Below are 57,671 nucleotides of genomic sequence, written 5' to 3' on the forward strand. Positions count from 1 at the left end.
CTCTTCCAATAACCACGCAGGAGATGGCTAAAAATTACTCAAATACCATTTTGCATACAGAATCGCTTATAACTAACCCAAATTCTATAGCGAAATATCTTTTAAGCTCTGAGGTGCAACAGAGCAATTATAAAGTGGTATTAACTGGTGAGGGAGCAGATGAAATATTGGGAGGCTATCGTGGCAATTATAATGATTTCATTATTGCGAAATCTTGTGGTTTTTTTAAAAATCTAACTCAAAATAAGTTGCTGTATCGTAAGCAGCCTTTGAATCAAAAACTTAGAGCGCTCCAATTTTTAATAACAAATCATTATCAGGTAACAAAGAGATTACACTATCAACCAGCTTTATTTACAAATTCATTATCATGGATATTGTTACTGCACTCTGTTTTTAATTTGCAGCAAGATCCACAATTTGAGCTTTTAAATACCTTAAACTGCGATGATCAAATCAGTCCAGGAAATAGTTCTTTGTACCTCTGGGCAAAGTCTGGTTTTTCAGAGGTAATATTGTCTGCTTTAGGTGATAGAGTAGAAATGGCCCATTCAATAGAGGCCAGACTACCTTTTTTAGATAATGATTTAGTTAAATTCGCGACCAAGTTACCAGATAATATAAAAGCTCATATCACTGGCGAGAAATTCATTTTGAAGGAGGCCATGCGGCATAGATTACCCTCAAAAATTGTTTCTCGACGCAAGTTTCCTTTTGCGGCACCTTCTTTCATTCTCGATGGAAATAAAACAGCGCTCTACCATCTTTTAGATGATGTTTTTTCTAGTGGCTTGCTGGATAAGCTTCCTTTTTTAAATAAAAAAATAATCTTAAATCACTTCAAGAATTTACCCTATGCTGCAAATAGTTATTACAACGGACATTTGATGCATCTGGTACTCAGTGCTTGTCTATTATCCTTAAATTTTAATCTCTAATCACTGAACTTTCACAATTCCATATTTCTAATTTCCAGGCTCCTAAACGTTATTTTTCTACTCAATCGCTCCCTTTATCTCAAGCAGCTGGCGCAATCATCCCATAGCTTGGTTAAAACTAAGTAAGCGTCGGTCGGGCCTCGGTCTAGAAATCCTCACAAACAAAACAATTGACCGAGAAATTCAAAGCAGTATCCGCCTCTAACTTCGAATACCAAGTACTAATCATTCTTTCTAAGCCTCCAAATTCCTTGCTTTGCATTAAATTTACTCACCATGAATTAAAATAGATCTTTTTGTGGCCTAACATTTATAAAACATTTATTAAAAAAAATTATGATCCCGTTCATAAATGACGCGATAACTCAACTTCAAGATCCAGCAAGAGGACATGGCCCCCAGACCATCGGTATACTTGCAAAAGCAGTTACTGCAAAAAGTACCGGTGTGCCTCCTAAGTTTACCGCCTGCTATGATCCTCATGGACAGCCAAGTCTAGAGCATTTTAAAGACTATATAAGACACGTGACGCCACCTGCCAGAATTCATATCCCACTGGCTTTACACCGACTCGACCATTGCGTGAGTTAGCCAGTGATTTTAATAATATGCCTGAACGTGATATTCCTAATCCACAACGTTTACGTGAAGAACATATTGCGGATTTAGAGCGATATAAAACAATATTAAGGGCATCAAATAATACCCCGGTAGATACCACACCGCCTGCTCCAGAAGAACCACCTAAAATTAAAATTAAAAATGAAGCGGCAGCCGATCTCTATATAGAAAACATTTTAAAATCTCATAACAAAAGCATCAACATTAATATATTTGCTGATGATGCCAATAAAAAGCAAATCATTAAATCCGCACTTAAATTTTCTGAAAATCACCATGAATCCCCTTTAAGGTTAGCAGGAGCCAGAGAAATTATTCAAGAAGGATACCGAACGGGGAAAGTGGATTTAGATAACGTGCATAGCAGAGAAATGAAAAAAAACTGATTTTACAAACTTTTTTATCTGAGTTTGGCCCTGATGCAAGTAAAGGTACTCCGCCTAGATTTGTAGGTCATGGCATTATTAAAATAAATGTAACTCCCCAGCTGATCAATCACTTAGACGTGCAAATTAACATCGTTTTTTTGTATTCATATAGGCAAAAAATTTAATTAAATCATCTAGATCATTATCGGATAAGGACTCTTTATCTGAGCCACTCATCCGTCCTTGCGGAAGAGAACGAACTGATTTTGGATCGCGTATAAATTTTTTCAATAGCGTTATCTTGGGATAATAATCCAATGGACTTTTAGGACAATTCAGATCGGGGCCGATATTGCTTTTTCCGATGTGGTTAATGGTATGGCAGCCTTCACAATGACTAATATACAATTGATAGCCATTAATAAGGGAAGGATTCGTTATTCGTGGTGGAGCAAGAACATTTTTATAATCAAGCTTTCGAGTAATTTTTATTGTAACGACACTCCATGCCCAATATTCATTTGATATATAGGATCGTTCCGGATGAAGCCAAATAACTTCATAAGGCCCAGCATTGGTTCCTGTATGATTATCAATTATTGGCCACTTTGACGCCGGCTCTATAGCCAGCATTGCGATGGAGGCATTTTTACTGCAATCCATGATTTTAGCTGAAGGTACATACACGTGAAAATTATCTTTGGCTATCAATTCAATGAAGTCTTGTTTGCTAATATTGAAGGGAGCAAGTAACTTACATAAGGGGATAACCTTATGATGCATTGTTTTGTTTGGGTACGCTCGGTCGTTATTAATAGTTACTTGAGCAAGGGCTGGATGAGACAGTAATTCAGATTTGGTCAGAATAAGCGATTTATCAGGAGCAATCATGCGGAGTACTGAATCGAGTGCTTTGTTTGTGGCTGATGCAGTTCCAAATATTGAACAGATACAGAATAATAGCAAAATGTATTTCGATCCTTTCACTTAAATTCCTTGATTTTATAACTATCTTATTTTAGTAACCCTTTATACAGGCATATGAATATTTCCAGAAAAAATAGTCTGAATTGAATCAAGGATGTTCCATCCTTGTTTTCTTGCGGTGTTGATAAATCCCCTAATGCGAGCGAATTGTTCAGCACCGGTTGATGAGCGAAAACCACCAGATATTTTCTGCTTGCATTTGACCATGCGAAGATCGCGCTCGGCCATCATTATTGGTAAATGGTATACGATGGTCAAAAAGAAAACGCAGGACATCCTCCCTGTAATATTTTAGCCTCAGCAGTAGGTTGTGTCTAGGCCTTCACTTCTCCCGTCCTCGTTTTTTTTGAAACGGCAATGGTGGCAATGATTCGTGCCAAGCTAAACCATTATTGATGATACGATCATAAATTTTCCTGAGCCAAATTAAACGATTTTCAGGAATGACTTTCCCTTGATACCAATGACGATAGCGTAAAGCCAGTAGTAAAAACCGACGCATACTTATTGCCCAGACCGCTTTATCATGCTCGATCAGGGCTTTTAGTTCACGCAAGTGGTGTTGGTTGCACAGAGCATGATTGACACCCTCCAATTGATAGTAAGGTCGCCAGTGGTCATGTACTACCGTACCCTCTAGTCCTTCTAATAATGATTTTCTCTTTGGCGAAGAATGAAAATAAGTCAGGTGTTTAGTTGATAGCGTGTGTATCCACTGGGTTTTACCGCCAACACGAAAGCCTGTTTCATCCAGGTGTTTAACATCAGCCTTTGGGCTAGATACAATATGGTTGTTTCAAAATCGGCTAATGCTCGAAACGCAACGGCGTTATAATGAGTCAACATTGCTGTTGCAGGAACACGCCATACATATCTAAAAATAATTGTTGTAATCTGTCTTCAGGAATGAAATGCTGATTTTGATAATAGACTGACCAGCTGCGTATTACCGAGCCATACTAGACTGGTGCTCCAATCCCTTCTGGAAAGGAGTTCTGATTGATGTTCAGTTACTTCTATCTTCGGGATCGGAATATCAAAGACTTGTCGCTTAATCAACCCTAAAATTGGTTGCTCTTTCAGAGATAGGCCACACTCAGGGCACAAAGCATCAAAGTATGACGTACTGTCTTGTCAGGCTGAGCAACTTGCTTTAATGTTTCACCCTTATGTCCTTTTTGACCACCACTTTTATTCTTGCCATTTTCTCGCAGAGAACTTGTCCTCGGTGGTTTTGAAAGACCATCGCTCGAGGGTGGCTTTGAACTATTGCGGCTATTCTTGTTTAGGCGTTTTTCAAGCTCAATAATTTTTGCCGCCTGCTGTTTTACAAGCGTCTCTAATTCATCAATCCTAGCCAGTAGGGACTATTATTTGTTCGGCGTCTTTCATCCCGATATTTGATCAGATCTATATAATTTTTCAAGCTTTTTTTAAATTTAATTGAAGAGTACCTGGGGAGTTACAAATAAATTTAGAAATTTTATAAAAGAAAAAAATGAGAAAGCTGTTGCTAAAGAAGAAAGCCCAGAATTAGACCCGGGACAAGCGCAAACCTTGAAGTCATAAACCAATTCATGCTCAAGAAGATGCAATAGGAACAATTTATTAGCTGTGTCGGGCCAAGGCCCGACCTGCGTTTGCTCAGTTTAGGGAACAGGGATATTTATCGGTTCAGCACGGACTTTATTTTTAACAGCATCATAGCCTTCACGATGATTAGCCATATAAATCAACGACCAGCCACTAACCATAGATCCATCACCGAATACGCATATATCCGACTCACCTAAAGCATTAGCGAATCCACCACTGGTAATAAAGCCAATACCTGCACCGCCAATATTTTTACAAACATTATGAGCAGGATTAGCAAACGCTCCTTTCCATAAAGGAGAATCATTTTTAATAGGACGCATTTTTTTCATGAACGTAGCGGCAATACTTGGCTCATCAGCAGAAAATGTTTCTAACCCAATAGCAATAAAACCATTATCGACGAAGAAATTACAGAACATTTTAGATTGACCTTTAACATAGCCGGTAGGGGTCAAAAACTCTGCAGTCATAGATTCCACTGTGCCACCAGCATCATTACAATATTGGGCTTGCTCTTCAGCTGTATTGGCATAAATATTAGAAGCTAATAAGGTTAAAGCTAAAAAAATTGAGGATTTAATTTTCATAAATATGCATCCAAAAAAATTTGAAAAGACATTATATAGTTAAATGCTTACCGTTTTCTTAAGATCTTGTAGAAAATAATCCTAAAGTTTAATTTGACGATTTGGCAAATTAAACTTTAGGTGTCATATCCTTGTAGATGACTCCATCCTTCATAATAACGAGAAACTTGTTCGCAGGGTCTGCGACAATGCTTATATCTTGCAACGGATCGCCATCAACGAGGAGCAGATCTGCCAATGCCCCCTCTTCGACAACGCCCAGTTTTCCTGGATAGGGATTGCGTGCTCCAGAAAGCGCCAGCAATTCTCCATTGGCAGAAGTCGCCATAATCAGTGCTTCTGCAGGCGTAAACCATCGCGTGAGATCGACAATACCCTGGCCCTGGTGCTCTGCCAATGCTTTTGAGAAGAGAATATCTGTCCCAAAACCGGTTTTGATCTTGAACCGCTTCACATACTCGTACATGGAATTAGTCCCCTGGATGAGTCGCCGCATCTGCTCTTGTTGTGTAGGTGAAAGCATGGCTGCACCACCAAGATCTACAAACGGTTGTGTACTCAACCAGATGTTTTTTTGAGCCATGAGTTTTGCTGTTGCTTCATCCATAAGATGACCATGCTCAATCACTTTGGCGCCTGCCATAATAGAACGTTGAATAGCATTCGGCGTATAAGCGTGAGTGGCCACATAGGTTCCCCAATCTGCAGCTGCTTCAACAGCTGCTTGTAATTCAGCTTCAGTAAAGGTGGTGACGTCAAGAGGAGTAAGTGGTGAGGCCACGCCGCCACCCGCAGTCAGTTTGATCTGGGACGCACCTTGCATGAGTTGTTCGCGCGTGCGTTTTCGAACTTCGTCTGGACTGTCCGCAATGACACTTCCACCAAGATGTTCTACACGACTCATAGCCTTAGGCGTTCGTGGCAACTCCCAGAGTTCACGGAAATCTCCATGACCACCCGTTACGGTGATAATCGCGCCCGATGGATAAATACGCGGGCCAGGGATAATCTTTTCGTCAATAGCACGCTTGAGTGCGAACACCGGACCGCCCATATCCCTGACCGTTGTGAATCCACGCATCAGCGTGGCAGTGGCTTCTGCACCTGCTAGCAGTGTTGTGTATCCAATGTCGTTCGATATTATCTGATTGGGAGTAGGACGAACAAGCATCGCATGCCAATGCATGTCGCTGAGACCGGGCATCAACACTCTTCCGCCCCCGGCAATGACGCGAGTATCGGCTTGATTGCTTACATGAATGGGAGTATTTGTAATCCGCTCAATGATGTTACCGCGAACAAGAACATACGATGCTCCAGAAAGTGTGGGGGTTTTCCCATCAAAGATACGCACATTTTCAAAAATGGTAACAGCGGGGTCTTGTGCCCTCGCCCCAGTAAAAAAGACGGCGCACATGGCAAAAGTAATCGCCACAGACTTCACTTTTTTAATCACCAAAGACCTCCTGTCAAAATTAGCTATTCGTATATTGTGAGAACCAATTGCGGTCCTTGTAAAAATTTCTGTTGTATCATTTTTAGAGTCTAAGCCGCTGGCAACTGTTGGTAGAATACGAACTCCCTCTATGTGATGGCTCTAACTATGAGAAAAAAATTATTGGTGGTTACTATTGCATTACTTACTTATGGGCAGTGTTGCCAAAAGGTTAGTACTGTGGACATGCTTGCTGTTTCGCCTAAGCTGCCCCCCAAAGGCTAATTGCATCAATATAACTCATGATTTTCCATATCGACTTAAGGCGTATTCTCCCATATTTTTGGCGATTTCTCCCTCGGCAAAGAATACTTTGCCAGGAATCTCTTTCTCTAATAACGCAGCTTCCTCTTCATCATGCGTACGGACAACAATTTCTATTTCTGGATTCAGTTTATAAGCATATTGCATCATAGTCCTTAGGTGGACCGTATCTGCTATGACAATCATGAGCATACTGGCATGGGCAATATGGCTTTGAATCAGCACGGAAGGCTTGGATGCATCGCCGTAAACGGCCGGAAGGCCTGCAGCCCGCAGACTTGCGATTAACTCTCTATTTTCCTCAACGACAACATAAGGAATGTTTTTTTCAGAGAGTAGATGGGCAACGCGCTTCCCAACACGGCCATAGCCGACGATAACCACTTGCCCGGCAAGATATTCGTCTTTTGTGGACATCGGTAACTCAGCCAAAGAATCGTCATCACGTTCAAAAAAACGGAGTAATCGCGGGTAAGACTTTATCCAAGTATGCACAGGATTTACTAATTTAAATATGAGCGGGTTAATCGCAATGGATATCAGTGCCCCAGCAAGAATAAAACTTTGTCCCTCTGCAGGCAGTATGTCTAAACGTACCCCGAGATCCGCAAGTATGAATGAAAACTCACCAATTTGAGACAAGCTTGCTGACACGACTAATGCGGATTGTAATGGATAGCGAAAAGCAAGAACTAAGATAAACGCCGCAATTGACTTTCCGATAACGATAATCCCCACCACAATTAAAATTTGTAAGGGTTGCTCAACCAACACGTAGGGATTAAACAACATGCCAACGGAAACAAAAAACAACACCGCAAACGCGTCTCTAAGCGGCAAAGATTCCTCAGCAGCACGATGACTGAATGAAGACTCTCGCATAATCATGCCGGCAAAAAAGGCGCCTAAGGCAAATGAAACGCCAAACAATTTAGAAGCCACATAGGCAATGCTAATTGCTGCAGCAATAACACATAAAGTAAACAATTCACGTGAGCCTGTTCGCGCAACAATCCAGAGTAGCTTCGGGAAATATCGTCGCCCGACCAAGAGCATGAACGCAATGAACGCGGATACCTTAAGAAGTGTTAGACTAAAAACAAGCCACAGAGGCTGGCTATGAACACCTATCGAGGCGCTATCATCCTGCCAGTGTGATAACGGTGGTAACAACACCAGTACAATAACCATCGCCAAGTCTTCAACCAAAAGCCAGCCTATAGCAATATGGCCATTAATCGACTCCAGCGCGCCTCGCTCTTCAAGTGCTTTCAATAAAACAACGGTACTGGCTACGGATAAAGACAGCCCAAAAATTAGAGCACTGCTATAATTCCAGCCCCACAGAATTGCAATACAACTTCCAAGTAGGGTTGCGACAGCAATTTGCACTATTGCGCCAGGGATAGCAATATTGCGCACTCGCATCAAATCGGACAATGAAAAATGTAAGCCTACGCCAAACATCAGCAGCATCACTCCTATTTCTGCGAGTTCTTGGGCGATACTGATATCCCCCATCAAGCCAGGGGTATATGGCCCAACAACGACACCCGCTAATAAATACCCCACTAATGGGGGAATCTTAAGGCGTACAGCAATCAAGCCTAGGATTAATGCTAAAGCAAATCCCATGGCGATGGTAGTAATTAGGGGAAGCGAATGATGCAATTCAAATAGTCCTTTTTTATTTTTTACTCAATATTTAACCAAGCATCTCAATTCTTAAAAGTATAAATATAGTCCTTACTCAATCTAAAACGTTATCACGCATCATTTAAGAAAAATAGTCTAAAATTAGTTATTAAAGAAGGGCCTTACATTAGCGGTCAATTAATACTCACGGAGGAAAGAGAATGAAACAATTTCATAATATTCTATTTGTGAGTAATGGAATAGGTGAAGAAACGGAAGCCTTACAACATGCCATACAGTTAGCAGTTGATAATAAAGCCACTCTAGACATTCTGATAATATGTCCGCCTTTTCCTAATAATCTTGATGAATATAAAAACTCGTATGAGACTTTTCTGATAGAAAAGATGCAGCAAACGATTAAATCAGCTAGAGCATCCTTGTCCCTTCCTAATAAAAAACCAGACATAAAGTTAGAAATAGAATGGGGTACTACACCAGATGTTCGTATTATTCAGCACGTGCTTCGTCATTCGTATGATCTCATCGTTAAAACGGCGGAAAATAATGACAGTACAAAAGGATTTAAAGCTTTAGATATGGCCTTATTACGCAAATGCCCATGCGCTTTATTTCTTTATCGCCCTACAAATCGTAACGAAACCGTCAATATAGCTGTTGCTATTGATCCCAAAGATGAAGAATCTTCTGGCCATGATCTGGCACTTAGCCTTTTAAAATTATCTCATGCTCTTTCAGTACATTACCAGGGTAAGTTAAGTGTTATCTCCTGCTGGGATTTTGTTTTGGAAGATTATCTGCGCCGCAGTATGCTGGTTGATATTTCTCCAGAAGAACTGGATGAAATGGTCATGCGCGAGAGTCGCGCCCATTATGGTGCTCTATCTGCGCTGATTCATGAGGCAGGCATCAAAGATCAACCCTCCATATATCATCTGAAAGGCCGCCCTGAAGAACTTATTCCTGCCTGCATTACTAAGAATAAAATCGATATATTGGTGATGGGGACAGTAGCACGAACTGGAATATCTGGTTTTATTATCGGTAATACCGCCGAAAACATTCTCCAAAAACTAAATTGCTCGCTTTGGGCACTAAAACCACAAGGCTTTGTATCACCTGTAAAAGCATATTAAAAATCAAAAAAATAGCTTGCTCTAAAGTTTTTATTAATGGCCCCCCATTTCCTTCTATAGATTGGGCTACGTTCTACTTTGGTTTTTATAGTTTTATATATCCACTTATTGTCATAAGCACTCTTGTTCTTTTTTTTAGACGCTATAAAACATAGACTCTCTCAAAACAGTTTTTAATTTTATGTATCCCTTTATTTATTCTTTTAGGATTTTATCCTGTCGTATGGTTTGTAATAACCATGATATTGGGAATAAGACTTTAAAGGGACACTCTGCCATTAGCTTAGTCGGGCCTCGACCCGACAACCTGAGGTAACTTAATATTTATTAAACACATGATTAAACTCAATTCACATTGAAAATAAATACAGCTTTTTTTTTGTTTATCCATAACACATATTGATTTTCTGATATACTAAATTTAATAGCATATAAAAGTGTGATCAAAATGATTAGCGCAGCAAGAGCAAGAACATTATTAGCTAGATATCAACAAGATTTCTTGAACATGCAGGAAGAAATAGTCACTAACCGCGCCGGTTGGCGTATGGATGAATATGTGCTCCCCCACCTGATCCAGGCCTTGGAAAGTATCGCTTACGGAAGACCTTTTACCCCGACTACAAAGATTCCTTCGGATCCACAAAAGGCGATTTCTCTTTTATTGGGTGACCTAGACCAGAGGTTTTTGGAAGCTCATTTCAATGAAGGGGGGAAGAAAATAATATCTAATTTTATTGAAAATGCTCAAGCTCTTCCATTAGAACCTCTATCGGATAATAATTATGTTAATCGAATTGTAGTTCTTCAGAATGGTAGCTATAGAATTGAGGGAGAAAGTGATATAGGGGAATATCGCGCCATAACGATTGATATTAATGGAAATGCAACAGGTCATAACGGTAGTACAGTTTTAGGCAGGGTCGGAGATCCAATGTCTCAGCAAAGGGATAAAATCTATGCACATTTTAAGATGCCTCCACCAGCACCACCTATAGATAAAGCCGAATTCATTACAAGCACCAGAAAACTCATAGCTGAGGGGGTTTTTGATGGCCGCTCAGAGCAATTTAAGAATTCACTTCTTTTACTTTGCGACGCCTATGAGAAAGGACAACAGAGCATCGATGGAAGGTTAATTTCTGCTCAGATTTCCACGTGGGGAATGAGACCTGTAGCCGAAGGCTTCATAAATGTAGATACGGCTTGGAATTTATTATTTCAACAAATGGGAAATCTAAATAATGATGTATATAAATCTGCCATAAGATCAAATCTTCAAAATGCTTTTAATCAAGACGCCTCCTATTCCCCGACGATCAAAGCCATGTGGTTCGATGCTTTTTTGGATCAAGATGGACCAAAACCTAACTCGAAATATGCAAATCTTGCCGGTTTTATTTCAAATCATACTATGCCTACTTCTAAGACATTTATGACTTCCGACGACGTTCCAATAGGCCATAAGCAACCTAAACCGACAGCTAAGACGTTTATGACTTCCGACGACGTTCCAATAGGCCATAAGCAATCTTTCTCCACTTCTAAAAAATCTTCTCCTCAACAGATGCATTCAACAAATGATCAAGCGAAATTTATTCAGCAATTTATTCTCCATCATGCTTCTGGAGTTACAAGACCTCCGCTAATACAAGGTGATAAGGTCAAAATTGAATTTCAAAACAGCAACCATTTGTTTGAATTTCAAAATGCAAATAAAAAATATATGGCTAACATAGAAGTACAGGTGGCTGGGCCTGGGAAGAAAGCTTTTCTTACAATGCCTATTGCGCAAATTAGACAAATGGAAAATGATGCAGTACATAGTAAGTACGAGCACTTTGTAACATCCAATCAGGGAAATAGGAAAGTTGATACCTTAGCGAGTACGTCCAGTTTGAGCAGTAATTTTAAGGATAGATATAAAACTCACCAAGGAGATTTTTTAAAAAGTACCATCCTTAAAGATTTTTATGAAGATTTACAAAAGGCAAGCTCTTCTACCGAAGTTGCTAAAGTTGTTAAGAAGTACGAGGACGATGGGCGCTATGCTATTCTGGCAACAGCCCAAAATTCAACGATGCAGGCCCTTAGCTTTATGAAAACATCTTCTGCGAAAGCCTTTTCAGACCTTAAAGATGAAAGGCTGGCGGAGATTAAAAATGAGCATAAAAAAGGGCACGCATGCAGTTAATATGACCTATGTATTCATCATCGTTTTGTTTGATATGAGTTTTCGAATGAACTGCCAATTTGTACAACGGCATTAAATAATTTCTACAGATTGTCATACCATTGCGGCGGCACCTTAACCAACTCGTGGACCTGCCGCAACAGTTTAAAATCCCGTACTCCAGGTTGATTGTGTATTTCTTCAATACGTTGCCAATCGATAACGGGACGATTCTCGGTCGCAAATAAATTTCGGTCACACGCAAAGTTATTTTTAGTTGCTTTTAACTCAATAGGTTCACCAAGTGCGGTTTTTATACTTGCCTGTGCCAAATCAATCCCAGATGTTAAGGGAACGACAATGGGCATGGCGCGGACTTTGCGTTAGGAAATTACCATTTACCGGGTAGCCTGGTGGCTTGCAACCAGGAAAACAAATATCTATTTATCTATCGCACTGAAACACGGCGGACCCTTAGCCCGCCAATATTTAACTTAGAAGACAATTTTTTATTTTCTCTTCCAATCAAAACAGAGAGAAGAACTCGATATCCTTCTCTCTTGAGCGCGAACTATTGAATTGAGCACTTTTCTTGCTCTTCACCTGTATTTTTTTCCTGCTCTGCAAGTTGTGCCTGACTCGCAATTGCTTGCAGCGCTTTTTCCAAAGCGGATAAGGTCGTGACGAGATTTTTTTGTTTTGTAGCATCTGAATTAGCATTATCTGCTGTTATATTGTTGCATGCTGAAAAGCTATTGTCTTTTCTTATAATTCGAATACCTGGGGTGTTAGGTCCATAATTAATCGCTACAGTGTCTGCATTTATTTTATAAATATGACAAATGCTGCTAATTTGCTGTGACTTTCTTAAAGGAAGATCGTCAAACCATGCTTTAAAGGCGTCCTCAACAGTAAGACTCACGTGAGTCCCTTGAGCAAAGGCAACTTTTTCTTTTTCAAACGAGAAAAACTTTAGTTCTGCAGGTCTTGATTGCAAATATTTTTTCAACGCCTTCAATGAGGAAATAAGGTTTTTACTTCTTTCTAGATTGGCTTCTTGTGGAGTGAGATGAGGTGAATTTTTATCAGCGGTTACATTGTTACAAACAATAAATCCAGCATCACGTCGTTTAATTTGAATACCTGGGGTTTGTGGACCACGATTAATCGATATGGTGTTATCATCTATTTTATACATCTGGTAATTTTGGCTCATAGCTTGATTTGTTCTTAGTGGCAATTTAGTAAACCATTCATTAAATGGTTCATAACCCGTTAACGCCACATGCGTTCCATCTATGCTGGAAAAGTGTATTTCGTTATCTTTAAATGAAAACATTCTAATTTTATCGTAATGCGCGTGTGCTTTTTGTACCTCATCATCCAATTTTTTAGCTGCATCATGAAAAGACAATTGGGGTTCAAGATACCCAGCAAGTTCATGGAGAAAATCTTGAGGTAACCCCCCAAAAAAACTCTGATCACCGGCGGTTCTATTGTTTTGGGCAAGAAGGGGTGCAAATTTTTTAATTTCCGGTTTAGATAGAAATTGGTTTTGTTCTAATTCAGCTATAAAACCTATAAAAACTGCATGATTGGCTGTCTCTGCTTTTGCCTTATCCCACTCATAACCATAAGCGACTCTTAAATTAAAGGAGTGCTCTCTTATGATCTTTTCAAATTGCTCATTAACTTTAAGGGTAGGCAAATATTCAGCATACAATTTTTCAAAAGTTTCTATTAATAGCTTACCGTAAAAACAGTTTTGATAACCATGTCGACCAGCGCCATCTTCTTCTAAAGCTTTAACATGACCATTTCTCCAAGTTAAATAGCTTTCATTAATTTCTTTTTTATCTTGCATTTTAATAACCAATTTGAATATTTAATAGATAATTTATGGTATATCTCTAATATTAAAGTATTCTTAAGGAAACTACGTAAATTTACGCTTTTGAATGAATTAAATAGGAATTGAAATAAATAAAATAGGTCAGGCTTTGGTGTTTAGAGAAGGGAGCCAGGTAACAGAAAGCATTATTCATCAGCAAGCGTAGGCCGGCCCTTGGCCCGACACTCTCTTAAAAAGACACGCAGATTTATTTTTAAAATTTTAATAAGTACTCCATTCCATACAATACACACTATCTTAAGGATAGTTATTATTCAAAAAATACACTTACCTATCATAGTAAATTAAAGAGGTTTTTTGTGGAACATTGCTATTTATGAGATTTAATAAATCGGTTTTTCAAGAGTTGAACTCTTTCGATGTCAGTTTTCTAGCTTAAAGTCCACTTTTCACCGTAACCAGGCCTATTAGATAATAGGGATTCTATAGACATTAATTGAGATGATAAAAAATCTGTCGTGCCCGCAAACAGCTTAGAAGCAGGCACGCATTATAAAATTGGTAAAGCCTAAACCCAAATGTGTTGTATAGGGTAAACAGATAAAAGTAGTTGTTCTACTATGTTCAATCTTTACTTAGAACCCCAATTTTGCGACTGTTTCTGCATGACTAAGACTATGACATTTACCCTCACCGCCAGCTGCATGCTTTACCTTGTGTATTGTTTTTGAGCCAGTATAAGTTGTCCCTACGGCGCTGAGATACATAATTCCTAAGGTAACTGGAAGCCCTACCACTCCAATACCAGTCATAGCAAGTGCCACACTAGCTATGGCCATTGCACCAGTTACAGTGCCCCCTACAACTGTTGTTGCCCCATACCCTACAGCTTCAGTAGCATCAAGCGTGCGATGAAAAAAACCGTGTCCAGGCACATCCCCTCCTTTTTGTTAAAATCAATGACTTGTGCGATATTATTAAAAATATTCAATATAATCAATATATTAATCAAAGATAAAAGAGCAGTTTTAGACTTAATTACAATTTTAGCATTGGTGATTAACGGGTTAAAAAACACCAAACTCCTATGACAACTCCTTAAGAATTTACCGATAAACACAACGAACACGATTCAAAGCCGCATCAGCGAAGTCTATTGCCATTTGCAAAGTATCCCCTTCGGTTATAACAGCACACAACAGATTGTCATATCCTTGCGGCGGCACCTTAACCAACTCATTGACCTGTCGTAACAGTTTAAAATCCCGTACTCCAGGTTGATTGCGTATTTCTTCAATATGTTGCCAATCAATAACGGTACCATTCTCGGTCGCAAATAAATTTCGCTCACACGCAAATTTATTTTTAGTTGCTTTTAACTCAATAGGTTCACCAAGTGCGGTTTTTATACTGGCCTGTGCCAAATCAATTCCAGATGCCAAGGGAACAAGATGGCTGGAAACAAAGCCTCCTGCCATTCGTGAGTTCACTTCAACAATTTTAGGCCCTTCAGAAGTCAACATAACTTCTACATGAAAAGCACAATTGTTGATGCCAACTGCGTGAATTGTCTTTTCAACCACCTTATAAATTGCAGAACAAACATCTGATTCCAGATCATAAGGGAAACAATGCATCCATTCTGTGAAGCCTGGCTTTTCTACGAATTTTTTTGTAATACCTGCAAAATGTATTTGTGCTTGATTAATGATTCCCTCAACACTAATTTCTTGGCCTTCCATAAATTCCTCAGCAATATACTCATCGGAATATAACCAATAGGATACACGCTCACAAGTGCTCATCAGTTCAAATGCATCTTCAAGCTCCGCTTGCGTGTTTAATTTAAAAACCGCAACACTTGTTGATGCAGCAACGGGCTTGAATATGAGCGGAAACCCGATAGTATTTGCAGCATTTTTCAGATCGTTGAATGTTTTTACAAATTGAAATTTCGGGTGAGGAACTCCATACAACCGCAACGCCTCTCTCATTTTGTATTTATGCTTCACTGTGGTTGCTGCTGTAAGTGAACTACCTGGTAATTTAAACTCTTCAGCGATTGCTGCAACCAATTCAACACTTTTATCCAGTATGGTAATGACGCCATCGAAAGGTGTTTCTTTATACTCGTTCTTTAAAGCAGAAATAGTCTCAGAAAAATTGGTGGTATCTGCTTGAATAAATTTATCAACTATATTTTTTGCCCAGTCAGGTAAATTAGGTGCCACCAAAAAAACCTTAATCCCTAGTTTCTTCGCTGCCTCTATTTTTACTAAATTATGTTCATCAGAAACATTTACAAACAAAATCGATTTACTCATGATCTTACTCCATATTATTAGACTTATTTTGAAACTCCACTGCCGTAGCGTTTCGAAAGAGGCCGATTAAATGCTCTCCCTAAAGGGCTGCTTATAAATTCTTGGTTTTCTATATTCACCTAAATACACAAAGAAATATGAAATCAATGACAACATTCCGATCATGAGAAACAGAATCTGACCTCCAAAAAACTCAAGAGCCACTCCACCTAAAATAGGACCTAAAGCCAAACCTAACTCTCTAAAAGCTAATGCACCAAAATAAGCCCCCTTCAAATGCAACGGAGCTATATCATCAACAAACAAGAAGGCAAAAGGAAATATGAACAACTCACCCAGGGTAATAATTAAAATAGAATAGTAAATGTAGTTTGCTTTGTTGCCACAGCAAGAGAAACCCAAACAACCAAGGAAAAATAGAAAACATCCATAAAAAATAGCTTGATGTTTTGGCATTCCTTTACATAAGAGGAAAATCGGGGCTTGCCCAATAAGTACAAAAAAAGCATTCAATGAAATCGTTAAGGAATAAACACGAGCCCCATTATCAATTTGTTGGGATATATATTGGGCTAATGTTGTATCAATTTGCGAATAGCATAATGCGAATACTATATTAAAAAGAATGAAATTTAATAGCCGACGATCTAGAGAAATAACGCGCAAAGTAGAAGATAAAGATACCTTAGACTCATTGCTCTGTTTACTCGTAGAAAATGGTCTTCGTTCTATCAACAAAACGATATATAAAGAAAAACCAAAACTAAAATAAATTAGGCCTGCAATGTAAAACGTAATAGAAGATAAAGTAACACCTAAATATACTGCTAACAAAGGTCCTAATACAGCACCAATATTCATTGCTGCATAACGTAAGTGAAAAAATAATTCTCGATGTACTTTATCAACTAATTCGCTGAGTAATGCGAGAGCTACAGGTTGAAAAAAAGAAGAAAATAAACCAAACAGCCCATTTAGAATACCGATCAATATTAATTGCATATGTTGAGAATTAATTTGCAAGCTTAAACCGATTAATATAAAGAGGCTCGCTGATGTAAAAATCGAAATATATAATAAGGGGACGCGTCCATATTTATCCGATAATTGTCCCCCGATAAAACCACCGAGTATGGAGCAAAATGGAGCCATTCCACAAACTAAACCAGTTACCCATAACGGAGCTTGCGTTTTATAATTAAGAAATAAGATTAAAAAGGGAAGACACATAAATTTCGCAAAATTTACACAAACAATGCCTGATAGCAAGCAGCAAATCAGCTTTAAATTAGGGATAGATCTCATTATTGAATCTCCCTAATTTAGCCATTTAATTTTCGTTAAAATTGCATTTACATGTATTTCAATCGTATCAAACAATGGAATATCAACATCCGCTTTTGATATCAATAGAGGTAGTTCTGTGCAACCGAGAATGACTCCATCTAAATGACAACTTGCAGCTAATTTATTAATAATATTTAGAACGATCTTTTTTGATCGAGCCGTGAGAATACCATGACATAATTCATGGTAAATGATCTGATGAAGTAACTCCCGATCATAAGCATCGGGAATTACTACTTGCAGTCCTTTTTTAAGTAATTTATTTCTATAAAAGTCCTGTTCCATTGTATAACGGGTTCCAATTAACCCTACTTTCTTTGCTCCCAAATAATGTAAATAATCACCGGTTGCATCAATAATGTTAATTAACTTTTTATGGATCATTACATCCAGTTGGTTGGCTAACTTATTCGTAGTATTGGAGCAAATTGCGATTACATCTGAACCTGCTTTATCCAGCAAAACCACTTTTTCTTGAAGCAATCTTAATTCCATTGTCTCATTTTGTTGTTTTTGATGTTCAAGAATTTCTTCAAAATCAAAACTATACAATACTATTTTGGCTGAATGATTTTTGCCCTTTTCTTTATTGATAATCAAATTGAGTCGCTTGTAATATTCCATAGTAGAAGCCCAGCTCACACCACCTAGTAAACCAATGCACTTCATGCTGCACCTCGAAAATCCATTTCTTCATTAAACCGATTTGTTTTATTTTTCCTGTTTAAACTGTTTTTAAACGTCATCTGAATAAAATCAGACATTGAGATATTCATTTCTCGAAGCATTTTTGGGAAAAAGCTAGCCTGACTTAATCCAGGCAATGAATTGACTTCAAGGAAATAAATCTTTCCTTCTGAAACAATAAAATCCAGCCGAAACATGTTCTCAAACATCAAATCAGAAAAAATTCGTTTTGAAATATCAGCTATTTGAGCTGTAAATTTATTATAGGATTGAGGAATAATTCGCTCACTCACTCCAAATTTACAAAGCTTTTCTCGGCGACCAAAAAATCTATTTCGAGTGCGTACTAGAATTAGCGGTAATACTTCAATACTACTAAGATTTTCTATACAGCCACATGAATACTCCTCACCAGGAATATACTTTTGCACGAGTGCAATATTATCAATCTTTAAGATATCTATGATTAGACTTGAAGCAGCATTGAGCGACTTTTCATTAAGTATCATACGTTCAGTAAACATACTCGTGCCCAGTGAATTAGGTTTAATCACTATTTCTTGATTATAAAAAGGCAATAATTTTTCCTTTAGACTAGATATATCTGTATCTCTAATAGACACCATCGGTATTGGTTCTAATTTGGGATACATTGATTCAATATATTTTGAACAGTGAAATTTACTTTTACTGAGGCTAGATGAAAGCACCGAACCAAAAGAATTTTTTATATCTAAAATTTTTCCTAGACCTTGAATATGCCCATCCTCACCAAATTGGCCATATAACAAAGAAAACACATATTCGTTATTTTTTTTAATTTGTTGAAACGCTTTGATAATTGATAGCGGAGCGCTTTTACTCGTCATGTAATAATCAGGATCTTTATCAAAATTAAATGGTTTTCTAATCACCAATCCTTCTTCAGTTACATAATAAACGTATTGATATAGGTCTGTATCTTTTGCTTGATGTTGCAACTCTGAATAGATGCTGTGAAAAGTTCTTAAAGAAAGATCTCGTTCAACAGAAACACCGCCAAAGACGATGCTAATTTTGGGGTTTACAGTATTGTCCATAATAATTCTCCAATTGATGCAATAGGTTATCTTGAAGATAACGATTTAGTTTTAATATTTTGTTATTTGAAAATTTTGCTCACATTAATTTACAAACAATGTATTAGATAATTCCTGATCTGAACGGCTATGGATGCTGTTATCTTCATTCATAAAAATAACTTTAGGGATATGATTTGCCACCTGATGTTCATTAAGATTGCAGTAACAAATAATTATAATTTTATCACCTTCGTGAACAAGCCGCGCCGCAGCCCCATTCACACAAATCTCGCCACTCCCCTTGCGCCCCTTTATTACATAAGTTTCAAATCGAGCACCATTATTGATATTCACAATTTGAACTTTTTCATTTTCTTGGATGCCGGTTTCTAAGAGTAACTCCTCATCTATAGTGATGCTCCCGATATAATTCAGGTTGGCCTGAGTGATCGTAGCTCTATGGATTTTTGCTTTTAACATTGTAACTAACATCATTCCTCCTTTTTATATTTTTCTGAATTCCTAACAATATTGAATTAATTGCACACACAAGTTAATTACCATATGATTCAATCATACTTGACTTTTCAACCAAACCACTTTAAAAAATAATTTTATTGATTATTTATAAAACCCCTTTTTAAAAAGGGTTTTTTAAAAGGACTTAATTTCATGTTTACAACAATTGATGAAGAGAATGGAATAGTCAAAACACACTGGAATGAAATAAGAAATAGATTCCAAAAAGTTGATCCCCAGCTTTCCAAGCTAATAGATGACGTATCGCCAACTCAAAAAATGCCAATTTATTTGATTTACTTCCCATACGGAATGCTAAAAGGTGATACCAAAAACTCTTATTTGCCTCTATGGGATGGAGGTTATATTAAATTATCTGATTCAAATGTAGACAAAGAAATATGTAAAGATCTTAGTTATGGAATGCATTCGTCCCCTCTAGGAATAATTCTTGATAAGTACATTGAATACTTTATTGAATTTGACGATCAGGTATTTCCGTACCAAATTCATGGGCCAGGTACAATTTTCAATAAGGGAATGCTCTTAAAAAACAAAAATAAAAGAAATTACAGCCCCAATGGAATTCTGAAAGCGACATCAGGTGCAAGAACAGCATTTATGCTGCCAAGCATAAATAGCCATAACGGGATTAACAAACTTTCAAAAATTATTAATAATGAATTGACTACACCAAGAAAACATGCAGATCACTTTGATCTATTTGTAGCTATTAATCAATATAATAGCTACAAATGGAAATCATGTCTGGCATATTTTTCCGAAATTTGGATAACTCATTTACTTTCTGATCCCGCGTGGATTGAAATTAAAAATTATATACTTGAAGGAAAAAATAGTAATGATTCTTTTAGTTCTAATAGTGAATATTATGATATTTTCTATTCAAAAGCACAAAAAGATAGAAATCTTAGAACATCTAGTCCATATCTAACCAATACAGCCATTCACTTAATTAAAGTTGCATTAGGTAAGCATCCTGGATACATACCTGCCACATCAGAAAACTTGCTACCACTAGAAAATATACAAAAAATTATGTCCGATGCATTTCAATTAAGAAAAACGCCAACAGTTATGGTTCCTCACTCACTACTATATGAGAATGAGAAAGAACCAGTCTATTATTCAATGCAAAATCCAACTACTCCTCATTTTCTTACCAAAAAAAATGAACGAGTTACTGCAAACCAAGAGATTGATGTAGTTCATGGGATCTTAAGTAAATTTGTTGAAGAAATGTCTAAAAATGATTCGCTTTTATCAGGAACAATTTTTTCTGAACTTTCAAATAATATTATATTTAACTACTTTCATAATTATCCTCCAAAAGATAACAATCTTATTAAAAACTCACGGGATCTTGCAACCTTAGATCCAAGATTTAGATTTTGTTTTCATGAAAATCACTACAGTGAATTTAGCTTTGAAGGACAATTTTTAAGAGGATGTGTTCAAATCCAACCCATAAGTGCTAACAACCTGATTTTATAAGTTATATCTTATGGAAGAAAAACCAATGAATAAAAAAATATTAAATTTATACTTCGGTGTTCCAAAGCTTACAAAAATGCTTCTTCCAATTATTTTTCTGGAGCATGTTGTTATTGCATTTTGTTTAAATATTGCGGCTTATTTTAGAAAAATTAATTATTTCAATTATGATCTTATAGGTCAATTTATATCAACGTACTATTTTGGGTGTTTATTAGGTGCTCTCATTGGAGGAGCACTGACTTTACATTTTTACACAACAAAAATTTCTGGCATTGGGATGCTCTTTATTAGTGTTGATCTTTACTGTCTATTAAGCTCATCAAATCAATGGATAATTAACTTATTAATGTTTTTACTTGGACTAATTGGAACAATAGTAGCTACTAGCAATACAGTCAGTTTGATAAGAACGGTTAAAGAAAATATCAAACTAAAAGTAATAAGTTTAGAATTGATTTTATTTAACCTCGCTTTCTCATTAGTTAGTTTTATATTGCTTGATTTAAACTCAAAAGAGATATTTCAATTCATGAAATATTTTTCAGTTATACTTTTTTTTGCGGGGTTATCAGCATTAATTTTTTATCGAAATCTTATTTTTGCTCCTTTGCAAAAAAAATCCTATAATTCAAAGTCATTTTTACCTCCAAAAAAACAAGAGTTTTTCATTTTAATCAGCATGATTTTTTGTTTCGGATTAGTTTTCTCAATGGTAAAAGTAGTATTTGCTCCTACTCTAATAGAGCGATTTGGAAGCAATGCAATATCAGCCACTATCGCCTCAATTAATCCATGGATTATATTTTTTATTCAACCACTTATTGTTAACCGTATCAAGAACTCCAACTCAACATGGTTTTTAGGCTGCGGAGGATTAATTGTCGGACTTAGCTACTTCACATTTGGAATGGTTAGCTCCTTTGCATTAACTGTAATTGTTTTAATTCTACTAACTTTTGGAGAGATGATGTTTTCTCCTTTGTCAAAACATTTAAACATTCAATTATACGGTGAAGGCAAAGAAGGAATTGCTTCAGGCATATGGAGAGCCGTATTTTTGGGGAGTGGTATATTAGGCCCTGTACTATCTGGTTATATTACTGAATATTATGGCTCATATATAGTATGGGAATGTTGCTCTTTACTAGGGCTAATTTGTTTTACATTTTCATTCTTTTTAAAAAAAATAAAGCAACGAACCTTATATAACAAAATAATTTTAGATAACTAAAAAAATTTCGAGGAGGTAAAAATGAATATTTACGAAACACTAATTTATTTAGCAACCGAACCATATGAAAAAAAAGTAGGGCTAAAAGATGAGTTAAAAACTTCTAATGCAATTTTTAATGAATTAAAAAAAGAATTTTCTGTAGACTCTTCTAATAGTCAATTAGTAATAGATATTAGACAAGCTTGCGAAACTATGGTTTATAAAAATTAAAAACTGGTGAAAACTTGAACAAATTATTTATTGTAGGATGCGGAATCAAATTTTTATCGCACATGACATTGGAAGTTCAATTTGTTATTCAAAAAAGCGATTGTGTTGTTTATCTGGTCAATGATCCAGCAATGAAACAATGGATCATTGATAATAGTGTTAAAGCTATATGTCTAGACTCTATCTATTTTAGTTTTACAGATAGGAGCCATGCTTACAATTCAATAAGTCAAGAAATCGTCAAGATAGCAAAAGAAAATATAAATACTTGTTTTGTCATTTATGGCCATCCATTTTTTCTGACAACCTCTTCTGAACAGATAATTAGAAATATTGAAAGAAGTTCATTAGATATACAAATTGAAATTTTACCGGGAATTTCAAGCTTGGACTGCCTACTATGTGATTTGCGTATAGATCCAGGGCGTGGAGGAATCCAAGCTTATGAATCAACGGAATTTATTAATAAAGATTACAAAATTAATTCGGGCAGCCATTTAGTTTTATGGCAGATTGGCGTTATTGGTATAAGCACTATTATTAACGATGAGAAAGAGCTTGTTTGTCTAGTCGAGAGAGCACAAGCACTGAACAAACTAAAAGAAAAACTACTAATATGGTATAAAATAGACCATCCAGTTGTTTTATATACTGCTTCAATGTATCCATCTATAGCTTTTGAGAAATTGGACATTTCTATTTCTCAATTAGATGTAACAGTTATCCATAGATTAACCACTGCTTATGTTCCACCAAAGTTAGAAACAAAATAAAAGATTATTTATATGTAAACATGTGCAAATTTTTTGTTTTTCAATAATATTTTACATAAAAGGTGAGGATGCCTCAGGCTTAACAGCCCAGCCTACGATTATTTAGTTTTTTTTGCCAATGAGATTACCTAACACATACAATCTTGAGCCCAACCAGAACACCGCTCTATAGCATGCGCGTCGGTATTCTAAGGATTACGCCTAGCGAGTTGTACACAGCCCCTAGCGCTCTTGGATTTCATACTCCATTCGTTTTCTTTCCACTGATGAAGAAGTACGAAGTTTCGCTAAATTTAATTTCATTAACATTTTAATGTAAAACCACCCTAGATCAAATTCAGTATCTAAAAACGATAATTTTGCAGAGGTAGGATTGTTATGATGATTGTTATGTAACTCCTCTCCATTTAACAAAATACCCATATGCATTAAATTACGCGAATTATCTTTAGTACCGAAGTTTCGGTAACCATATACATGCGTCAGTGCAGCAAATGCCCCAAATAAAACCAGCGTAATTACAAAAATGTTGATATCCCACATGACTACCCCCCATAAGCCAAAGAGTAGAATGTATAAAGCTAAGAAAATGATTAATCCTAACGATTGAAATTTAATAAACAGCAATTTCTCCAGTGCATCGTTATCAGAGATAGTGCCGTATTTTTCTATAAGTGATGAAGGATTGCATTCCGCACAAATTTCAAACCCACCCATAAATAGGTTTAATGTTCCCTTATATATCGGACTATGTGGATCAGCAGGTAAGTCTGCCTTTTGATGGTGTAATCTATGGATGGCAACCCATTCAGCTCTGTTTAGGCCCGTGGCAAACCAGAGCCAAAAACGACTAAAATATCTTATTGCAGGGACAAGCTCAATTGACCGATGTGTTTCGCTTCGATGTAAATAAATACTGAACACAACAATGGTGATATGGTAAATAATAATACAAAATATTACTTTTCCTTCCCAACCTATATTCAATATCCCATGAAGAAGAATTTGATTGTTGAAAATCAGGCCAAAAAGCCAGTAAATAAAAAGAAAAGACACCACTAATAAAACGTCTTTAGATAAAATTCTATGATTTCGAATCATCATTATACCTCTTCTATAAACTCATTCTTATACGTTTACATTGAACAAGTTCTATTTAGCATTTATCTTATTAAAGCGATTTCCGCTCAAAGAGTTCGTTCCACCATTGTTTTTTCTTAACTCCTGTGGAACTCGATTAAGATCATGAACAACTTTAATTTTCTCTAAAAAACATAATAAATAATAAGTAATGTCTATTTGCCACCAACGAAATCCCTGGCTTGTTGACCTTTGATAATAATGATGATTATTGTGCCATCCTTCACCCATGGTAATTAAAGCCAGGAGAAAATTGTTACGACTTTCATCTCCTGTCTCAAATGTTTTTTTGCCCCATACATGGCAAAGTGAATTGATAGAAAAAGTAGCATGGAAAAGAACCGTGGTTGAAATAACCCCCCAAATAACTAACTGCATGCCGGTAGTATGTAATTTAGGATAATAATTTGCTAAAAAACTTCCTGCCAAATAAAGCATGAAAAAAACACCAATAGGTACCACCGTATCAAAACGATTCAACAAGCGTAATTCCGGATATTTTGCAAAATCCTGTATTGCGTTGTAGTCTGTTTTAAAATTGTTTGAATAAAAAATCCAGCCGACATGACTCCACAATAGACCATGTCGAACGGGAGAATGAGGATCTTCTGATTGCTCTGTATATCGATGATGAATACGGTGATGACTTGCCCACCAAAGTGGCCCTCTTTGTAAGGCAGAATTACCCAATGCAGCAAAAACAAATTGCCAAAACCGATTTGTTTTAAAAGTCTTATGTGAAAAATAACGATGATAAAAACCAGTTATAGCAAACATTCTCACGAAATAAAGTAAAAGAGCAGTAAAAACTGCGGTAATACTCCATCCAACCCAGATCACGCCCAAACAAGATAAATGAAATAATATAAAAATAACAAGGCGAGTCCAATGTATCGTGTCTTGTTTTAAATTACGCTCTTTTAATCCAGTATCAAACCATCCATGCATGAGGGACATTAGCGATTTGAATTTCATTTTTTTACCATCACAAATGAAAATGAAATCAGTGAGAGTTTTGATATCTTCGCTGAAAATCAAGCATACACATCAGCTTGTTGCTCGGAACATCATATGAAAATACAACTCATACACCACCATAAACTCAGCGTCCTGTCTGCATTACAGCCAGAATACTATAATTTTTTAAGTGTAGCAGATACTAGAAATTTAGTGGCAAATATTTGTCAATATGACAAAAAATTACCAAAACTTAACTAATTTTTTTATGCTGCATGATTATTTATAAGACAAAAACTAAGGATTGGGCTTGTCTTCTGTTCCAGCAATTACCTCACCAATTGACTTTTCATTGAATACTATATTAAAAAAGCCAACCCCCACTCCCGCAACCCAACGCCAGGTAGTTTCCAGATTTGACGGTGGAGAAATATTATCCAAGCGTTCGATTTCTTCTTGGCTAGGGTGCAATTCACGCAAAGAGTTCACGTAAGTAGCCATTGTTTCGGCGACTTTAGGCGTCATTTCAGTTTGTTCATATAAATAACTGAGAAATCGTTTTGCCATACTTAAGCGTGTGGCATAGAGCTCATCATCTTTTATCTTGATACGCTCTAAATGTAAAATATAATCATCAAGGAGATATCTAGGCCCAGTAACCACATTGATTTTGTTTAAAACCTCAAGCACTTCTTTTTTATCAGTACGGTCTACACTCTTATAAAACTTTGCTTGCATCTCATCTAATCGCTCTTTATAAGTAAACGAATTGAGCTTAGCAAGACGTTCTTGCATTAACTTCTCAACTGTAGCTTGCTTTATTTTTTCTTGTGGGGGCATTTTCATATCCAAGCCAGACGCATGAAAAACCATACAGATAAACAACGCATGGGTAATTGCTTTAAGCGCATAATCTAAATTTCCTTGTAAGGGCCTGGACTCCCCCTCAGATACAGCCTGTAAGATGGCTATTTTTTTTGCGTCTTCGTCTGAATAATCATTATTTAACCATTCAAAAATCAAAAAATTTATGGTGTCCTCTGCCCCCACCAGTGCATATTTCTGAGTAACAAAATCGATCCACTCCAAAAAAAGGAGATATTTTCCCTCGCGCAGAGCTTTAATGTATTCAGAACTTGATGCAAGCATGACGATCCTTGACTGCTTTTTTTGAATATTATCCTATACTTAAAAAACATAAACATGCAAATGGTGCACGCTATGAAAAGGAAGTGGTATGTAACTATTGCAGTATCTCTTTTACCCTTTAATTTAGCTCTCGCAAACTCTTCAAATTGCGATTTAACGCAATTTCGTTGGGAATGTGATTTGCCGGTGCAAGTTACTCCGAAACCCGGAGCTACTTCACTCGTATATTGTGGTGACTCTTATGGCTACATCACCAAACAGGAGTATGACATACTCGCTCGCTATCAACGCGCCAATGTGAATATGGTTTTAGATATTAATGGTGAGTACATAGACAGTCCTTGTATCGGCGCCCAAAGATAGTACAATAGCCTACAATTATGTCTCTATTGTGGGACATATCGTAGTCTGGGTGTGCAGTAGAACCTGGGCTTTCTGATTTTTTAGCATTCCCAGGGTTCGCAACGCCGCACCCAGGCTACAAGTAGATTAATGAGATGATCATTGAACTCGATGGTATTCCTATAGAAATATCAAGAAAAAAAATTAAAAACATGAACTTACGCATTTATCCCCCAGATGGTGCTGTTAAGGTAAGTGTCCCTTTGCGTTTCAGTGAGCAACTTATAAGAGAAAGTCTTGCATCTAAAAGTGCATGGATTCATCAGCAAAGAGAGCGCATCCGTAGTCGCTCTGTTGCCGAAGAATGTACATTTGCCACCGGAACCACTGTACCATTCCAGGGGAAGAAATACTTATTAATCATTGAAGAACATCATGGCCCCGCACAAATTAAACTCCATGATGAGCTGATGTACTGTTATACCCAACCGCACAGTTCTCCCGCGCAAATACAAACCATTATTGAGCGCTGGTATAAGCAACAAATGCAGATATTATTACCCAATCTCATTCAGCATTGGGAAACTATTATTGGTGTCAAAGTCGCCGACTGGGGAATAAGAAAAATGAAAACGCGCTGGGGCTCATGCAATACGAAAGCAGCACGTATTTGGTTAAATCTCAACCTCGCAAAAAAAACACCCATTTGTTTGGAGTATGTTCTTGTTCATGAATTGATTCATCTGCTAGAAGCAAGTCATAATAAACGCTTTTATGAACTAATGAGCAAATTCATGCCACAATGGCGTGAATATGAGTATCAACTTGAAGGTCGGATGCTTTGATTGATTCAGAACAACTTATTCATAACCTTTGTACCCAAGGGTTTTATATTATTGACGGCTTTCTTGAGCCAAGCCAATGCCAATCATTGCGTGCCACTGCCCAAGAGTTGTATGAATTAGGACTGTTTCGCGGGGCTAAAATCGGCCTTAAATTGGATTTACATAAAAATGATGTCATTCGCGCTGATGAAATTCTTTGGCTAGATGAACATGAGACTAATCCATCGATACAAGTCTTTTTAAAACAAATGCAACATTTAGCACATCTCTTCAATCAGTCACTTTTTTTAGGTCTACATGAATTTGAAACCCATTTTGCAGCATATCAGCCGGGCACTTATTATAAAAAACACGTGGATCAATTTGCAGCACAAAAGACACGAAAAATTTCATGCGTATATTATTTAAACAAAAACTGGAAGGCTGAATATGGTGGTGAGTTAAAGCTCTACACTACGGATGGTCAATTGATTGAGAATGTTTTGCCCCTCGAGAATCGGTTCATCTGTTTTAATAGTGAATTACCACATGAGGTTTGTGTAACTCATCAACCGCGATACAGTATTACTGGTTGGATGAAAACTCGGTCTCACTTTTTAGTGAACAAGCATGAGTTCTCCAATTCATAAATAGATTAGTAATTAAACAATCGTATCCCTGCTCGCGAAACAACCTGATTATTGTGTATAATGGCATTTTTATTTTCACTTAACCTCTATGCATGCCTTAGACATTAAACAGTTATATAAAACCTATGCGAATGGTGTACAAGCATTAAAGGGTATTGATTTAACTATAAACACAGGCGATTTTTTTGCTTTATTGGGCGCGAACGGCGCGGGAAAATCAACTACCATTGGTTTAATTACTACACTACTTAATAAGACATCCGGTAGTATTAGTATCCATGGATATGATTTAGAAAAAGAACCAGAGAAAGCCAAATCGTGTTTAGGACTTGTGCCCCAAGAAATCAATCTTAATATTTTTGAAACTTGTACACAAACTCTTCTAAATCAAGCGGGTTACTATGGGATTTCAAGAAAAAGTGCGCTGCCACGCGTTGAATCCCTCCTACAGCAGCTAGGCCTGTGGGAGAAAAGAAATTCTATAGCGCGCCATTTATCTGGTGGGATGAAACGTCGATTGATGATCGCCAGAGCTTTAGTTCATCAACCTAAGGTATTGATTCTTGATGAGCCTACAGCTGGTGTCGACATAGAAATCCGACACAGTATGTGGGAGTTTCTTACCCGAACTAATGCGGAAGGAACGACCATTATTCTCACGACGCATTATCTGGAAGAAGCAGAACAGCTGTGTAAAAGCATCGCCATCATTGATAAAGGGGAAATTATAAAAAACACGTCCATGAAAGCCTTGCTACAAACACTGCATCATCAAACTTTTATTTTCAACACAGAAAACCGCATCGATACTTTACCCGATTTATACCCCTTTAAACCCTCTCTGGTTGATAGCAATACAATCGAACTCCGGGTAGATAACAATCTGAACTTAAACGATGCATTTGCGCTGCTCACCAAAAATGGAATAAAAATTCATAGCATGCGCAATAAAACCAATCGCTTGGAAGAACTCTTTTTGGATCTGATAAAAAATGGCCATTAAACAACAGATTATCGCACTATATACTTTAGTACGTCGCGAATTAGTGCGTATGTTTCGCATTGCGACTCAAGTTTTTTTACCGCCAGTAATTACAACGACCCTCTATTTTCTCATTTTCGGCAGTTTAATTGGCCCTCGTATCGGCTCAATTCAAGGAGTCAGCTATCCAACGTTCATTGCACCTGGATTGATTATGATGTCTGTCATCGTGAACTCCTATGGCAATGTCTCCTCCTCGCTTTATAGTGTTCGTTTTCAAAAAAGTATTGATGAAATGCTCGTCAGTCCAATGCATAACAGTCTCCTGCTTCTTGGTTACGTTTTAGGAGGCGTGTTTAGAGGGTTAATCGTTGCTGCATTAGTCTATATTATTGCTAGTTTTTTCTTAACTATTGAGTTAGGCCATTTGCCGATGACATTATTGGTTGTATTACTGGTATCCGCAGTGTTTTCTCTGGCAGGTTTTACCAATGCGATGGTTGCCAGAAACTTTGATGATATTATGATTATTCCAACCTTCATACTCACACCACTTACCTATTTAGGGGGAGTATTTTACAGTATCAATATGCTTCCTGAATTCTGGCAAAAGGTATCTTGGCTCAATCCCATTTTATACATGGTTAATGCGCTTAGAAGTGCCATGATTGGTCAAAGTGAGGTTAATACAACTTTAGCGATGGGAATTATCGTATTAATGCTGGCATTACTTACCTTCCTCAATATGATTTTATTAAAAAAAGGGGTAGGGTTTCGCGAATAACCACGTTTAAGACGCGCTGATACTTCATCGATAGTGTGACCTATGTGGCCCGTACTAGCGCAGCATAACGGGAATTTTGTCTTAATCCCGGATTACGACTGTGTCGAATCCGGGCTACACTTCTTAATCTGCATTGTCAAAAACGCTTAGACTGTCCCTGGAATCTGACAAATTATGGAAATATCGGCAATTGTAGCAGCTTGAGCCGCCTGTGTTGCCGTAGAGGTTGAGGTTCCGGTTACTTGAGCTGTAGCCACATAGGATACACTGTCAGCCCCGCCCCCAGCATCATTGGTAACCGTCTTCCCTGCTCCAGTTGTGACTGTTGTTACATCAACAACCGTTTTGACTTCTCCTTCTTTAGGGAATGGAGCGTTATCAATCCGATCTGCAGTAACACGAACACTTGCACCTGGTCGAAGATATTCATTTTTTGCTAAAACCAGACCATCAAGAACCTGAATATAGGTCATTTTAGGAGAGGCGACATAGACACGTACATCCGTTCCCAGTATCGCCAGTGATAAAATTGGCGTTTTAAGCGACTCTTTAATCTTTTCCGGAGTTTTGATTTCTACCTTACCTTTACTCAATTCTGCCTTAATTTGTACAGACTCCTTAGGAGCATAAGCCAGAATTTTATAGTTTGAATTTGAGCCTATATTAACGAGCGCACCATTTGAATATTGAAGGTTCGCTCCAGCATCATCACCAGTAATCACCTCATCACCAGGCTCCAAAGCAGAACCTCGAGTAAGTGTACGCTCAGCCCCATTATGATGTGCTACCACCTTTTTTTGGGTGGATAAAACAGTAGCGGCAGATTGAGCGAATACCTGACCGGCTAACATAAGTAACCCTGTAACAATTATTTTTTTCATATATATTCCCGTACACTTTTTTCATTAAAAATAATTATGAGCACCTTGCATGTCATTTATGCTGGTGCATATAAACTCCATCCCAATGTTCAGGAGGAGGAGTTTCCATGAATGCTTTAATGCGTTCATGGTACATCTGATATAAATAAACATTAGGAAATTTGGTTTTTAGCGCAGTAAATTTTTTTTCTGCTGACGACCAATTCTGTGCAGAGTACTCATCCAAAGCCCTATGGTATTCTTCCAACTCAGTTAAAACCTCTTCCGAAACCTCACCAACCGCACCCAAAGGTTGGTAGATAATCAAACCGCTTTTTCTTCCTTTCACTGTAATTTTATCAATCACTCTCCAGACAAAGTGGTCTTGTCCTGCACGTGTTCCATCACTCACTAAAATAGTTACCTGATAAAATTTGGTTAAATCTTGCAATCGAGAAGCAAGATTCACTGTATCGCCAATAACAGTATACGCACGTCGAAACTCTGAGCCCATGTCGCCAACATTCATCATTCCTGTTGCTAACCCAATGCCAATATTCACTTTGGGTAAGTCTTTTTCCTGCATTGTTACATTAATTTCCGGTAATTGCTTTGCTATCGTTAATGCACAAACAATAGCATGAGATGCATGCTCTTCATCATGTATAGGTGCTCCCCAAAATGCAACAATCATATCGCCTACATATTTATCAATAGTTCCTCTAAAACTAAAAATGATTTCTGTAATCGGCGTAAAAAAGGTATTCAATAAACGTTTCACTGCGGATGCATCCAAAGTCTCGCTGACTCCGGTGAAATTACGTATGTCACTAAATAGAACCGTCATATTACGTTCTTGCCCTTCCATACTGTATTGATCAGGAGACTCAATGAGCTCTTTTACATAGTCCTCGGGAACGTATTGGCCAAACAACTGATTTATTTTCCTTTTTTGTCTTCTTTCAATAATAAATAAATAAGCATAATTCGTTATGGTGATGAGCACGATTAAGGTGAGCATTAATGCGATAGGAATATATACACTTTTTGCCACAAATAGATATATCGATAAAACCCGAATGGCGATGATACACATTACTGCAAAGATCAACATTCTGGAAACACTCAAGAAGGAGATTAAAAAAGTAAAAACCAATCCAAGCAGTACTAAATACACTCGTCCTGTATTAGTATTCCAATCAAATTCTGATACTAATTGCTGCCCAACAATGCCTTGAACCATATTCCCTACCATCTCCACGCCAGGAAACGATTGTGCAACAGGAGATTGGTGCAGGTCAGCTAAAAGAATGATTGTTGAACCAATAATAGCAATTGCGCCCTGTAATTCGTCCGCATTAATTTTGCCGCGTATAATATCCGTTGCAGAATAATAATTTTGTGCACCAATTTGTCCCCAAAATGGAATCAAAATTTGCCCATGCGAATTGGTAGGGATAAAGACATTCCCCATTTGAATGCCATACAATTGCTGTCCATGAGTTTTCAGTGAAATATGCTGCGCCATCAAATAATTCATGGCCGTTGCAAAGGCTAATGTTGGATATAACTTGTTATCGTAACTGGCTAACATAAGTCCATGTCGTATCGTTCCATCCAGATCGGGAACATTTGTCACGGCCCCTGCTTGGGTTGATGCATTCAAAAATAAGGGTAAACAGCCGTTGTATCCAGAAAATTGATAGAGAGGGAGATGGGCTCTGCATAACTGCTTGCCTTCAGGATTAGTTAGAGGCAAAGGTAACACTCCTTTCCTGATTTGCTTGTCATTATGAAACAAAAAACCTAACACCACATTATGATCCATCAATGCTTGAGCCAAAATACGATCATTATCCACTTTAGGAGCAATTTGCTCGAGTAGATTAGGTAACTGTTTTTGCTCTGGAGACAATTGCAAGATGAGTTTATTCAATTCATTTTTTAGGCCTATCGCGTAATTTACCTCTGCTTCAGCCATCACAATATCTGTTGCAATCGTAACAACTCCGTTTTGCTTTAGTTTATTAATTAAATCAGCCATCTTATCCCTGGGCCAAGGCCAGCGCCCTTCTTGTTGCACTGATTTATCATCAATATCAATAATAACAACTCGAGGAATTGTTTGATGAGGACGCCAATTTAATTGAACAACTTGATCATATGTTCGATAGTCCAATTGAGTAATAAATGAACTGAGAAGAGGAATTTGAATTACATCTGCCAAAAAAATAAGAGACACCCAGAAAAAACCTAAAAGGATTTGTGTCCATTTAGATTTCATTGCTTTCGGTGAAAAGTAATGTTCCTTCTTCACTAGATATCGTCCTTAAATACACGTAGCAACAACTCTGGATTAGCTCCTAGCTAAATTGATATTCTAACGCGGCCAAAGTTTGATAACTCTGGAAAATCCCACCAGCATTATAATATTTTTCTTCAATACGAATGGTTGCATTTTTATAGGTTAATGCGATACCTCCACCTACACGGAAACCACTTTTATCCATATTCAATTGAGGAAGAGAACCATTAATGTCACTTGCAGGATTTACAAGTGGTCGACTATTTGAAAACTGAGCTACCTGAATTAATCCGCCACTAAGAAAAGGCATCACCGTGGGCTTAATATAATAACCTAATTCAATATTTTCCAAAATTAAAGTTGCTTTATTCGTTAGTGGGTCAATCACTTGAAATGTATCAGAAGCTGGGAAAAAATAATTATATCGTCCTGTATCAATTTGGCTGTACAACACGCCAGCATTAGCTCGCATCTGCCACTGTTTCCAGGTTTTTCTATAAATCGCATTAAAGCTGACAAACCAGTTGTCATTATTATTCGTTGCTTGAGCAATTAATGGCGCAGGATCTGTCGCAATTTCGGTTAAGGTAATAAACTTATTAAATCCATAGCCCGCGGACAAATCAGCATAAATCTCTGGGGTAAAAATTTTAAATAAATGACCAAAAATCGTATTGTTATGTATGGTCTGCTCTGAAGTCGTTACAACGCCTGGATTCAGTAAAAACTGGGAGTTAAGTTCGGTATCAATTCCAAAATAATAAATCCCTGCCATCATTGTCTGGCCTAAGGAAATATGATCTGCTCCTGCAGAATATAGATTTGAGTGTCCACGATATCGGTTAAAATTTGTACCTGAAGTCGAATCAAAATTAAAATCAGTATATCCATAAAGAAATTCTGGCGTTATTTTTCTAAGAAACTCTGAGCTATTTGCATGATTGATTGCGCCATCTTTTGATAAAGCATTTGCACTGAAACTGGATCCACTACATAGCAACAAAACCGATAACATTAAAGACTGAATTTTCATCACATCTAAATTCCTTTTTAGAGAAGGTATTAACTTTGGGGTTATAATCATAAACTTAAAACATAAAGTTACACAAGTACAGAGGTATAAAGAGAAAAAACATTATCTCTTTATTAGAAAAACCGTTATGGCTTACGATTAAATCCTAAAGCGCGTAAACGATCATCAATTGAAGGGTGTGTTCCAAAAGCACTGCTTAAAGACTTCACTGGATCAATGTCGGAAGGATCAAAAAGATAAGATGCCTGCCTTACTTGTTCATGAGGGGTATTACCGTATTCTTGCGTGTAATGTTCCGCATTTTGATTATGATCCGCACTAATTTTGAGTAGCGCCCGCGCTAAAGGCTCATTGTCACGCATTAACTCCACACAGCCAGCATCAGCCATATATTCACGTGTTCGGCTTAAGAATAAAGTTAACAGAACAGTAACTAAAGGCAAAACATAGCGGAGAACGACAATAACCATTAACAAACGGTTATCTTCACGCCTGTCATTTCGTTTAAATAGTGCAGAATAGAACAAAATATCCACTACAATCAAAAGAATATTACTTAAAACCGCCACCATTAACGTTAATTTAATATCATAATGACGAATGTGACTTAATTCGTGAGCCATCACAGCTTGCAATTCTGCCCTGTCTAGCTTTTCCATTAAACCTCGAGTAATTGCGACCATTGCTGATTTTTCGCTGTACCCACTTGCAAAAGCATTCATATAATCTGCTTCGATAATAAAAACTTTGGGCATATACTGCAAACCCGAAGCGACCTTCATTTCCTCTACTACGTTATATAATTGTTGCTCTTGTAAATTCTGGGCTGTTTTGGGGGTAATCTCATGATATTCCGTGCCTAATAACATAATTCGATCGTACAATGCATACGTTATCAATAACGACACCACCGCAAAGCCAATCATAAGAATGGTCGCATAAGGAACAACTTTCAGCTGAATCAAAGCGAAGAAGCATTGCCCAAGTGTAATTTGCGGATAAGTCGCATGCAAAATAAATACATCGGCAACGAGGCCTACAGCAAAATAAATCGCAATAAAGAAAGCAATGACTGCTTGCGTCTTGCGTTTATTTAGCTGTATTTGCTCGCGCCAATTACCGACGCTGCCATGATACGCATCAAGCCCCATATTCTAAACTCAAAATTTTACGGTATAATCTTCTTTTGCTTGAATTTGCTCTTCAGGAAGTCCCCAATAAACAAAATCTTTATCTAAAGCCGAAGCAAATAAAGATACCACCATAGATTCAAAGAACGATTTCTTTTTGGCATTATAACGCTCGATACCATCGTTATAAGCTTGCTTAGAATACGCTAATTTATTTTCGGTATTGACAATTTCTTCCTGCAATTGCATCACATTTTGACTTGCTTTCAAATCAGGGTATCGTTCAAACACCACATTAAGTCCAGATGCAATCTGAGAAATTTGATTCTCTGCAGCAATACGCGCTTCTTCATTTCCCGCAGCTTTAGCTGCTTGAGCCTGGTTACGTAACGCGACTACATCTTTTAATGTAGTTTGCTCGTAATCCATATATTTTTTTACAGCTTCAATCAACGATTCAAATACTTTAAAACGACGATCCAATTGAATGTCGATTTGCTTTTTGTCGTTATTAATCGCTTCAATTAAATGAATTAAGGTATTGTAAATACCAATAGCCCATAAAAATACAAGGACTACTATAATGAGAAGAACAATAAAAAAAGTACCCATTTTTTTTCCTATGCAAAATTTCCTACAATTTAGTTATAGATCGAAAATAGTAAAAAGAACAGTGGGACTGCTTAGGATTTTTTTTGTGAACAGGTTTAAAGGTATAACTGATGAATAAAAGTAATGTTGGATGGTGTATCCATTTTGCAGCTTATTATTTGTGTTGGATAGTCTGTTTCTATTTCGCCGCACAAAATAATGTATATCTTGGGCCAATCATTGGTCTTCTGATCATTGCTGTACAAATCTTCTGGCAATCAATTAATCGATTACCCTATTTAAATGCGCTATTGTTTGCACTTCTTATTGGATTTATTGGTGCGGTTACGGATACGATTTGGTTGCATCAAAATTATATTTATTTTAAAGCAAATCCCTTTAGTTCCTATTTTACAGCACCATGGATGATTTGTATTTGGTTAAGCTTTGGACTAAACCTAATTATTCTTAATGAGAAATTCACTCGTTACTATTTCATTTGGTTTTTACTGATCCTTTTTTTGATGCCTTTTGCTTATAAAATTGGCGCTGCGTGCAATATCGTGGTGATTGAACAAAGTTATCCGTTTTATCTTGCTGTGGGCATTACCTGGGCCTTACTCTTACCGATCAGCTTGTATGCATATAATTATTTAAACAAAATTAATCGTGTTGATGTGGGTTCTGTTACAAAACCCACATCATCCCGAGCGTAACGAGGGAGTGCCACTTTTTTTTGCACAGCTCATAAATTGCCCCCAACCTGCGCCTGCTAAATTGTAGCCTGCCCCGCATCTACCGAGTTCATGCGTACGCTCCAAAAATTCCATTATAAAGCCCAATTAATATGCATCTTATCTAGGGTATTTCTACTTCAGCGCAGTGTTACACGCTGGGCTTTCAGTCCAGCCTACGGTTATTTAGCTTTTTTGACAATGATTATCTAACACATACAGGGATGACATGAGGTAATAAAAATCATCAGGCATTTAAAATAGGCTTCAAAAATTGTCCTGTATAAGAGTGCTCACATTCAGCAACCTGCTCTGGCGTACCAGTTGCCACAATACGTCCGCCTTTACTGCCACCCTCTGGCCCCAAATCAATAATCCAATCTGCTGTTTTAATCACATCCAAATTATGTTCAATAATCACAATGGTATTGCCTTGTTCTCGTAAACGAAATAATACAGCCAATAACTGTTTGGTATCATGAAAATGTAGTCCCGTTGTTGGCTCATCGAGAATATATAAAGTGCGCCCTGTATCTCGTTTTGACAGTTCGCGAGATAATTTGATTCTCTGCGCCTCTCCACCAGAAAGGGTAGTCGCACTTTGTCCTAATTTGATATAAGACAAACCAACATCCATCAAGGTTTGACATTTTCTAGCCAATACCGGAATCGCCGCAAAAAAATGACTCGCATCTTCAACAGTCATTTCTAAAACTTCGTGAATATTTTTACCCTTGTATTGAATATCAAGAGTTTCTCGATTGTAGCGCTTGCCTTTACATACATCACAGGACACATAAATATCAGGCAAGAAGTGCATTTCAACTTTAATCAGTCCATCACCCTGGCACGCTTCACAACGTCCCCCACGCACATTAAAGCTGAAACGTCCAGGCTGATAACCTCGTGCTCGCGACTCAGGAGTTGCTGCAAATAACTCGCGAATATGAGTAAATATGCCAGTATATGTCGCTGGATTAGAACGCGGAGTCCTCCCAATCGGACTCTGATCAATATCAATCACCTTATCGCATAAATCTAAACCGGCTATCTCTTTAACCGAACCCGGAGTAAATAAGCTTGCTCTATTTAACAGATTTGCGGCACTCGGATATAAAGTGTCATTAATCAAACTTGATTTACCCGACCCCGAAACCCCAGTAATGCAAGTAAGTAACCCTAAAGGAATACTGACATCGACATCAAATAAATTGTTGCAAACAACCCCTTTTAAATGAATCATTTTTTCAGGGTTAGCCGCCAAGCGAAGCTCAGGAATAGCGATGGATTGTTTTCCGGATAGGTATTGGCCAGTCAATGATGCAGGCGATTGCATAATTTCTTGGGGTGTCCCGCGAGCAACAATTTGCCCTCCATGCACTCCAGCACCAGGGCCAATGTCCAAAACAAAATCCGCACTGCGAATTGCATCTTCATCATGTTCCACCACAATAACCGTATTTCCTAGATTTCTTAAGTGCATCAAGGTTTTTAATAAGCGATCATTATCCCTTTGATGTAACCCAATGGAGGGTTCATCTAAAATATACATTACTCCCACCAATCCTGAACCAATTTGACTGGCTAAACGAATACGTTGGGCTTCCCCACCAGATAACGTTTCAGCGCTGCGCGTTAATGAAAGATAATCCAGACCTACATTAACCAAAAACCCCAGCCGCTCCACAATTTCTTTATTAATTTTTGCTGCAATCTCGCCTTTATAACCTGTCAAACGCAAATTTTTAAAAAACAAATAGGCTTTTTCAATCGAATAGGCGGTCACTTCAGGTAAGTTTTTATCATCAACAAACACATGCCGTGCTTCTTCACGTAACCTCGCACCATGGCAACTCTGACATGGACGAGAGGATAAATATTTAGCAAGCTCCTCGCGTATCATTCCGGAATCGGATTCACGATAACGTCTTTGCATGTTTGGAATAATTCCTTCAAACGCATGCCGTTTAACCATATACCCACCATTAGGTCTATGATAATGAAAATCGATCACGTCACGCCCGCCATATAAAACAATTTCCCGTACTTCTGCAGGCAAATCACAAAATGCCGTTTGGGTATCAAAACCATAGTGTTGTGCAAGTGACTCAAGCATTGAGAAATAATAAGTCGTTTTTTTATCCCAACCGCGAATGGCGCCTTCAGCCAAACTGGCTGTTTGGTCATGAACAACACGTTCCGGATCAAAAAACTGATCCACGCCCAGCCCATCGCAGGAGGGACAAGCACCAACTGGATTATTAAATGAAAAAAGCCTGGGTTCTAATTCACTAAGACTGTATCCACATTCAGGGCATGCAAATTTGGAGGAAAAAACCAGCTCAGCAAACTGATTATCCATAGAAGCTACTATTGCGAGGCCCTCTGCCAAATTCAAAGCATTTTCAAATGACTCGCTTAAGCGTTGCGCAATATCAGGCCTGACTTTAAAGCGGTCTACTACGACTTCAATCGTATGCTTTGTACGTAGACCCAGTTTAGGCGGGGAGTCCAACTCATATAACTCTCCATCAATACGAGCACGCACATAACCTTGAGCTTGTAATTGTTGTAAAAGCTGGACCTGCTCTCCTTTCCGCTCACGCACAACCGGAGCCAAAATCATGACTTTACTGTCCGTAGGTAAAGCCAATACTTGATCCACCATTTGGCTAATCGTTTGCGCATGCAAATTGACATGATGCGTAGGACAACGAGGCTCCCCCACACGTGCGTAGAGTAGTCGCAAATAATCATAAATTTCAGTAATAGTCCCCACTGTGGAGCGAGGATTATGTGATGTTGCCTTCTGCTCAATAGAAATTGCCGGCGATAAACCTTCTATCGAATCAACATCAGGCTTTTCCATCATTGATAAAAATTGTCGTGCATAAGCAGATAGCGATTCAACATAACGACGCTGCCCCTCCGCATACAACGTATCAAAAGCCAAGGAGGATTTTCCAGAACCGGATAAGCCCGTAATTACAATTAATTGATCGCGCGGTAAATCCAGGTCAAGATTTTTAAGATTGTGGGTTCTTGCACCACGTATGGTGATAGTATGCATAAAAATTCGATAGTTTGGTTTAAGACAGATTAGTTATGGTTCGCTAAATTGCGGCTACAGAACCTATGATTATACGCAAAAAAAATAGAGCGTATAGATCAAACAAGTACTCTTAGGGTCTGTGGACAACTCTGCTAGTGCTCTAAAATCACACCATTTTGGCGCAGTCTTGCAAATTGTCAACAACCCTTAATAATCGCTCAAAGTAATTTTTTATTTTAGCACATTTTTTGCACTGAAAAACAAAATTATTAGATACAGTTCCTAAATTACAGATTATACTTAAACGAAAAATTTAAGTGCTTCTTTTTAAATAAAAAGGATTTTATTATGAAGTCTCTTTGCCAAAAGACTTTGTTATGGTTCATATTATTTCTCTCCCCATTGAGTCTTTATGCACAAGATGATGCAGAAGTTTGTCAATGGGTAAAAAAAATTCTCTTAACTACGTTGTCTATAGATTACAACTATAAGGCCGATGATGATTCAGAGTTGCGTAAAAATTACACTAAAGATGGCTGGAATGCTCTGTCTGATTTTCTAGGCAATTATATTAATGTTGTCAGGGAACAACAGCTTACACTTCATCCTGTATTTACTATAGAACCATTTGTTACTGCAAAAGGGATTGCTTTAAAAGAAATCCATTATTGGCGCGTTAATGAAGTGGTTTCAATTCCCGAATTAAAGCTTACAATTGCTTTTTCCCTGCTCGTTATTGAAGCGAATCCAACACCCAATGGACATTTCCTTATTCAAAGCATGGATATGATTAAGAAGGATAATTCATGAATATCTTGACCCGCTTTAAATTCTTTCTCTGGAAATTTGGTCATTTCAATGTGCCGTTGATTGGTCATTTAAAACCCCGACTAATCAAACTTACTGATACAGAAATCATTGTTTGTCTGCCTTTAAGGCGACGCAGTCGCAATCATTTAAATTCTATGTATTTTGGTGCGCTGAGTGTTGGTGCTGATTTAGCGGGAGGTCTACATAGTTTTTATCATGCCAACCAAAAACAAGTGGACGCCTCTATTGTTTTTAAAGCCTTTCATGCACAATTCTTACGTCGCCCGGAGTCTGATGTCTATTTTGTTTGTCTTGACGGAGCCAAAGTCGAAGCGATGTTAGATGAGTCTCAAAAAACCGGCGAACGTGTGACCCAACCTATCGAGATCAAAGCCTATACAGATTATCCTGCCTTCACTGAATTGGTTGCAGAGTTTATTTTGGAATTATCAGTAAAAATACGCACTTAATCCTACTGTAAGTATGATGTTTACAAAAGTTATCCTTATTTTATCGATAAATACAGTCGAAAATATTGTCAAATTGAGGTATTATTAGTAACGACTAAGTAGTGCCAATAAAACCTCATGAATTCATTAGGCTACTGTAAATGATATTTGAAGAATATATAAAATTATTAGAGTCATTTAAGCACAACCAGATCTCAAAAATACTGGAGCAAATTGACACTAAGGTTTTTGATCTTCTCTACAGCAAGTATGTTAGCCCGCAAATAATTCCTTATTTCCCTCATTACGAACTGTGTTTGATGTCGGACGCAACCAAATTGGAAGCCGGCAAATTATACATAAGAGAAAAAAATGGAAAAATAGCCTATTCAGTGATTACCCCCAAGAATGAAGAGGTCAAGGATGTTATTTTAGAAGATCTCGATGCACCAATCCCCTTCACATACAGCATTGGCTTAATACCCGACGACATACCCCCAGAAAAAGGCTCATTTTATGCGCGTATAACGGATGTGGGTCTTGAATACACTGTTCTTGATCCCAAAGGAAAATTGATAAAGGCTGTAATAAAAAAAGAAGAATTAAACATTAATTTACGCCCAGATTTTGCGCCTAAAGACCTTGAGCCCTTTATGCCTGAAATTCTTAGTATTACTTCAAAAAGGCATCATACCTTTCCTTTTTCATCCAAGACATTACTATTCCCTTTTAAATACAAAATTGGCTTAATGCCCGACAAAATCATCCCCACCAAAGGTTCATTTTATGCCCGTATAACGAGTGAAGGTCTCGAGTATACTGCGCTTGATCCCAAAGGAGTGGTGGTAACAGATATAATAAAAAAAGAAGAATTATCTCTTAATTTACAGCCAGGCTTTGCCCCTAAAGACCTTGAACCTTTTATGCCCCAAATTCTTAGCATTACGTCAAAAAGGAATCATACTCTTCCTTTTACACTCGATGCGTTTAGAGCGCGGGTATTGTCAGCGGCGTCAAGAAAAGGTGATGCTAAGTGGGCCCCTTTTACCAATTATGAACTTGATCCAGATAATATTTCCCAAATCAAAAAACTAATCAATGCACTTTATTATGCACGCCTTACTTTTTTAGATTTAGAGCATATCGATGTCAGAAACGCCAAACGAAGTTATTCTGATCTGCAATCGCTCTACAGCAAAACAATAAATCTGGCTTACGAAGCAAGCTATCTGCTGACACATCTAGACGTTGATTTAAGAGACATGTTTAATGAAGAACTGGCTCTTATTTTACCTGTATTAAATCAAGTCCAGACTTTTGCAGCAAACCACGACAAAGAACAACAGGCGATAGTAAAAGCACTCGAACCCATGCCACTGGCTTTCCAAGTAGGGGAAATAGCAGGAATCGCTGCCGATCAAATGCGGCCTATTAGTGGTGATATAGATTATAATTTTCTTACCCAGTTTAGTATGGTTTTACCAAGTTATATTGGTAAATTAACTAAATACATAGAACAATTTTCTTCAGACATTAAAAAATCAGAACCCAAGCTTAACCAAAAAAAGCTAGCCGAGCTCCAAAAAGCAGCCCTAAGCCTATTGAATGAGATAGAAAATTTAAAAGGAAACCGTGTTATGGTTTCGCTTAAATTTTTAAATTATATCCATATAATTAGTAACATCATTACCTTATCCATGAGTACTTTAGAACAAATTGGAGAGCTTAGTGAATCATCTCAAGATCTAATCCGCAATAAATTAGCACAACTCAAGTATGAGGTTTTACCTACTTTATTTGGTTTGGCCGATAAAATTGAAGATAACGCCATGCTTAAGCCTGGCACGTTGTCTGTTCCTTTAATGGAAAAAATCAAAACCTTGTACAAAGCAATATTTTATCTACCTAAAAAAGTAATTGATTTTAAAACGAAAGGAGCAGATCTACTCGAGATAGAAGATCCACACTTTATCGAATTAAGATTGGAAATGACTTATAAAAGGATCGATAAGAACAATAAAGAATTATATAAAATTGAAAAAGCAAAAGACGCATGCAAACAATTTTTTGCAATATTAAAGAGTGAGCGTTATAAAAACCTGCGTCTGTATCAACTTCCTCCAACAGTAAAAAAAGCGCTTATAACCCGCTATAAGCTTATTAAGCCTTATATGGCTCAGCTTGACATTGATTTCAATGAATTGGTGATCTCGGGATTGACTGGGCCTGCAAAAGAGGGCTGGTATTCTTTTATGGGAAAGCCCATACGCTGGATAAAAAAACAGCTGCCCGCAGACCATATCAGTTTTGTTTTAGCAAAAGAAGAAGCCTTAAATAATTTAATTACTAAAAATGAGAACAGCAAACTTTTTCATATTAAATTAAATAAAGACATTATTGATTCAGTGTACAAAAAAGCAAATTTGGTTTTATTCCCCTATAGTGAAAAAACGAATGTATATTCTGTTGATGAATCAATACCACTACAAATTGAGCAAGAGAAAGATAAAAAAGCCAGACTCACAAAATCAGCATTCCAAGAAATCCAAAATGCTTATTTGAATTTTGTCCAAATAATAAAAGAACAGATAGAAGCAAAACCCGAGCTCTATGCAAAAAATTTGGATCTAAGCGCGCTTGAAGCCCCAGCAAAAGAAAAGTGCCATCTGTTATTTAATGTATTTCAACCTTATTTAGGTTCTATTACACCTACTGAATTTAAAGATTCTGCAAAAAGTTTTGAATTCTATTTATCGAACTTTTTTGCCAACAAACCGACCACAAATATCCCAGCTAAAGAGCTTTTTTTAGATCTAGATAAAAATGTCCAAAACTTTTTTGATCAACTCAATTTTGAGTGGTTCGATAAAAATGAGTTTCAGAAAGTTCTGACTGCATATACTCGCTTTTCTGAAATCGTAAAAAAACAGATTGAAACAAAGCCACAGCTTTATGGTAGTAACTTGTTGTTAACTGGTTTTGATGAGGATGCAAAAAAACAATGTCGCGAGTTATTTCCAGTTTTTCAACCTTATTTTAAATTTGCAATACCTCCTGAGCTTAAAGATTCCGCGCAAAATTTCGAAAAATATTTGACTGCATTCCTTGCAAATAAGCCAATAGAAATATTAGAAGCCCCACCAGTATCTTTGTTTTTAAAACTGGACAAACATACTCAGGAGTTCTTTGCCAAATGGAAAGATAAAAGCCTAACTTATTATGATTTTGCACATGCTAGATTTCTTGATGAAAAAGAGTCAGAAGCTCTAAAAATCAAACGTATAGAAGATGCAACACTGCATTTTAGGACGATAGACGGCGATAAATTGCTGCTCAATCATGGACAATTAACAGCAGATCAAGCTCTTGAACTCCGCGAGTGGTATAAAAATAAGCGGAATAAGTTCCTAGTTGTAAAAAATGCATATTCTCAATTTCTCAAATTGCTCTATGAAGAAATAAAAAAGAACCCTAAAATTCAAGGAAATATATCGCACTTAAGTTATTTGAGCCCAGAAGTTAAAGCTCAGTTTCGTAATTTATATAGTATTTTCCAACCCTACTTAATTGGTTCCATACCTCCGGAACAGAAAGCAAAGGCTCTGCATTTTGATAAATATTTGGTTGCCAGCTTATCAAACGAAACTCTATTTAGAAAGAAAGCCCCGCCAATTCAAACGCTCATGCGTTTTAGAGGCTGCTTCCGGGATACTTTTATTCGCGTCTCAACTGAATGGAATCGAAGAACCGAGCGATTTTCTAACTTAACCAAGAAAAAATTTACTCGTGAAAATAATAAAACCGTGCTCAAACCCACTCCCAAAACAGGCCGAGAGCACTACGTTATCCCTAATACCGATTTTTCCAAATACATCCATGACTTCAAACAATCCTTATTTGAAGTCACCAAGCTATTTAATCATGCAATGCAAGATGCATTAACTCCTAATGCATTAAGAAAGCCTAAAATGATGGACCTATCACCCACAGCAATATTGAGTGATGGTGTGCAAATTATATTCCCTCCATCGGCAGTACCATTTCCCGAAATGGAGGATAATAATCAGAGATTAGCTCAAAGCAAACAAGTCTGTGCATTAAAGGATATCTTTAACAGTTTGTTCCATTTGGAAGGGATTGTTCTTAAGTTAGAGGATTTAAATAATCAAAGCATTAAAAGTAGATATGTATACCATTTACTGCAAGCTTATGGACATCTTAATGAAATCATCAAGGCTGCACAGCGTTTGGCTGCTGATCCACATTTAGGATTTATAGCTCGTGATTTACTTAATAAAGCACAAAATCTTTACGCCACCCTCCAGGAACATTCTGATGCATATCAAGTTTCCCCCGAACAAGTTCCTTACGGACCAGATAAAGTACAATTCAACTCACTTTGGTATGTCCTCAATACCTTTTACATTAGCCCTAAGCATATTAGAGCCTTAAAAAATACGAACTACATGACAACCGAAGAGCTAAATGAATTGCATCTTCGCGCCAAAAAAGCAACTTTAATTATAGAAAATTTGATTAACAGTTCTGACTCTTATTTTAAATTGTTCCTGCAAACACCCAATATGATTTACCTTTACCAGGAACTCACCGCAAAACTCACTGAATTTACCAGTACGTCTCATGATGCGATACTGGACAATCTCGGGAAGATGCAATCGACAGTATTTACCCCGATGCTTCTAGAGGCAGATCGCTGGGAAAACAGGTTAGGACTCGCCCCAGGCATTTTATCCGGCCCATTACGACAAATAACGAATGAATTTTTTAAAGGGCTATTGCATCCTCTGGATTTGAAGTCGAAAACACGCATAGGATTAATTTGCGACAAGGAACCATTAGAAAAAAGAATTGCGCTGACTAAAAAACAAATCAGCAGAGCCCAAAAATATGCCAAAAAAATAGATAAAGACCACGAAGATATTGAAAATCTATATCAATGGTATCTCGAAATGACAACACCTATAGACCTTCTTGATATCACTGCTCCGCAAAAACCCAAAGTCCCATTAAATATAGCAAAAGAACAATTATGCGCTGCTTATAAAAAAGCACTTCCCAAGTTAGCAAAACTAAAAATAGATAAAAAAGTAGAAATTGCCAGCAGTCAATACCCTGAAGATCATAAGCTGGATCAGCTATGTAATTCTGGACTTAAAGCTTATGACCCTCATTTTACTGAAATCGAGGCGTTAATCGTTGCAAGCCATCATTATTACTTGGGTTTAAAAGCAACACAGCAAATGCGGTTAAATACTGCAGAAGAACGCTTAGTTTATCTCATGAACTTAGCGCCAATCCAAAAAGAAGAGAAAACAGCTTTTGTCGAGCAGTATACAACCGAATCATTCGACAAACATTGTGCAGTCATGTGCAATCGCCATATAGGTTTAGAATATATTGATGAGGAATATAGGGGTGCGCTTAAAGCGTATTTACTCACTCTTAGAAATAACATAATTGCTAAAGCAAAAACATCTAAGGATATTGATCGAAGTATCAAAAAATTGTTGGAAATAGAAATCAGTAAATTTGAGAAAAAATTCTACGTTCAATATTATCAGCTTGATGCAATACGGGATGCTTTGACGCAATTTAAAATTTATTTCAGCTATTCTAGAACGGCTATCGCCAATCAAAGTTCAATATCTGAAAATAATAATACTTTAAATCCAAAATCAGATCTTATTGTTTTATTAGAAAAAATTGCTAAAAATCCAGCCTTGGAAATTTCAGAGCGTTTGGCAGAAATAAAAAAGAAAGTCGATGAACCTCTAACTAATTTCTCAGGAATTATTCTAGCAACACATCCGCAAGTAGAGACCTTTAGTTTTGCTTACTTAAAAATGTGTTTTTTATCATTGCTTGAGGCATTGAATTTGTATACTCCTACTCGACAAAAGCTTCATGATAATCTTAATGACGCCGTTCACAACCCGCCTGAAATCAATGTACTCACGAAGCGCTTTGGCCTATTTGCTGCAACAAAAACAGCTAAAGATGCAGAACCCAAACGATATGATGCCCCAGCTATGCCAGCCATCAGCTCTACTGCTCCATAATTATCTCAATTCAAAAGCCACCACCAGATTAGCCCAAAGACTCCTCTTCATCTAGATGCTCAGCAGCAGCTATTTTCGTATGATCTGCAGCTAACAACAAATACATTGATGGAACAACAAAAAGAGTAAATAAGGTCCCAATAGAAATCCCCATTGCAATGACTAAACCAATATTATAACGACTCTCCGCTCCCGCTCCTGTAGCAACAATTAAGGGTATAACCCCTAAAACCATAGCCGCAGTAGTCATCAAAATAGGACGCAAGCGAATTGCAGCAGCTGCTTTTATGGCATCTAATTTCTTTTGCCCCTCTGCCTGCAAATCATTAGCAAATTGCACAATCAAAATACCATGTTTGCTAATAAGGCCAATCAATGTAACCAAACCAACCTCGCTATAGATATTTAGCGTCGCGCCGCCAATGCCTAAACTGATAAAAATCATAGCCCCACAAATCGACATGGGGACACTAATCAAAACAATAAGCGGGTCGCGGAAGCTTTCAAACAAAGCGGCCAATGACAAAAAGATAATAATTAAAGCAAAGAAAAAAGTAACGATAAGGTTAGCACCTTCCTGGATATATTGACGTGATTGGGCAGCATAATCGATGTAATAACCTTGAGGCAGAACCTGCTTGGCAATCTTAGCAAAAGTATCCAAGGCTTTTCCCATAGATATGCCCGGATAGGCAACGGCAGAAATTGTAGCGGAATTAAGCTGTTGAAAATGGTTTAATGATTCAGGCACAATCTGTCTTTGTAAACTAGCAACTGTGGAAAGGGGTATTGAAGCGCCAGAAGATGTCTTGATGTAATAATTCAATATTTGATCCGTGTTTAAACGTGTTTCCCTTTTTACTTGTGGAATAACCTGATAAGAACGACCAACAAAATTAAAATAGTTGATATAACCCTCACTTAAAGCAGAGCCAAACACATTCCCAAGATCTTGCATGGTCAAACCAAACTGAGATATTTTATCGCGATCTAAATTAACTCTTGTCTGCAATTGGTCGATTTTGAGGTCGGGATTAATATAAGCATAAATACCTGACTCATAAGCCTTGTCCAAAATTCGCTGTAGCACGATGTTTAATTTGTCGAACGTTTCTGTCGTAGTAATAACAAATTGAATGGGCAATCCACTTCCCCCTCCAGGCAATGAAGGTAACTGAAACGCTGCCACTTTCGCTCCGGCAATCTTATCAAGTTCATTTTGCACTAAGGGTTGTAAATCATTCGATGTACGTTTGCGTTCATCCCAGGGTTTTAAGACCATACCAATAATCGATGTATTCAGGCCTTGATAACCATCAACTTGGAAAATGTGATCCGTTTCCGGGAATTTTTTAAAAATGTCATTCACTGCATTTGCATAAAGTTGAGTTTGAGCTAGGGAAGCGTTCGCTGGTGCAGTCACCTGAGCAATGACAATCCCCAAATCTTCTTGAGGAGCTAACTCGTTCTCCGAAGTAATAAAAAGAAAATAATTACTGCACAGAATAATGATTGCAAAGACAATGACGACTGGCAGATGATTAAATGTTGCAGACAAAACTCGTGCATAAGATTTCTCGAGCTTTGCAAACAAATTATCAACATAAGTCATAAAACGCCCTTTAACGCCCCCATCTCCCATTTTTAGGAATTTCGAACACATCATAGGAGATAAAGTTAAAGCAATTACCGCCGAAACAGTAACAGCACCTGCGAGTGAAAAAGCAAACTCGGTAAATAATGCTCCAGTTAACCCCCCCATAAATCCAATAGGTAAATAAACCGCAATTAAAACTACCGTAATTGCAATAATGGGATTTGCTAGTTCACGCGCTCCTAATAAAGCAGCTTTCAAGCGTGTTTGCCCTTCCTCTATATGGCGTTGTATGTTCTCAACAACAATAATGGCATCATCGACTACCAGTCCAATAGCAAGTACCAAAGCCAACAAGGTAAGCAAGTTAATTGAATACCCCAAAATAAGCATAATCCAAAATGCCCCGATCAAGGATAAGGGAATAGCAACAAGTGGAATAACAACGGAGCGAATTGATCCAAGGAAAATAAAAATAACACCGGTTACAATTAAAAATGCTTCTAATAAAGAAAAAATCACTTCATATATAGAAGAATGAACGAATAAACTGGCATCATATACAATGTTTCCTGATAGTCCTTGAGGGAATTGTTCCTGGATGCTTGGAAATATTTTTCTAATCTCATTAATTACCGTCAACAGGTTTGCCGAAGGCGCAACAACAATTCCTATATAAACTGCTGTTCGTCCATCAAAACTCACCGATGAATTATAATTTTGCGCACCTAAATCTACAGTGGCCACGTCTTCTAAACGAATAATCGCTCCATTTTGAGCTTTAATAACCATTTTCCTGAATTGGTTGACATTAGTTAGATCCGTACCGGCAGTAAGATTTTGAATAAACATTTGTCCATCAGTACGACCTACTGCGGAAATAAAATTATTATTCGCAAGAGCAGTTCCTACCTCTGCTGCCGTAATTCCATATCCAGCCAGTTTCACCGGATCCAACCAGGCACGTAAGGCAAATGTTTGATTTCCTAGAATTTGGGCATTCTGCACCCCATTAACAGCCTGTAACTTGGGCTGCACTACCCGAATTAAATAATCTGTAATTTTATTAATCGGCAATTCATCGCTATAAAAACCAATGTACATGGAGTCAATTGTTTGTCCAACCGAAACTGTGATGACTGGTTGCAGCGCGTCTTTGGGAAGTTGATTCAATACCGCGTTTACTTTAGTAGTAATATCGGACAATGCTTTCAATGGATCATAATTTAAAAGAAGATTTACAGTAATCGTACTGGTGCTAGGCGCACTGACAGAGGTCATATAATCAATCCCATTAGCTTGGGCAATGGAATTCTCTAATGGCGTAGTAATAAAACCAGCAATAACATCAGGGTCTGCCCCCGTATAAGTGGTCGTTACAGTGACAATGGCATTTTCTGTAAATGGATATTGCATTACCGGTAAAGAACCAATAGAACGTAGGCCCATTGCTAAAAGCAACAAGCTAATCACTGTAGCAAGCACAGGTCTTTTAATAAAAATATCGGTAAACCGCATTTATCTAATCCTTAGATTATTCTTTATCTAACTACTCACTTCATAATGCATCTGAGTCTGGGCTACTATCTCCCGACTATTTTTGGCGATGCGTCATTACTTGGCTGTATTTTATTATTAATAAGAACATGGCTACCATTCTTAAGTTTCAATTGACCACTGGTTACTACAATATCCCCCTCATGCAAGCCTTGTAGGATAGCAATTTGATCGCCCCGGGTCTCTCCAACCTTAACAAAAATCTGTTTGACCACAAGAACTGGCTTATTATCTTTATCTTTTTGGCCACTGTCTTTAACTAAAAAGACAATATCGCCATAGGGGTTAAAACTAATGGCTGATTGCGGTAAAGTCAGAAAACTTTGCTTCGCCCCGGTTTCAACTTCAACTTGAGTAAACATACCTGGTTTCAATTGATAATCAGGGTTAGGGATAGTAGCCTCTACCTGCACATTACGAGTAGCACTATCGACAATAGGTTCTATGGTAGTAATTTTTCCCAAAAATACTTTCTTGGGGAAAGTATTGGTAACAACCTTCACCGTTTGCCCGAGCTCTAACTGAGCCAAATCTTGCTGCGGCAAATAAAAATCAGCATAAAGAGGATCCAATGCCTGTAAGGTCGAGACCGTGTCTGCTACATTAAGATATTGCCCTGGGTTGGTATTGTTAATACCCAATTGCCCATCAAAAGGCGCGCGAATTGTCTTTTTTTCAACAGTTGCGGCTTGCTGTGCCACTTGAGCCTGTAAATTTTTGAGATTCCACTCATCGGTATCGACTACTTGCCTACTCACTGCACGCACAGCATATTGCGCCTTGTCACGATTATAAGTAATTTTTGCTAATTCAACCTGTGCTTGTAATGAATGTAATTGTCCCAGCTCCGCATCTGCATTTAATTGCACCAAAACAGTGCCTTTTTTAACAATAGATCCTGGAGTAAAATAGATTGTTTGTACCATGCCTGCCAGTTCTGTTGTGACATTCACACCAAGACGTGCACGCATGCTGCCTACCGCTTTAAGCGTAGGTTGCCACAAGGAACTCTCAACTTTCATCGTAGACACCGTTACTGCAGGCGACTTATTCTGAAGAAAATATTGTTGCATCATGTAGTTACCAAAGGCCTTCCAACCAAAAATCAGACCAAACAAAAGGCCGACCGCAACCAACATAATAATCATCTGTTTTTTCAAAAATATCTCTTTCATCATAGACACTCTTTGACACACCAAGGTTTATGCCACCAGCCCCCACCTAACGCTTGGAATAATGCGGCTGTATCACTGTAACGCGTAGCTTGTGCCTGAATACGGCTAATTCGAGCCTGTTGGTACTGCTGTTGCGCGTTTAATAAATTTATATAATTCACGCCCCCCAAATGATACTGCTTTAGCGTGAGATTTAAAGAAGCGCGAGCCGCGCTTTCAGCATTTATTTGCGCTTGCAGGGTGCGGGCATCGACTTCCAAGCCCCTTAAAACATCTGCTACGTTCTGAAAAGCTTGCAATACAGTTTGCCTGTACTGAGCCGCAGATTGCTGATATGCCGCAATTGCAGCGCGTCGTTGCGCCAGTAAAGCGCCCCCACGAAATAAGGGTTGTAATACCTGGTTACTTACGGACCATACATTATTTTTTGCGATATAGAGTCCCGAATAGGTGGTACCAAGCCATCCTTCATTAGCACTGAGCGTAAATTGCGGAAATAAATTGGCGGTTGCTACTCCAACTTGAGCACAAGCCTGATGAAGCGATGCTTCAGATGCGCGCACATCCGGACGTTGGCGAACAAGATTCGAGGGCAAACTCACAGGTATCTCAATGGGTAGTTTTAAGCGGTCTAAATCAATCACCGGTAAAGGTGCATCTGGAAAAGTACCTACAAGTGCAGATAACGAATGTCTCGCTTGTGATAAACTTTTCTGTAATGGGGGTAATGTTGCTTTAGTTTGCTCAAGCAGGGTTTGTTGCGTCAGTATATTTTCTTTTGAAACAGCCCCCAAACGAAATTGTTTATTTAAAATATCGAGCACCCCTTGCTCTGTCTTAATCAGATCAAGCGTTGCATTAATTTGTGCTTGGTATGACGCCACAGCCACTGAAGTGGTAACAATATTAGCAGTCAGGGTCAGATAAGCTGCAATGACTTGAAATTGTTGATAATCAACCTGAGCACGTAATGCTTCGATTTGACGGCGTGCACCGCCAAAAACATCCAAGGTATAGGATAAATTAAATGAGGTATAATAGATGGTAAATGTGGCACTTTCATTTGGGATCCCTATTTGTGCACCTGAATAACGTTGCGTTTGCATCGAATCAGTCACATCGATTGAAGGCCACATCGAATTGCCAATTTGTTCCTTTAAGTTTTCCTGAGCTTGACGTAAAGCAGCAGATGCTGCAGCTAAATTGGGACTATTGGCTAAGCCCGTACGAATTAACTGATTAATTTCAGGAGATTGATAGAGCTCCCACCACAATATAGGAATGTCCTTATTCGTGATATAAGTTTGTGCTTGCCCACCTGCGCCGGAAGTACTTACAGTTTTTTTAGGTAATGGTTTTTCGGTATATCTTTCAACATTGGGTGGAGTAGGTGAATGAAAATTAGGGCCAACCTTACAAGAGGTTTGCAGAACGGTGCTCAGCAAAACGAAGCTCAATACTCTTAGATGTTGTTTCAGCTCACACACTAACTACAATCCTTTGCAAATCATTTAATGAATTGGGTTAATTTATCATGGATTGCTAAGGGTTGACAGTTTTAGTCGTTGTTAGATGCTTTGCAAATGCATTCTATTTGAATAATAAATGTCCATATAATATAATGATTGTCGATTATTTTCCATCCAGCAAACTTCGAGTAGTTAATTGAAGTACTGAAGGAATTAAATATGCTCGCGGTAAAAATTACAGGAATGGGGAGTTATTTACCCAGAAATAAAGTTTTGTCTTCAGAACTAGACATACAACTTAACTTGCCCCAAGGAAGTGTACAAAAAAAATCCGGCTTGATTTCACGTCACTTTGCCTCGCCTGCTGAAACAACTTCCTATATGGGCGCACAAGCTGCATTGATTGCAGTACAGCAGGCTGATATTCAATTAACAGAGATCGATGCCATCATCAGTGCTTGTGGGGTGAGTGAACAAGCAATTCCTTGTACCGCTGCGTTAATTCAAAAACAATTAGGACTAGAGCAATCAGGAACCTCTTGTTTTGACATAAACAGTACATGCCTTAGCTTCATTAATGCCTTAGATATTGCCTCATATCTCATTGAAGGCGGCCGATTTAAACGCATTCTTATTGTATCCAGTGACATCGCCTCCGCAGGATTAAATTGGCGTGATATGGAAACATGCACCATTTTTGGTGATGGCGCTGCAGCATGTATTCTTGAAAAAAGTGATGGAACAAATCGAATTTTATCAGCACATCATGAAACACACAGCATTGGCTCCACTTTTTGCCAAATTGAAGCAGGTGGTACACGTCTACCTCCGAAGAATCCTCTAAAGAATTTAGAGCAAGGCCTATTTTATATGGACGGTAAAAAAGTATTTAAATTAGCCTCTAAATTAGTAGACAATCTTATGGAAAATCTTTTACGCAAAGCCAATCTTACTCTGGATGATATTGATTGGTTTGTCCCTCATCAGGCAAGTTTGCTGGCGATGCACCATGTGCAAAAACGATTGAACATTCCCACTGAAAAATTCATTACAATTTATCCAAACCATGGAAATCAAATTGCGGCATCGATTCCCACTGCATTATGTTCTTTAGTTGACAGCCAGCAATTACGCCGTGGACAATTAGTATTATTACTAGGTACAGGTGCAGGTTTGGCTACTGGTGGCATAATTATGGAGTATTAATGATGGTGTCTGTTGTTACTGGGGCAACGGGGTGTCTGGGGCTGAGCTTAACGCAGCGGTTAGTCGCAAATGGCCATGAAGTCATCGCGTTGGGGCGTAATGAACAGCTTGGCAAAATGATTACCCAAGCCGGCGCACGATTTATAGCAGTTGATTTACACGAGAAAGAACGATTAAAAAAAATAGCACGCGATGCCCAAACCATTTTTCATTGCGCAGCGCTTTCAAGTCCTTGGGGACGATATAAAGATTTTTATAATGCCAATGTACTTGGTACACAACATATCATTGAGGCAACACCGCCAAATACACGCTTAATTCATGTTTCATCACCAAGTATTTATTTTAATTTCACCGAACAACATAATATTAAGGAAGATGCGGTATTACCTATAAAACCTGCTAATTATTATGTAAAAACCAAATTGCTCGCTGAATCCCTGATTGATAAAGCCCATCATGAACTCGACCTTAATGTGATCACCATACGTCCACGCGCTATCTTTGGTCCTCATGATCGCGCTATTTTACCGCGGATACTCCAGAATGAAAAAAACGGCGTTCTAGCTATTATTGGTACTGGGCAAAATATAATCGACATTACTTATGTCGAAAATGTAGTAGAAAGCTTGCTTCTCGCAGCCCAAGCTGATCAACAGTTTTGTGGTAAGAAATACAACATAACCAATGCTGAGCCCAAAGCACTAATCACGATTCTTTCTGAACTCTTTAGAACATTACAAAAGCCTTTTAAACCCAAATTTATCCCCTACTCACTTGCAAAAATGTATGCTGCGTCTCTGGAAAAACTTTATAGCCTTTCATTGACTGACAAAGAACCGCGTTTGACTCGCTACAGTGCAGCAGTTTTATGCATGGGACAAACTTTAAATATTGAAGCAGCGCAAAAAGATTTGTGTTATCAACCCAAAATCAGTATTAATCAAGGTATAGAGCGTTTTGCGATGTGGTATCAAAGAACATGATAGAGTATCAATTATTCGAAGCTGGTCATTGTAAACACTGTGAACGCATGACCCTAAAAAAAGGGCGTTGGCGGCAATGCGAATACCCAGCACTTTGTGCTTTAATCAAACACCCAACCCAAGGATATATTCTCTTTGATACAGGTTATAGCAGTCGCTTCTACACTTTAACGCAAAAATTTCCTTACTCCATCTATAGACGCTTAACTCCTGTGACGTTAAAAAAATCGCTTAAAGAACAATTAACAGAAAAAAACATTCGAGCCTCTGAGATCAAGAGTATTGTGATTTCTCATTTCCATGCTGATCACATTGGTGGTTTAAACGATTTTCCTAATGCACAATTCTTCTGTCACGCCGAAGCAATAAACGACATCCGTGATAAAACAGGAATCAAAGCATTGATACAGGGTTTTTTACCCGGACTACTCCCCAAAGATTTTTATGACCGCTTGGTTGTGTTAAAAAATGAAGTAGTCCTGGGGCCTAACCTATTTCCATTTACAACTGGATTTGATCTTTTTAATGACGAACAACTTATTGCTATTCCTTTACCAGGACACGCGAAGGGACAAATCGGTCTGTATTTTAAAACATCCCAGGAAACCTTCTTAGTTGCAGACAGTTGTTGGCATCAAGAAACCTTTAAGGAATCCATTTTACCAAGTGAGTTCACCTACTTAATTCATGATAATAAAGAGGCGTACCAGCAAACCATCAACAATCTACACCAGCTTTTTAAAAACAATAAAGAGATCGATATTATTCCCTCACATTGTCAACACATCCGTGCTCGTCTTGTGGAGGGGCAACGATGATACTGAGGTTGCTTTATTATTATTTTAAAACACATTTGCTTCATAAACGCTTCAAAACCCGTGAGCAATTATCCGCATACCAAGAAAAAAGATTTAAAAAGTTAGCCAAAACAACCTTGTCCAAATCGCCTTTTTATCAACCTTATTTAGATAAACCCCTAAATGAATGGCCAATTATCAACAAAAAAATCATGATGCAGCATTTTGATGATATCAATACGGCAAATATAAAAAAGGATCATGCATTGAAATTGGCATTAACAGCAGAAAACACGCGCGATTTTTCTGCTTTAATTAATGACATCGCGGTTGGGTTGTCTTCCGGAACGTCAGGAAATCGCGGTTTATTTCTAGCCAATGCAAAAGAACGCGATGCCTGGGCGGGTATTTTATTGGCTAAAGCATTACCCCATGGATTAAAGCGAAATGAGCGTATTGCATTTTTCCTCAGAGCAAATAGTAGACTCTATACAACCCTAAGTAAAAGTAAAAAAATTCAATTCCATTTTTTTGATTTACTGGAGCATTTCGAAACCCATATAAGCCGTTTGAATACCATGCAGCCTACTATTTTATCTGCACCAACCTCTGTGTTGCTGGCTTTGGCTAAAGAAAAACATCGCTTATCAATTATGCCTAAAAAAATATTTGCGGTTGCGGAAGTTATAGAACAACGTGATGAGGCGATTATAAGCAAAGCTTTTAATTGTCAGGTGGCACAAGTTTATCAATGCACTGAAGGCTTTTTAGCAATTAGCGATAAAGAAAATAACCGTTTGTTAATGAATGAAGAGTATTTAATTATTGAAAAAGAATGGCTGGATGAAAAACGATTTGTTCCGATTATTACCGACCTGTTGCGCGCAACGCAACCAATAATCCGCTATCGTTTAGATGATGTCTTAATTGAAGAACCATCATCTGGGGTGTTTACACAATTGGCGGGAATTGAGGGTCGCATAGGTGATATTTGTTATGCAACCCAAAACAATGAAGTGTTTCCCATTTTTGCTGACTTAATTCGCCAAAAAATGGCATCATTCCCTTTTGAGTTTGATGACTATACCATACAACAACACGCTTTAAATCAGTTTACCATTCAAATCACTCCCGATTTACCAGAAAAAGAAGCCTTAATTTCACATTTAAATGAGTTATTTCACGCCCAAAATTTCGATATCCCTTTATGGCAATGGCAACCGTATATTAAAAAGGAAATGGGAACAAAAAACCGCAGAATCCAAGCATTGCCGGGAATCTCATCATAAAAATCAGGCATTCACTAGAAATGGAAGAAATAAAATGAACGATTCCAACTCTTCGTCGAACATCGTCATGCCGTTTGGCAAATTGAGCAAATACTCCCCATAGCATTTGCTATAGGGAGCATAGAGCAAATTATCTTGATGCTCTTTGAATGTCTTTACCAACTGTAGAGACATCTTTTCCAAAACCATGGACAGTCCCACAGGAACTTAATATTGCCAGTGTTGTGAAACAAATACTAACCATAAGTACTTTTTTTAGAATATTCATAACTGCCCCTCTCTTTTTATTTTTAAAATTGTTCTTTACATAGATTATTCTAGACCAAATTCTTGTAAAGTTAGAAATATTAGGATGCAGTATCTTAATGTATTTTCTA

Annotated in this window: 51 protein-coding genes (2 of these 51 running past the window's edge); 22 read left to right on the forward strand and 29 right to left on the reverse strand. The window is 37.8% G+C overall.

What is annotated here, in order from left to right:
* The 3 genes from asnB to Lste_RS03640 form a co-directional block, all read left to right on the forward strand.
* Nucleotides 1–938: the final stretch of an asparagine synthase (glutamine-hydrolyzing) gene (asnB, locus tag Lste_RS03635; RefSeq protein WP_058509730.1), read on the forward strand. Its footprint begins 955 nt before the window's first position; only the last 938 of its 1,893 coding nucleotides appear in the window; its start codon lies beyond the left edge, outside the window; its stop codon occupies nt 936–938.
* A 336-nt stretch (nt 939–1,274) separates the two neighbouring features.
* Complete coding sequence (locus Lste_RS19065) at nt 1,275–1,529, forward strand: hypothetical protein (protein WP_157070694.1); 255 nt, start codon at nt 1,275–1,277, stop codon at nt 1,527–1,529.
* 17 nt (nt 1,530–1,546) lie between these two features.
* Nucleotides 1,547–1,945: a hypothetical protein gene (locus Lste_RS03640; protein WP_058509731.1), complete on the forward strand. Its 399-nt coding sequence runs from the start codon at nt 1,547–1,549 to the stop codon at nt 1,943–1,945.
* 126 nt (nt 1,946–2,071) lie between these two features.
* On the opposite strand, the gene Lste_RS03645 is transcribed toward Lste_RS03640, so the two are convergent.
* The 7 genes from Lste_RS03645 to Lste_RS03665 form a co-directional block, all read right to left on the reverse strand.
* The gene (locus Lste_RS03645; RefSeq protein ID WP_157070695.1) at nt 2,072–2,914 is read right to left on the reverse strand and encodes a c-type cytochrome; all 843 of its coding nucleotides are present in this window, start codon (nt 2,912–2,914) and stop codon (nt 2,072–2,074) included.
* Nucleotides 2,915–2,956: 42 nt separating this feature from the next.
* Nucleotides 2,957–3,190 (reverse strand): hypothetical protein, encoded by a 234-nt coding sequence (locus Lste_RS19070; protein ID WP_157070696.1) that lies wholly within the window; start codon nt 3,188–3,190, stop codon nt 2,957–2,959.
* 46 nt (nt 3,191–3,236) lie between these two features.
* Nucleotides 3,237–3,701 (reverse strand): IS66 family transposase, encoded by a 465-nt coding sequence (locus tag Lste_RS19075; RefSeq protein ID WP_157070697.1) that lies wholly within the window; start codon nt 3,699–3,701, stop codon nt 3,237–3,239.
* Between the two features lie 292 nt (nt 3,702–3,993).
* Nucleotides 3,994–4,275 carry a DUF6444 domain-containing protein gene (locus Lste_RS19785; protein ID WP_420324180.1) on the reverse strand — a complete coding sequence of 94 codons (282 nt, stop codon included), beginning with the start codon at nt 4,273–4,275 and terminating at the stop codon, nt 3,994–3,996.
* A gap of 288 nt (nt 4,276–4,563) precedes the next feature.
* Nucleotides 4,564–5,100 carry a hypothetical protein gene (locus Lste_RS03655; protein ID WP_058509733.1) on the reverse strand — a complete coding sequence of 179 codons (537 nt, stop codon included), beginning with the start codon at nt 5,098–5,100 and terminating at the stop codon, nt 4,564–4,566.
* Between the two features lie 109 nt (nt 5,101–5,209).
* Nucleotides 5,210–6,556, reverse strand: coding sequence for a metal-dependent hydrolase family protein (locus Lste_RS03660; protein WP_202814159.1), 1,347 nt, complete (start codon nt 6,554–6,556; stop codon nt 5,210–5,212).
* 279 nt (nt 6,557–6,835) lie between these two features.
* Nucleotides 6,836–8,530 carry a cation:proton antiporter domain-containing protein gene (locus Lste_RS03665; protein ID WP_058509734.1) on the reverse strand — a complete coding sequence of 565 codons (1,695 nt, stop codon included), beginning with the start codon at nt 8,528–8,530 and terminating at the stop codon, nt 6,836–6,838.
* A gap of 185 nt (nt 8,531–8,715) precedes the next feature.
* Between Lste_RS03665 and Lste_RS03670 the strand changes: the two genes are divergently transcribed.
* Both Lste_RS03670 and Lste_RS03675 read left to right on the forward strand, forming a co-directional pair.
* Nucleotides 8,716–9,651 carry a universal stress protein gene (locus Lste_RS03670; protein WP_058509735.1) on the forward strand — a complete coding sequence of 312 codons (936 nt, stop codon included), beginning with the start codon at nt 8,716–8,718 and terminating at the stop codon, nt 9,649–9,651.
* Nucleotides 9,652–10,099: 448 nt separating this feature from the next.
* Nucleotides 10,100–11,845, forward strand: coding sequence for a hypothetical protein (locus Lste_RS03675; protein WP_058509736.1), 1,746 nt, complete (start codon nt 10,100–10,102; stop codon nt 11,843–11,845).
* An 83-nt stretch (nt 11,846–11,928) separates the two neighbouring features.
* Here Lste_RS03675 and Lste_RS03680 read toward each other — a convergent pair whose 3' ends face one another.
* The 8 genes from Lste_RS03680 to panD all read right to left on the reverse strand — a co-directional run bounded on the left by Lste_RS03680 (nt 11,929) and on the right by panD (nt 19,575).
* Nucleotides 11,929–12,192, reverse strand: coding sequence for a hypothetical protein (locus tag Lste_RS03680; protein WP_058509737.1), 264 nt, complete (start codon nt 12,190–12,192; stop codon nt 11,929–11,931).
* 203 nt (nt 12,193–12,395) lie between these two features.
* Nucleotides 12,396–13,688 carry a hypothetical protein gene (locus tag Lste_RS03685; RefSeq protein ID WP_058509738.1) on the reverse strand — a complete coding sequence of 431 codons (1,293 nt, stop codon included), beginning with the start codon at nt 13,686–13,688 and terminating at the stop codon, nt 12,396–12,398.
* A 623-nt stretch (nt 13,689–14,311) separates the two neighbouring features.
* On the reverse strand, nt 14,312–14,611 hold the full coding sequence (locus Lste_RS03690) for a hypothetical protein (protein ID WP_058509739.1): 300 nt from the start codon (nt 14,609–14,611) through the stop codon (nt 14,312–14,314).
* A gap of 171 nt (nt 14,612–14,782) precedes the next feature.
* Nucleotides 14,783–16,000: an ATP-grasp domain-containing protein gene (locus Lste_RS03695; protein ID WP_058509740.1), complete on the reverse strand. Its 1,218-nt coding sequence runs from the start codon at nt 15,998–16,000 to the stop codon at nt 14,783–14,785.
* 66 nt (nt 16,001–16,066) lie between these two features.
* Nucleotides 16,067–17,305 carry an MFS transporter gene (locus Lste_RS03700; RefSeq protein WP_058509741.1) on the reverse strand — a complete coding sequence of 413 codons (1,239 nt, stop codon included), beginning with the start codon at nt 17,303–17,305 and terminating at the stop codon, nt 16,067–16,069.
* Nucleotides 17,306–17,317: 12 nt separating this feature from the next.
* Nucleotides 17,318–18,016, reverse strand: coding sequence for an aspartate/glutamate racemase family protein (locus Lste_RS03705; protein ID WP_058509742.1), 699 nt, complete (start codon nt 18,014–18,016; stop codon nt 17,318–17,320).
* The gene (locus tag Lste_RS03710) at nt 18,013–19,113 is read right to left on the reverse strand and encodes an ATP-grasp domain-containing protein (protein ID WP_058509743.1); all 1,101 of its coding nucleotides are present in this window, start codon (nt 19,111–19,113) and stop codon (nt 18,013–18,015) included. Before Lste_RS03710 ends, Lste_RS03705 begins: the two co-directional genes overlap by 4 nt.
* Nucleotides 19,114–19,197: 84 nt before the next feature.
* Nucleotides 19,198–19,575, reverse strand: coding sequence for an aspartate 1-decarboxylase (panD, locus tag Lste_RS03715; protein WP_337589284.1), 378 nt, complete (start codon nt 19,573–19,575; stop codon nt 19,198–19,200).
* Between the two features lie 192 nt (nt 19,576–19,767).
* Between panD and Lste_RS03720 the strand changes: the two genes are divergently transcribed.
* From Lste_RS03720 to Lste_RS03735, 4 genes are read left to right on the forward strand one after another with little or no spacing between them, the layout of a single operon-like run.
* Nucleotides 19,768–21,129: a hypothetical protein gene (locus tag Lste_RS03720; protein ID WP_058509745.1), complete on the forward strand. Its 1,362-nt coding sequence runs from the start codon at nt 19,768–19,770 to the stop codon at nt 21,127–21,129.
* Nucleotides 21,130–21,154: 25 nt separating this feature from the next.
* Nucleotides 21,155–22,363 carry an MFS transporter gene (locus tag Lste_RS03725; RefSeq protein WP_058509746.1) on the forward strand — a complete coding sequence of 403 codons (1,209 nt, stop codon included), beginning with the start codon at nt 21,155–21,157 and terminating at the stop codon, nt 22,361–22,363.
* A 21-nt stretch (nt 22,364–22,384) separates the two neighbouring features.
* Nucleotides 22,385–22,576 carry a hypothetical protein gene (locus tag Lste_RS03730; RefSeq protein ID WP_058509747.1) on the forward strand — a complete coding sequence of 64 codons (192 nt, stop codon included), beginning with the start codon at nt 22,385–22,387 and terminating at the stop codon, nt 22,574–22,576.
* 14 nt (nt 22,577–22,590) lie between these two features.
* Nucleotides 22,591–23,349: an SAM-dependent methyltransferase gene (locus tag Lste_RS03735; protein WP_083503898.1), complete on the forward strand. Its 759-nt coding sequence runs from the start codon at nt 22,591–22,593 to the stop codon at nt 23,347–23,349.
* Nucleotides 23,350–23,571: 222 nt separating this feature from the next.
* Here the strand turns inward: Lste_RS03735 and Lste_RS03740 are convergent, their stop codons facing one another.
* The 3 genes from Lste_RS03740 to Lste_RS03750 form a co-directional block, all read right to left on the reverse strand.
* Nucleotides 23,572–24,453, reverse strand: coding sequence for an acyl-CoA desaturase (locus tag Lste_RS03740; protein ID WP_058509749.1), 882 nt, complete (start codon nt 24,451–24,453; stop codon nt 23,572–23,574).
* Between the two features lie 48 nt (nt 24,454–24,501).
* Nucleotides 24,502–25,464, reverse strand: coding sequence for an acyl-CoA desaturase (locus tag Lste_RS03745; RefSeq protein WP_083503905.1), 963 nt, complete (start codon nt 25,462–25,464; stop codon nt 24,502–24,504).
* 279 nt (nt 25,465–25,743) lie between these two features.
* Entirely contained in the window at nt 25,744–26,595 is an 852-nt protein-coding gene (locus Lste_RS03750; protein WP_058509750.1) for a helical bundle domain-containing protein, read from the reverse strand.
* A 72-nt stretch (nt 26,596–26,667) separates the two neighbouring features.
* Here Lste_RS03750 and Lste_RS03755 point away from each other — a divergent pair, with 72 nt between their 5' ends.
* The 5 genes from Lste_RS03755 (at nt 26,668) to Lste_RS03775 (ending at nt 30,177) form a co-directional block, all read left to right on the forward strand.
* Nucleotides 26,668–26,958 carry a hypothetical protein gene (locus Lste_RS03755; protein ID WP_058509751.1) on the forward strand — a complete coding sequence of 97 codons (291 nt, stop codon included), beginning with the start codon at nt 26,668–26,670 and terminating at the stop codon, nt 26,956–26,958.
* A 134-nt stretch (nt 26,959–27,092) separates the two neighbouring features.
* Entirely contained in the window at nt 27,093–27,782 is a 690-nt protein-coding gene (locus Lste_RS03760; protein WP_058509752.1) for a M48 family metallopeptidase, read from the forward strand.
* The gene (locus tag Lste_RS03765) at nt 27,779–28,411 is read left to right on the forward strand and encodes a 2OG-Fe(II) oxygenase (RefSeq protein ID WP_058509753.1); all 633 of its coding nucleotides are present in this window, start codon (nt 27,779–27,781) and stop codon (nt 28,409–28,411) included. Before Lste_RS03760 ends, Lste_RS03765 begins: the two co-directional genes overlap by 4 nt.
* Before the next feature lie 88 nt (nt 28,412–28,499).
* Nucleotides 28,500–29,414 carry an ABC transporter ATP-binding protein gene (locus Lste_RS03770; protein ID WP_058509754.1) on the forward strand — a complete coding sequence of 305 codons (915 nt, stop codon included), beginning with the start codon at nt 28,500–28,502 and terminating at the stop codon, nt 29,412–29,414.
* On the forward strand, nt 29,404–30,177 hold the full coding sequence (locus Lste_RS03775; RefSeq protein ID WP_058509755.1) for an ABC transporter permease: 774 nt from the start codon (nt 29,404–29,406) through the stop codon (nt 30,175–30,177). The genes Lste_RS03770 and Lste_RS03775 overlap by 11 nt, the downstream gene beginning before the upstream one ends.
* A 146-nt stretch (nt 30,178–30,323) precedes the next feature.
* Here Lste_RS03775 and Lste_RS03780 read toward each other — a convergent pair whose 3' ends face one another.
* The 5 genes from Lste_RS03780 to Lste_RS03800 all read right to left on the reverse strand — a co-directional run bounded on the left by Lste_RS03780 (nt 30,324) and on the right by Lste_RS03800 (nt 36,117).
* Complete coding sequence (locus tag Lste_RS03780; RefSeq protein WP_058509756.1) at nt 30,324–31,058, reverse strand: FecR family protein; 735 nt, start codon at nt 31,056–31,058, stop codon at nt 30,324–30,326.
* A gap of 52 nt (nt 31,059–31,110) precedes the next feature.
* Entirely contained in the window at nt 31,111–33,321 is a 2,211-nt protein-coding gene (locus Lste_RS03785) for a CHASE2 domain-containing protein (protein ID WP_058509757.1), read from the reverse strand.
* Between the two features lie 79 nt (nt 33,322–33,400).
* A complete protein-coding gene (locus Lste_RS03790; protein ID WP_058509758.1) occupies nt 33,401–34,375 on the reverse strand; it encodes an autotransporter outer membrane beta-barrel domain-containing protein in 975 nt (324 codons plus the stop codon).
* Between the two features lie 125 nt (nt 34,376–34,500).
* Complete coding sequence (htpX, locus tag Lste_RS03795) at nt 34,501–35,526, reverse strand: zinc metalloprotease HtpX (protein WP_058509759.1); 1,026 nt, start codon at nt 35,524–35,526, stop codon at nt 34,501–34,503.
* Nucleotides 35,527–35,535: 9 nt separating this feature from the next.
* Complete coding sequence (locus tag Lste_RS03800) at nt 35,536–36,117, reverse strand: LemA family protein (RefSeq protein WP_058509760.1); 582 nt, start codon at nt 36,115–36,117, stop codon at nt 35,536–35,538.
* Between the two features lie 110 nt (nt 36,118–36,227).
* Between Lste_RS03800 and Lste_RS03805 the strand changes: the two genes are divergently transcribed.
* Nucleotides 36,228–36,812 carry a DUF2878 domain-containing protein gene (locus tag Lste_RS03805; RefSeq protein WP_058509761.1) on the forward strand — a complete coding sequence of 195 codons (585 nt, stop codon included), beginning with the start codon at nt 36,228–36,230 and terminating at the stop codon, nt 36,810–36,812.
* A gap of 265 nt (nt 36,813–37,077) precedes the next feature.
* Here the strand turns inward: Lste_RS03805 and uvrA are convergent, their stop codons facing one another.
* Nucleotides 37,078–39,900 carry an excinuclease ABC subunit UvrA gene (gene uvrA, locus Lste_RS03810; protein WP_058509762.1) on the reverse strand — a complete coding sequence of 941 codons (2,823 nt, stop codon included), beginning with the start codon at nt 39,898–39,900 and terminating at the stop codon, nt 37,078–37,080.
* 330 nt (nt 39,901–40,230) lie between these two features.
* Here uvrA and Lste_RS03815 point away from each other — a divergent pair, with 330 nt between their 5' ends.
* The 3 genes from Lste_RS03815 to Lste_RS03825 all read left to right on the forward strand — a co-directional run bounded on the left by Lste_RS03815 (nt 40,231) and on the right by Lste_RS03825 (nt 47,221).
* Nucleotides 40,231–40,692 (forward strand): hypothetical protein, encoded by a 462-nt coding sequence (locus tag Lste_RS03815; RefSeq protein ID WP_058509763.1) that lies wholly within the window; start codon nt 40,231–40,233, stop codon nt 40,690–40,692.
* A complete protein-coding gene (locus Lste_RS03820; protein WP_058509764.1) occupies nt 40,689–41,162 on the forward strand; it encodes a PaaI family thioesterase in 474 nt (157 codons plus the stop codon). The genes Lste_RS03815 and Lste_RS03820 overlap by 4 nt, the downstream gene beginning before the upstream one ends.
* Nucleotides 41,163–41,302: 140 nt before the next feature.
* Complete coding sequence (locus tag Lste_RS03825) at nt 41,303–47,221, forward strand: hypothetical protein (RefSeq protein WP_058509765.1); 5,919 nt, start codon at nt 41,303–41,305, stop codon at nt 47,219–47,221.
* A 28-nt stretch (nt 47,222–47,249) separates the two neighbouring features.
* On the opposite strand, the gene Lste_RS03830 is transcribed toward Lste_RS03825, so the two are convergent.
* The 3 genes from Lste_RS03830 to Lste_RS03840 all read right to left on the reverse strand — a co-directional run bounded on the left by Lste_RS03830 (nt 47,250) and on the right by Lste_RS03840 (nt 53,034).
* Nucleotides 47,250–50,333, reverse strand: a complete 3,084-nt coding sequence (locus tag Lste_RS03830) for an efflux RND transporter permease subunit (protein WP_058509766.1) — start codon at nt 50,331–50,333, stop codon at nt 47,250–47,252.
* A 65-nt stretch (nt 50,334–50,398) separates the two neighbouring features.
* Nucleotides 50,399–51,547 carry an efflux RND transporter periplasmic adaptor subunit gene (locus Lste_RS03835; protein ID WP_058509827.1) on the reverse strand — a complete coding sequence of 383 codons (1,149 nt, stop codon included), beginning with the start codon at nt 51,545–51,547 and terminating at the stop codon, nt 50,399–50,401.
* The gene (locus Lste_RS03840; RefSeq protein ID WP_058509767.1) at nt 51,547–53,034 is read right to left on the reverse strand and encodes an efflux transporter outer membrane subunit; all 1,488 of its coding nucleotides are present in this window, start codon (nt 53,032–53,034) and stop codon (nt 51,547–51,549) included. Before Lste_RS03840 ends, Lste_RS03835 begins: the two co-directional genes overlap by 1 nt.
* A gap of 201 nt (nt 53,035–53,235) precedes the next feature.
* On the opposite strand from Lste_RS03840, the gene Lste_RS03845 reads away from it, so the two are divergent.
* From Lste_RS03845 to Lste_RS03860, 4 genes are read left to right on the forward strand one after another with little or no spacing between them, the layout of a single operon-like run.
* The gene (locus Lste_RS03845) at nt 53,236–54,222 is read left to right on the forward strand and encodes a beta-ketoacyl-ACP synthase III (RefSeq protein ID WP_058509768.1); all 987 of its coding nucleotides are present in this window, start codon (nt 53,236–53,238) and stop codon (nt 54,220–54,222) included.
* A gap of 2 nt (nt 54,223–54,224) precedes the next feature.
* On the forward strand, nt 54,225–55,208 hold the full coding sequence (locus Lste_RS03850; RefSeq protein WP_058509828.1) for an NAD-dependent epimerase/dehydratase family protein: 984 nt from the start codon (nt 54,225–54,227) through the stop codon (nt 55,206–55,208).
* A complete protein-coding gene (locus tag Lste_RS03855) occupies nt 55,205–56,026 on the forward strand; it encodes an MBL fold metallo-hydrolase (protein WP_058509769.1) in 822 nt (273 codons plus the stop codon). The genes Lste_RS03850 and Lste_RS03855 overlap by 4 nt, the downstream gene beginning before the upstream one ends.
* Nucleotides 56,023–57,294, forward strand: a complete 1,272-nt coding sequence (locus tag Lste_RS03860) for a F390 synthetase-related protein (RefSeq protein ID WP_058509770.1) — start codon at nt 56,023–56,025, stop codon at nt 57,292–57,294. Before Lste_RS03855 ends, Lste_RS03860 begins: the two co-directional genes overlap by 4 nt.
* 3 nt (nt 57,295–57,297) lie before the next feature.
* On the opposite strand, the gene Lste_RS19250 is transcribed toward Lste_RS03860, so the two are convergent.
* Both Lste_RS19250 and Lste_RS19790 read right to left on the reverse strand, forming a co-directional pair.
* Entirely contained in the window at nt 57,298–57,483 is a 186-nt protein-coding gene (locus Lste_RS19250; protein ID WP_058509771.1) for a hypothetical protein, read from the reverse strand.
* Nucleotides 57,425–57,671, reverse strand: partial view of an entericidin A/B family lipoprotein gene (locus Lste_RS19790; RefSeq protein ID WP_420324179.1) — the 3' portion only. The gene runs 92 nt beyond the window's last position; the window shows 247 of its 339 coding nt (coding positions 93–339); the start codon falls outside the window, past its right edge — the gene reads right to left on this strand; the stop codon is at nt 57,425–57,427. Before Lste_RS19790 ends, Lste_RS19250 begins: the two co-directional genes overlap by 59 nt.

This window comes from Legionella steelei (genome assembly GCF_001468005.1).
Lineage (GTDB): Bacteria > Pseudomonadota > Gammaproteobacteria > Legionellales > Legionellaceae > Legionella > Legionella steelei.

Bases quoted from the DNA above. Each gene is read 5' to 3' on its own strand.
- Lste_RS19065 (WP_157070694.1), top strand. From the start codon at position 1,275: ATGATCCCGTTCATAAATGACGCGATAACTCAACTTCAAGATCCAGCA.
- Lste_RS03640 (WP_058509731.1), top strand. From the start codon at position 1,547: ATGCCTGAACGTGATATTCCTAATCCACAACGTTTACGTGAAGAACAT.
- Lste_RS19070 (WP_157070696.1), bottom strand. From the start codon at position 3,190: ATGTCCTGCGTTTTCTTTTTGACCATCGTATACCATTTACCAATAATG.
- Lste_RS03655 (WP_058509733.1), bottom strand. From the start codon at position 5,100: ATGAAAATTAAATCCTCAATTTTTTTAGCTTTAACCTTATTAGCTTCT.
- Lste_RS03670 (WP_058509735.1), top strand. From the start codon at position 8,716: ATGAAACAATTTCATAATATTCTATTTGTGAGTAATGGAATAGGTGAA.
- Lste_RS03675 (WP_058509736.1), top strand. From the start codon at position 10,100: ATGATTAGCGCAGCAAGAGCAAGAACATTATTAGCTAGATATCAACAA.
- Lste_RS03680 (WP_058509737.1), bottom strand. From the start codon at position 12,192: ATGCCCATTGTCGTTCCCTTAACATCTGGGATTGATTTGGCACAGGCA.
- Lste_RS03685 (WP_058509738.1), bottom strand. From the start codon at position 13,688: ATGCAAGATAAAAAAGAAATTAATGAAAGCTATTTAACTTGGAGAAAT.
- Lste_RS03695 (WP_058509740.1), bottom strand. From the start codon at position 16,000: ATGAGTAAATCGATTTTGTTTGTAAATGTTTCTGATGAACATAATTTA.
- Lste_RS03700 (WP_058509741.1), bottom strand. From the start codon at position 17,305: ATGAGATCTATCCCTAATTTAAAGCTGATTTGCTGCTTGCTATCAGGC.
- Lste_RS03705 (WP_058509742.1), bottom strand. From the start codon at position 18,016: ATGAAGTGCATTGGTTTACTAGGTGGTGTGAGCTGGGCTTCTACTATG.
- Lste_RS03710 (WP_058509743.1), bottom strand. From the start codon at position 19,113: ATGGACAATACTGTAAACCCCAAAATTAGCATCGTCTTTGGCGGTGTT.
- panD (WP_337589284.1), bottom strand. From the start codon at position 19,575: ATGTTAAAAGCAAAAATCCATAGAGCTACGATCACTCAGGCCAACCTG.
- Lste_RS03720 (WP_058509745.1), top strand. From the start codon at position 19,768: ATGTTTACAACAATTGATGAAGAGAATGGAATAGTCAAAACACACTGG.
- Lste_RS03725 (WP_058509746.1), top strand. From the start codon at position 21,155: ATGAATAAAAAAATATTAAATTTATACTTCGGTGTTCCAAAGCTTACA.
- Lste_RS03730 (WP_058509747.1), top strand. From the start codon at position 22,385: ATGAATATTTACGAAACACTAATTTATTTAGCAACCGAACCATATGAA.
- Lste_RS03740 (WP_058509749.1), bottom strand. From the start codon at position 24,453: ATGATGATTCGAAATCATAGAATTTTATCTAAAGACGTTTTATTAGTG.
- Lste_RS03745 (WP_083503905.1), bottom strand. From the start codon at position 25,464: ATGAAATTCAAATCGCTAATGTCCCTCATGCATGGATGGTTTGATACT.
- Lste_RS03750 (WP_058509750.1), bottom strand. From the start codon at position 26,595: ATGCTTGCATCAAGTTCTGAATACATTAAAGCTCTGCGCGAGGGAAAA.
- Lste_RS03755 (WP_058509751.1), top strand. From the start codon at position 26,668: ATGAAAAGGAAGTGGTATGTAACTATTGCAGTATCTCTTTTACCCTTT.
- Lste_RS03760 (WP_058509752.1), top strand. From the start codon at position 27,093: ATGATCATTGAACTCGATGGTATTCCTATAGAAATATCAAGAAAAAAA.
- Lste_RS03770 (WP_058509754.1), top strand. From the start codon at position 28,500: ATGCATGCCTTAGACATTAAACAGTTATATAAAACCTATGCGAATGGT.
- Lste_RS03775 (WP_058509755.1), top strand. From the start codon at position 29,404: ATGGCCATTAAACAACAGATTATCGCACTATATACTTTAGTACGTCGC.
- Lste_RS03780 (WP_058509756.1), bottom strand. From the start codon at position 31,058: ATGAAAAAAATAATTGTTACAGGGTTACTTATGTTAGCCGGTCAGGTA.
- Lste_RS03785 (WP_058509757.1), bottom strand. From the start codon at position 33,321: ATGAAATCTAAATGGACACAAATCCTTTTAGGTTTTTTCTGGGTGTCT.
- Lste_RS03790 (WP_058509758.1), bottom strand. From the start codon at position 34,375: ATGAAAATTCAGTCTTTAATGTTATCGGTTTTGTTGCTATGTAGTGGA.
- htpX (WP_058509759.1), bottom strand. From the start codon at position 35,526: ATGGGGCTTGATGCGTATCATGGCAGCGTCGGTAATTGGCGCGAGCAA.
- Lste_RS03800 (WP_058509760.1), bottom strand. From the start codon at position 36,117: ATGGGTACTTTTTTTATTGTTCTTCTCATTATAGTAGTCCTTGTATTT.
- Lste_RS03805 (WP_058509761.1), top strand. From the start codon at position 36,228: ATGAATAAAAGTAATGTTGGATGGTGTATCCATTTTGCAGCTTATTAT.
- uvrA (WP_058509762.1), bottom strand. From the start codon at position 39,900: ATGCATACTATCACCATACGTGGTGCAAGAACCCACAATCTTAAAAAT.
- Lste_RS03815 (WP_058509763.1), top strand. From the start codon at position 40,231: ATGAAGTCTCTTTGCCAAAAGACTTTGTTATGGTTCATATTATTTCTC.
- Lste_RS03820 (WP_058509764.1), top strand. From the start codon at position 40,689: ATGAATATCTTGACCCGCTTTAAATTCTTTCTCTGGAAATTTGGTCAT.
- Lste_RS03825 (WP_058509765.1), top strand. From the start codon at position 41,303: ATGATATTTGAAGAATATATAAAATTATTAGAGTCATTTAAGCACAAC.
- Lste_RS03830 (WP_058509766.1), bottom strand. From the start codon at position 50,333: ATGCGGTTTACCGATATTTTTATTAAAAGACCTGTGCTTGCTACAGTG.
- Lste_RS03835 (WP_058509827.1), bottom strand. From the start codon at position 51,547: ATGAAAGAGATATTTTTGAAAAAACAGATGATTATTATGTTGGTTGCG.
- Lste_RS03845 (WP_058509768.1), top strand. From the start codon at position 53,236: ATGCTCGCGGTAAAAATTACAGGAATGGGGAGTTATTTACCCAGAAAT.
- Lste_RS03850 (WP_058509828.1), top strand. From the start codon at position 54,225: ATGGTGTCTGTTGTTACTGGGGCAACGGGGTGTCTGGGGCTGAGCTTA.
- Lste_RS03855 (WP_058509769.1), top strand. From the start codon at position 55,205: ATGATAGAGTATCAATTATTCGAAGCTGGTCATTGTAAACACTGTGAA.
- Lste_RS03860 (WP_058509770.1), top strand. From the start codon at position 56,023: ATGATACTGAGGTTGCTTTATTATTATTTTAAAACACATTTGCTTCAT.
- Lste_RS19250 (WP_058509771.1), bottom strand. From the start codon at position 57,483: ATGGTTTTGGAAAAGATGTCTCTACAGTTGGTAAAGACATTCAAAGAG.